The 57,671-nt window shown below is 39.8% G+C and carries 47 protein-coding genes and 1 pseudogene (2 of these 48 cut by a window edge); 34 read left to right on the forward strand and 14 right to left on the reverse strand.

Annotation, left to right across the window (positions count from 1 at the left end):
* Positions 1-2,354: the 3' portion of a CusA/CzcA family heavy metal efflux RND transporter gene (locus tag BW142_RS14425; protein ID WP_076925301.1), read on the forward strand. Its footprint begins 793 nt before the window's first position; 2,354 of the gene's 3,147 nt are visible here — the last part of the coding sequence; the start codon falls outside the window, past its left edge; its stop codon occupies positions 2,352-2,354.
* 86 nt (positions 2,355-2,440) lie between these two features.
* Here BW142_RS14425 and BW142_RS14430 read toward each other — a convergent pair whose 3' ends face one another.
* A complete protein-coding gene (locus tag BW142_RS14430; protein WP_076925302.1) occupies positions 2,441-3,691 on the reverse strand; it encodes a TMEM143 family protein in 1,251 nt (416 codons plus the stop codon).
* 189 nt (positions 3,692-3,880) lie between these two features.
* Here BW142_RS14430 and BW142_RS14435 point away from each other — a divergent pair, with 189 nt between their 5' ends.
* From BW142_RS14435 to BW142_RS14450, 4 genes and pseudogenes are all read left to right on the forward strand, one after another.
* Positions 3,881-4,465: a VTT domain-containing protein gene (locus BW142_RS14435; protein WP_076925303.1), complete on the forward strand. Its 585-nt coding sequence runs from the start codon at positions 3,881-3,883 to the stop codon at positions 4,463-4,465.
* A gap of 69 nt (positions 4,466-4,534) precedes the next feature.
* Positions 4,535-5,437 (forward strand): annotated as a pseudogene (locus BW142_RS14440) (GGDEF domain-containing protein).
* Between the two features lie 164 nt (positions 5,438-5,601).
* The gene (locus BW142_RS14445; RefSeq protein WP_076925304.1) at positions 5,602-6,963 is read left to right on the forward strand and encodes a hypothetical protein; all 1,362 of its coding nucleotides are present in this window, start codon (positions 5,602-5,604) and stop codon (positions 6,961-6,963) included.
* Positions 6,964-7,090: 127 nt separating this feature from the next.
* Entirely contained in the window at positions 7,091-9,730 is a 2,640-nt protein-coding gene (locus tag BW142_RS14450; RefSeq protein WP_076925305.1) for a DUF2339 domain-containing protein, read from the forward strand.
* 103 nt (positions 9,731-9,833) lie between these two features.
* Here BW142_RS14450 and BW142_RS14455 read toward each other — a convergent pair whose 3' ends face one another.
* Positions 9,834-13,274, reverse strand: a complete 3,441-nt coding sequence (locus tag BW142_RS14455) for a PAS-domain containing protein (RefSeq protein WP_076925306.1) — start codon at positions 13,272-13,274, stop codon at positions 9,834-9,836.
* Positions 13,275-13,686: 412 nt separating this feature from the next.
* Between BW142_RS14455 and BW142_RS14460 the strand changes: the two genes are divergently transcribed.
* From BW142_RS14460 to BW142_RS14515, 12 genes are all read left to right on the forward strand, one after another.
* Positions 13,687-13,950, forward strand: a complete 264-nt coding sequence (locus BW142_RS14460) for a DUF4212 domain-containing protein (RefSeq protein ID WP_007377498.1) — start codon at positions 13,687-13,689, stop codon at positions 13,948-13,950.
* 10 nt (positions 13,951-13,960) lie between these two features.
* The gene (locus BW142_RS14465; protein ID WP_076925307.1) at positions 13,961-15,685 is read left to right on the forward strand and encodes a sodium:solute symporter family protein; all 1,725 of its coding nucleotides are present in this window, start codon (positions 13,961-13,963) and stop codon (positions 15,683-15,685) included.
* Between the two features lie 123 nt (positions 15,686-15,808).
* Positions 15,809-17,647 carry a DUF294 nucleotidyltransferase-like domain-containing protein gene (locus BW142_RS14470; protein WP_076925308.1) on the forward strand — a complete coding sequence of 613 codons (1,839 nt, stop codon included), beginning with the start codon at positions 15,809-15,811 and terminating at the stop codon, positions 17,645-17,647.
* A gap of 15 nt (positions 17,648-17,662) precedes the next feature.
* Entirely contained in the window at positions 17,663-18,286 is a 624-nt protein-coding gene (locus BW142_RS14475) for a 3'-5' exonuclease (RefSeq protein WP_076925309.1), read from the forward strand.
* A 138-nt stretch (positions 18,287-18,424) separates the two neighbouring features.
* Positions 18,425-19,159, forward strand: coding sequence for an SIMPL domain-containing protein (locus BW142_RS14480; RefSeq protein ID WP_076925310.1), 735 nt, complete (start codon positions 18,425-18,427; stop codon positions 19,157-19,159).
* 79 nt (positions 19,160-19,238) lie between these two features.
* Positions 19,239-19,901: a peroxiredoxin-like family protein gene (locus BW142_RS14485; RefSeq protein ID WP_076925311.1), complete on the forward strand. Its 663-nt coding sequence runs from the start codon at positions 19,239-19,241 to the stop codon at positions 19,899-19,901.
* Between the two features lie 178 nt (positions 19,902-20,079).
* On the forward strand, positions 20,080-21,096 hold the full coding sequence (gene epd, locus BW142_RS14490) for an erythrose-4-phosphate dehydrogenase (RefSeq protein WP_024598978.1): 1,017 nt from the start codon (positions 20,080-20,082) through the stop codon (positions 21,094-21,096).
* A 64-nt stretch (positions 21,097-21,160) separates the two neighbouring features.
* The gene (locus tag BW142_RS14495; protein ID WP_024598977.1) at positions 21,161-22,336 is read left to right on the forward strand and encodes a phosphoglycerate kinase; all 1,176 of its coding nucleotides are present in this window, start codon (positions 21,161-21,163) and stop codon (positions 22,334-22,336) included.
* Between the two features lie 200 nt (positions 22,337-22,536).
* Positions 22,537-23,601: a class II fructose-bisphosphate aldolase gene (gene fba / locus BW142_RS14500; protein WP_007587174.1), complete on the forward strand. Its 1,065-nt coding sequence runs from the start codon at positions 22,537-22,539 to the stop codon at positions 23,599-23,601.
* A gap of 720 nt (positions 23,602-24,321) precedes the next feature.
* Positions 24,322-25,011, forward strand: a complete 690-nt coding sequence (phoB, locus tag BW142_RS14505; RefSeq protein WP_006791869.1) for a phosphate regulon transcriptional regulator PhoB — start codon at positions 24,322-24,324, stop codon at positions 25,009-25,011.
* 65 nt (positions 25,012-25,076) lie between these two features.
* The gene (gene phoR / locus BW142_RS14510; protein ID WP_076925312.1) at positions 25,077-26,384 is read left to right on the forward strand and encodes a phosphate regulon sensor histidine kinase PhoR; all 1,308 of its coding nucleotides are present in this window, start codon (positions 25,077-25,079) and stop codon (positions 26,382-26,384) included.
* A 115-nt stretch (positions 26,385-26,499) separates the two neighbouring features.
* Positions 26,500-27,468: a phosphate ABC transporter substrate-binding protein PstS family protein gene (locus tag BW142_RS14515; protein WP_024598975.1), complete on the forward strand. Its 969-nt coding sequence runs from the start codon at positions 26,500-26,502 to the stop codon at positions 27,466-27,468.
* A gap of 70 nt (positions 27,469-27,538) precedes the next feature.
* Here the strand turns inward: BW142_RS14515 and BW142_RS14520 are convergent, their stop codons facing one another.
* The 8 genes from BW142_RS14520 to sfsA form a co-directional block, all read right to left on the reverse strand.
* Positions 27,539-27,775, reverse strand: coding sequence for a hypothetical protein (locus BW142_RS14520; RefSeq protein ID WP_076925313.1), 237 nt, complete (start codon positions 27,773-27,775; stop codon positions 27,539-27,541).
* 33 nt (positions 27,776-27,808) lie between these two features.
* Positions 27,809-28,657, reverse strand: coding sequence for a pantoate--beta-alanine ligase (gene panC, locus BW142_RS14525; RefSeq protein WP_024603833.1), 849 nt, complete (start codon positions 28,655-28,657; stop codon positions 27,809-27,811).
* On the reverse strand, positions 28,657-29,451 hold the full coding sequence (gene panB, locus BW142_RS14530; RefSeq protein ID WP_024603834.1) for a 3-methyl-2-oxobutanoate hydroxymethyltransferase: 795 nt from the start codon (positions 29,449-29,451) through the stop codon (positions 28,657-28,659). Before panB ends, panC begins: the two co-directional genes overlap by 1 nt.
* A 30-nt stretch (positions 29,452-29,481) precedes the next feature.
* The gene (gene folK, locus BW142_RS14535) at positions 29,482-29,967 is read right to left on the reverse strand and encodes a 2-amino-4-hydroxy-6-hydroxymethyldihydropteridine diphosphokinase (protein WP_024603835.1); all 486 of its coding nucleotides are present in this window, start codon (positions 29,965-29,967) and stop codon (positions 29,482-29,484) included.
* 4 nt (positions 29,968-29,971) lie between these two features.
* Positions 29,972-31,315, reverse strand: coding sequence for a polynucleotide adenylyltransferase PcnB (pcnB, locus tag BW142_RS14540; RefSeq protein WP_253188823.1), 1,344 nt, complete (start codon positions 31,313-31,315; stop codon positions 29,972-29,974).
* A 216-nt stretch (positions 31,316-31,531) separates the two neighbouring features.
* Positions 31,532-32,476, reverse strand: coding sequence for a tRNA glutamyl-Q(34) synthetase GluQRS (gene gluQRS / locus BW142_RS14545; RefSeq protein WP_076925314.1), 945 nt, complete (start codon positions 32,474-32,476; stop codon positions 31,532-31,534).
* Between the two features lie 20 nt (positions 32,477-32,496).
* A complete protein-coding gene (dksA, locus tag BW142_RS14550; protein WP_002962671.1) occupies positions 32,497-32,940 on the reverse strand; it encodes an RNA polymerase-binding protein DksA in 444 nt (147 codons plus the stop codon).
* A gap of 316 nt (positions 32,941-33,256) precedes the next feature.
* Positions 33,257-33,976: a DNA/RNA nuclease SfsA gene (gene sfsA / locus BW142_RS14555; RefSeq protein WP_007587160.1), complete on the reverse strand. Its 720-nt coding sequence runs from the start codon at positions 33,974-33,976 to the stop codon at positions 33,257-33,259.
* Between the two features lie 123 nt (positions 33,977-34,099).
* Here sfsA and pepB point away from each other — a divergent pair, with 123 nt between their 5' ends.
* Positions 34,100-35,395 (forward strand): aminopeptidase PepB, encoded by a 1,296-nt coding sequence (pepB, locus tag BW142_RS14560; RefSeq protein WP_024589754.1) that lies wholly within the window; start codon positions 34,100-34,102, stop codon positions 35,393-35,395.
* Between the two features lie 183 nt (positions 35,396-35,578).
* Complete coding sequence (locus BW142_RS14565; RefSeq protein WP_007377478.1) at positions 35,579-36,145, forward strand: phosphoribosyltransferase family protein; 567 nt, start codon at positions 35,579-35,581, stop codon at positions 36,143-36,145.
* A gap of 48 nt (positions 36,146-36,193) precedes the next feature.
* Here the strand turns inward: BW142_RS14565 and BW142_RS14570 are convergent, their stop codons facing one another.
* The gene (locus BW142_RS14570) at positions 36,194-36,850 is read right to left on the reverse strand and encodes a Crp/Fnr family transcriptional regulator (RefSeq protein WP_002962665.1); all 657 of its coding nucleotides are present in this window, start codon (positions 36,848-36,850) and stop codon (positions 36,194-36,196) included.
* 288 nt (positions 36,851-37,138) lie between these two features.
* Here BW142_RS14570 and BW142_RS14575 point away from each other — a divergent pair, with 288 nt between their 5' ends.
* Positions 37,139-37,375, forward strand: a complete 237-nt coding sequence (locus BW142_RS14575; protein ID WP_002962663.1) for a YgjV family protein — start codon at positions 37,139-37,141, stop codon at positions 37,373-37,375.
* A gap of 359 nt (positions 37,376-37,734) precedes the next feature.
* On the opposite strand, the gene rdgC is transcribed toward BW142_RS14575, so the two are convergent.
* Together rdgC and BW142_RS14585 are read right to left on the reverse strand one after the other, a co-directional pair.
* The gene (gene rdgC / locus BW142_RS14580; RefSeq protein WP_024599872.1) at positions 37,735-38,652 is read right to left on the reverse strand and encodes a recombination-associated protein RdgC; all 918 of its coding nucleotides are present in this window, start codon (positions 38,650-38,652) and stop codon (positions 37,735-37,737) included.
* A gap of 112 nt (positions 38,653-38,764) precedes the next feature.
* Positions 38,765-40,534, reverse strand: coding sequence for an ATP-binding protein (locus BW142_RS14585; RefSeq protein WP_024599871.1), 1,770 nt, complete (start codon positions 40,532-40,534; stop codon positions 38,765-38,767).
* Positions 40,535-40,897: 363 nt separating this feature from the next.
* Here BW142_RS14585 and BW142_RS14590 point away from each other — a divergent pair, with 363 nt between their 5' ends.
* The 14 genes from BW142_RS14590 to BW142_RS14655 all read left to right on the forward strand — a co-directional run bounded on the left by BW142_RS14590 (position 40,898) and on the right by BW142_RS14655 (position 57,226).
* Positions 40,898-41,266: a response regulator gene (locus BW142_RS14590; RefSeq protein ID WP_007587152.1), complete on the forward strand. Its 369-nt coding sequence runs from the start codon at positions 40,898-40,900 to the stop codon at positions 41,264-41,266.
* 228 nt (positions 41,267-41,494) lie between these two features.
* Entirely contained in the window at positions 41,495-43,912 is a 2,418-nt protein-coding gene (gene thrA, locus BW142_RS14595; protein ID WP_076925315.1) for a bifunctional aspartate kinase/homoserine dehydrogenase I, read from the forward strand.
* 9 nt (positions 43,913-43,921) lie between these two features.
* Complete coding sequence (gene thrB, locus BW142_RS14600; protein ID WP_076925316.1) at positions 43,922-44,857, forward strand: homoserine kinase; 936 nt, start codon at positions 43,922-43,924, stop codon at positions 44,855-44,857.
* 11 nt (positions 44,858-44,868) lie between these two features.
* On the forward strand, positions 44,869-46,152 hold the full coding sequence (gene thrC, locus BW142_RS14605) for a threonine synthase (protein ID WP_076925317.1): 1,284 nt from the start codon (positions 44,869-44,871) through the stop codon (positions 46,150-46,152).
* A 268-nt stretch (positions 46,153-46,420) separates the two neighbouring features.
* Positions 46,421-47,677, forward strand: coding sequence for a serine hydroxymethyltransferase (gene glyA / locus BW142_RS14610; protein WP_024599866.1), 1,257 nt, complete (start codon positions 46,421-46,423; stop codon positions 47,675-47,677).
* Between the two features lie 368 nt (positions 47,678-48,045).
* Positions 48,046-48,495 (forward strand): transcriptional regulator NrdR, encoded by a 450-nt coding sequence (nrdR, locus tag BW142_RS14615; RefSeq protein WP_002961761.1) that lies wholly within the window; start codon positions 48,046-48,048, stop codon positions 48,493-48,495.
* Between the two features lie 164 nt (positions 48,496-48,659).
* Entirely contained in the window at positions 48,660-49,784 is a 1,125-nt protein-coding gene (gene ribD, locus BW142_RS14620; protein ID WP_076925318.1) for a bifunctional diaminohydroxyphosphoribosylaminopyrimidine deaminase/5-amino-6-(5-phosphoribosylamino)uracil reductase RibD, read from the forward strand.
* Between the two features lie 27 nt (positions 49,785-49,811).
* Complete coding sequence (locus BW142_RS14625; protein ID WP_076925319.1) at positions 49,812-50,465, forward strand: riboflavin synthase; 654 nt, start codon at positions 49,812-49,814, stop codon at positions 50,463-50,465.
* A gap of 29 nt (positions 50,466-50,494) precedes the next feature.
* A complete protein-coding gene (gene ribBA / locus BW142_RS14630) occupies positions 50,495-51,607 on the forward strand; it encodes a bifunctional 3,4-dihydroxy-2-butanone-4-phosphate synthase/GTP cyclohydrolase II (RefSeq protein ID WP_076925320.1) in 1,113 nt (370 codons plus the stop codon).
* A 101-nt stretch (positions 51,608-51,708) separates the two neighbouring features.
* Positions 51,709-52,173: a 6,7-dimethyl-8-ribityllumazine synthase gene (gene ribE / locus BW142_RS14635; RefSeq protein WP_002961753.1), complete on the forward strand. Its 465-nt coding sequence runs from the start codon at positions 51,709-51,711 to the stop codon at positions 52,171-52,173.
* A 15-nt stretch (positions 52,174-52,188) separates the two neighbouring features.
* On the forward strand, positions 52,189-52,599 hold the full coding sequence (gene nusB / locus BW142_RS14640; protein ID WP_024599862.1) for a transcription antitermination factor NusB: 411 nt from the start codon (positions 52,189-52,191) through the stop codon (positions 52,597-52,599).
* Positions 52,600-52,644: 45 nt separating this feature from the next.
* Positions 52,645-53,619 carry a thiamine-phosphate kinase gene (thiL, locus tag BW142_RS14645; protein ID WP_024599861.1) on the forward strand — a complete coding sequence of 325 codons (975 nt, stop codon included), beginning with the start codon at positions 52,645-52,647 and terminating at the stop codon, positions 53,617-53,619.
* The gene (locus tag BW142_RS14650) at positions 53,616-54,101 is read left to right on the forward strand and encodes a phosphatidylglycerophosphatase A (protein WP_024599860.1); all 486 of its coding nucleotides are present in this window, start codon (positions 53,616-53,618) and stop codon (positions 54,099-54,101) included. The genes thiL and BW142_RS14650 overlap by 4 nt, the downstream gene beginning before the upstream one ends.
* Positions 54,102-54,139: 38 nt before the next feature.
* Positions 54,140-57,226 carry a ligand-binding sensor domain-containing diguanylate cyclase gene (locus tag BW142_RS14655; protein WP_024599859.1) on the forward strand — a complete coding sequence of 1,029 codons (3,087 nt, stop codon included), beginning with the start codon at positions 54,140-54,142 and terminating at the stop codon, positions 57,224-57,226.
* A gap of 41 nt (positions 57,227-57,267) precedes the next feature.
* On the opposite strand, the gene BW142_RS14660 is transcribed toward BW142_RS14655, so the two are convergent.
* Positions 57,268-57,671, reverse strand: partial view of a hypothetical protein gene (locus BW142_RS14660; protein WP_076925321.1) — the final stretch only. 1,708 nt of this gene lie beyond the right edge of the window; only the last 404 of its 2,112 coding nucleotides appear in the window; its start codon lies beyond the right edge, outside the window; the stop codon is at positions 57,268-57,270.

Here is a 57,671-nt window from a genome sequence, read left to right on the forward strand (position 1 = left end):
TAAAGGATGTGGCTAACGTGCGTTTAGGAAAAGAGCTCAGAACAGGCGCAGCCACTTATAACGGTGAAGAAACCGTACTCGGTACTGCCATGATGCTAATTGGCGAAAACAGCCGCGTAGTTGCAAAAGCCATGGCAGATAAACTCAAAGACGTACAGCTAAGCTTGCCTGAAGGTGTTGTGGTTGAGGCTGTTTATGACCGTACAGTCCTTGTTGATAAAACCATAGAAACTGTAAAAACTAATCTGTTCGAAGGTGCTGTATTAGTGGTTGTTATTTTACTGCTACTACTGGGTAACGTAACTGGCGCATTGATTACGGCAATGGTTATTCCGCTTAGTATGTTATTTGCCATTACAGGCATGGTGGGTAATCGGGTATCGGGTAATTTAATGAGTCTAGGCGCAATCGACTTTGGTTTAATTGTTGATGGCGCTGTTATTGTGGTTGAAAACTGCCTGCGTCAACTCGGTATGGCTCAGCATAAACATGGCAGGTTGCTTACATTAAACGAGCGTTTAAATGTGGTAACCGCCGCCACTAAAGAAGTGTTCAGCCCTGCAGTATTTGGCATTTTAATTATTATGCTGGTGTATTTACCGTTATTTGCACTGAGCGGGGTTGAGGGCAAAATGTTTCAGCCAATGGCATTTACCGTTGTAGCCGCACTAGTTGGCGCACTTATTTTTGCCGTTACCTTTGTACCTGCCGCTATTGCGGTATTCGTACGTGGCAAGGTGAGTGAAAGCGAAAATGCAGTTATGCGTGGTATTAAAAAAGGCTATAAACCGCTACTTGGTCTATCGCTTAAGTTACCGTGGGTGATGGTATGTATTGCGGGTATTTTAGTGATTGCACTTGGCTTTAAAGTTAAAAATATGGGCGCTGAGTTTTTACCGCAGCTAGATGAAGGCGATATAGCCATGCATGCACTGCGTATTACCGGTACCGGTATTGAGCAATCGGTAAAAATGCAAAAAGAGCTAGAGCAAGCCATTTTAGCCATACCTGAAGTTGAAAAAGTATTTTCAAAAATTGGTACGCCCGATGTAGCAAACGATCCGATGCCACCTAACGTTGCCGACACTTTTTTAATGTTAAAACCGCGCGATCAATGGCCAAATCCTACTTTATCTAAAGAAGAACTCGTTAAGCAAATTCGCCATTTAGTAAATGAAGTGCCAGGTAATAACTATGAATTTACGCAGCCGATAGAAATGCGCTTTAACGAGTTAATAGCTGGTGTGCGCGCCGATGTTGCAGTGCGTATTTATGGCGATGACTTATCAACATTAAAACAGTACGGCGAAAAAGCCACAGCCTTGGTGCAAAACATAACCGGTGCAACCGATGTACGCCTTGAACAAATGGAAGGTTTGCCAACGCTTTCGGTTACTCCGCTTCGCGATCATATGGCGCTACTAGGTTTAACCGTAACCGATATACAGCAAAGTGTGAGCGCTGCGGTAGGCGGTGTGCAAACAGGGCTTATTTTTGAGGGCGATAAACGCTTTTCGTTATTAGTGCGTTTGGATGAACGTTGGTCGAGCGATATAACACAGCTTGCGCGTTTGCCGGTGGCAGTGCCAAAAAGTGCTAACCCAGACCTTGCATTTGTACCGCTTGGCGAAGTGGCGACAATCAGCATTGAAAAAGGGCCTAATCAAATAAACCGTGAAAGCGGCAAACGTAACGTAGTGGTAACTGCAAATGTAGAGGGGCGCGATTTAGCAAGCTTTGTAAGTGATGCGCAGGCGGCTTTAAATTCAGATCTTAATTTACCAAGTGGTTATTGGATTGAATACGGCGGCACGTTTGAGCAATTAGAATCAGCAAGTAAGCGTTTATCGCTGGTGGTGCCGGTTACTTTATTACTTATATTTGGCTTATTGTACAGCGCCTTTGGATCGCTGCGTGATTCGTTAATTATATTTAGCGGCGTACCACTTGCGCTTACCGGTGGCGTGCTTGCGTTATTGCTACGCGATATGCCGCTATCAATATCGGCAGGCGTTGGCTTTATCGCGCTAAGTGGCGTAGCCGTATTAAACGGTGTGGTTATGCTGTCGTTTATTAAACAATTAAGAGCCGATGGGCTTAGTTTAATTGATGCGATACAAACCGGTGCACTTTCGCGCTTGCGTCCAGTATTAATGACCGCTTTAGTGGCAAGCTTAGGGTTTGTCCCTATGGCGCTAAATACAGGTACTGGCGCTGAGCTACAAAGACCACTGGCAACCGTGGTAGTTGGCGGTATTATTTCATCAACTCTACTTACGCTATTAATATTGCCTGCACTTTATAAATTAGTGCATGCGAAGTTTAATAAGCAAAAAGAGGCTGAATTAGCTTAAGTATTAGCTATTAATAGTGTAATCAAAAAAGCAGCTATAATTATAGCTGCTTTTTATTTGGGTAATTATTTAGCAAAAATACTACATTAATTATACTGAAACAGATTATCCCAACGTTCATCTAAAATAGCTTTTGCATGGTCTAAACTTAGCGCGCTATACACTTCATTACCTTCTATTTCGTTACTACACGTTACTAAACGCATGCGAACGAGCTTTTCAAGTGCGTCGCTAATTTCAAAATCAAGATCGCACTGGTATTTGCTTTTAAACCAATGCTCTATTTGTTCATCAAGCGTTTGTGCGGTTAAGCCGCTTTCTGATTTTAATAAAAAGGTATACGCAAGCAGGGCTTCTTTTATGTCTTCTTCTTCGGCGGCGTCTATAAGGGTATGAAATACGCCAGCGTTGTTATCGAGGTTTTTAAAATAGAGGTTGTCACTAAGGGCTTTCATAAATTTTATTTTACGGTTTTTAAATTTACTCCATTCTTTAAAAATAAAGCTGCCAAATACTCCCATGCCAATAGCAAAGGTAATAAAATGTTGTTGGGTCATTTCTACAGCTTCACTTCTAAAACCACCCCAAAAAGCAAACAGAGCAAGCAATAATACGATTGATGCGCCAAGTTTAGTTATAAGTACCACTGCACCGCCAACTAAAGCCGATGAGCCAATAATTGCTTTATCGATAGGGCGCATGCGTACTTCACTATTAGGAAATAGCATTTCGAGATCGGCCTTTGGTACATTTTGAAACAGCTTTACTATGGTTGAACTTGGCTCAAATCCCATTGGTGTTTTATTTTTAGCTTTAAAATAAGCGCTATCTTTAAAGCGAATAAACACAGCAACACGGTCGTAATTAGTAAAGTGCAGCGGCTTTTTACGAAGGCCCCAAAAGCTGGTAATCGTTTCAGTGAGTTGCGACTCGCCACGGCGATAAAATACGACTTCTTCAAAGTCGTCAAATTCAACTTCAAGGCGCACCTTAAATAGCGACTCTTCATTTAATGCATCTTGTAAGTCTTCATTGGTGATCACTTCAAAATTAGCGGCATTAAGCACCTTGGCAAAATCTTTAGCAAACTCACGTTGGCACTGCGCTTTTTGATCAGCCGATACTGGCGCTAACGATCGCGTGTCACTGTTAGGATCAAAAGGGGCGTAGTTGTTTTTAAGTGATTCAAGTGTTGCGTGGTAATCGTAATGAATAAGGCTTGCTAGTAAATCGCAAAATTGTTTAAACGATGTTTGTTGTGTGTTGTTATTGAGCTCTAGGCTACACATATCAACAATATCTTGCTTTCTAAAGGGAATAAAACGCGCACTTTGCATAAATTAATAACTACTGTGATAGGGAATCTAACTACATGGGCAGATAATAAAATATTATTATAAACATTGCTAATTTGTTAATAGTAAATAAGTTACGCAAGTAATAGTGAAATTTTCAGGCTGTATTAACCTAATTATGTGATGATTAAAGCATATATAAATTTACTATCGCCTTTAAAAGGATTGAACATGGCCATTCAAAAAAAACTTAAACAAAAAACACGTAAATTTATTGACTCTAAACACATGCTAACTGGTATTACAGTGGCGTCGTTTTTAGAGTCAACCATAGTGCCTATTCCACTTGAGGCTGTATTAGTGCCGTTAATGCAGGCTCGTCGTGAAAAACTATGGCTTATCGCGTTAATGGCGACTTTAGGTTGCATAGTGGGTGCATTGTTTGGCTATGCGTTAGGTTATTATTTATTTGATGCGGTTGGCGATTGGATTATTAATACGTTTTCGAGCCCTGAGCAATTTGAAAACGTTAAACAACAAATGCAAGATCAAGGTTTTTGGTTTGTAATAACACTGGGCATAGTGCCTATTCCGTTTCAAATAGCGATGCTTGCAGCAGGCGCGACTAAGTACTCTATTTGGCTATTTTTATTGGCTTCGGGTATCGCGCGTTCTATTCGTTACTTTGGTCTGGCTATTATTGTTTATTATGCAGGTAATGAAGCTGAGCGAATCATTAGTAAACATAAAACTAAAGCGATGATTGGTATTACTATTTTAGTGTTGGGGTTATGGGGGTTAAGCACCTTAATTTAAGGTCTGATTTATATGGTGTGTTATAGTTTTTAACGATTAATTAAAACGTAAATATAAGAATTCCTTATGATTAAATTTGAAACCGTAAGTTTAAAGTTAACTCGCTTTGTGTACATTACGCGGTTAAATAAGCTGCTTATGCTTGCGTTACTTTCTTTTATTGTGGTTTTTACTATTTATAACTTAGTGGCTTTTTCGCACTTAGATATTAAAAATAGCATGTATGGATTTACGAGCGACCTAATAAACTTAATTGTTATTGTTACCGTATTTTGGGTTGTTCAGTGTTCTAAGTTGGCAAAAAAAGCGTATGTATATGTCACGATTGGCTTGCTGCTATGGATAGTGGGTATGACAACTGATTTACTCAATGAGGTAGTTGTACAGCCAGGGTGAATTGATATTTATTTAAACGATTTATGTAAAACGCTGGGTATGGTGATCACTGCCTATGGGTTATTTAAAACAATGTTATTTATGTAAAAGATGCACAACAGATTAGCGCAAGAATTTGTTATTGACGAATTAACAAAGGTATATAACAGACGTTGCTTTTATCAAAATGTTAAAAATGCAGTTACTAATCCGTACACTATTTTAATTATTGATATTGACCACTTTAAATCCATAAATGACAATTTTGGCCATGATATGGGAGATCAAGTACTCAAAGAGTTTGCAGGGAAAGTAAATGCTCTATTTGAAAGCGAAAATATCTTTGCTCGTATAGGCGGAGAAGAGTTTGCGGGTTATTTTCCATCAAGTAACATTGATGATGTCGCTAAATTTTCTCAGGCTGTTTTAGAGCTTGTTCATACTATTAAGGTTAAGGATGATCGCTTTTTAACTGTGAGTATAGGTATTGCTAAGCGGATTAGCGACGAAGCACTTGATAGTGTAATGAAACGCGCTGACCAAGCTTTATATTTAGCTAAAAAAAATGGTCGAGATCATTTTGAAGTTGCCCCGTAAGCGTTTTTAATTATATTAAAACACGTCCTTATTGTTTGCACATTTACTACACTTTTTAACGTTTTCGTAAGTAAGTGTCAGTGAGGGTAATGCTTTGTAAATCATGAAATTAAAATAGAATGTTTGGGTCATAATGGAGATATTAATAATAAGGAATAACCTTAATGACCAACTCCCTTTTAAAAGCTGCATTACCCTTAAGTCTAATTACTATTTTGTCGGGCTGCGGCTCTGACGATAGCTCAAGCTCTACAGGTTACATCCAATTGTATAACGGCTCTTACAATAGCCCATACACACGTTTGTTTGTTGAAGAAACAGAGCGTTCAGGCGCTGATTTTGCCGATGTAACTACTCGCCATAACTACAGTACAGGTACTTATGATGTAAGTTTTGAATACCTAGATGCTAACGACAGCTATATAACAATTAGCGACCAAGAAATTTCTATTAAAGGTGACAAAACACAGTTAGTAGTAATGAGCGGCAACTTCGATGAACCTACATTTACAGAGCTTAGCGTACCTATCACAAGCGATACGGGTGAGTTTAACTTAGGGTTTTATAATATTGCAGGGGAAGACACTAACTACGATATTTACTTAGCAACTGATGATGGCGTATTTGAAAGCGCGACACTTTTTTCATCGGCTCAATATTTAAGTGAGTTAGACCTGCAAAGCATTGATGAAGGTTATTACACTATTTATATAACTCAAGCGGGCAGCAGTGATGTTGTGTACGAGTCGTCATCTGTTTATTTATACGACGAAGCAAGCTATGTAGCAATGATCCGCCCAAGTTATGCAACAGAAGAAGGCGGTATTACGCTTGATGTAGTAACCGATAATAATTACGTTACTGAGCTTAAGCACCAATCTGCGTTGGGGCAATTACGTTTTATAAATACGATTGATGACTACTCGCCAGTTAGCTTTTCGGCTACACGTGGCACAACTGTAAATACAACAAATACAGTCGCTAGTGATTCGTATACAGACTATGTTGAACTTTCGCCTAATAGTTACAGCGTAGCGATGTACGACGAAGAAGGCACAAAGCTTGCCGATAACTTTTTAATGACGCTAGAGCGTGAGCAAAGTGCGGTGGGTATTTTTTATAACGACGTTGATAACGGTCTACGTATGATGAGCGTTGAAGAAAACCTAACGCCAAGTAGTTACAGCCATACGGTATCGGTTGTAAACCTAATTGAAAGCTACGCAGGGCAGTCGGTTTCAGATGTAGATGTGTACTTTACACTTAACGGCGAAACGGTAGACGACACCAGTAACGTAGTTGATGGTTTAGATAGATACGATCAAGAAGAGCAGGTTGTAGATAACGAAGTTTACACTGTTTATGCTGTATATGAAGACAACGGTCAGCAAATTGTGCTTATTCAACAAAGCGATATGGACTTTACACAAGAGGGTAATTACATATTGATTTTAGAGCATGATGAAACAACAAGCTCAGGTTATAAAATGACCCTAGAGCGTACTATTACCGATAGTGTTGAATAAACCTAAATATATTATGTAGCGTAAAGCCTAAGTACTTTAAGTGCTTAGGCTTTTTTTATCGAACAAAATTTACCTACTTATTAATAATTAGGTACACTCAGGGCATAATAATTAATAAGAGTGTGCCATGGATGATTTAGTTGGGTTAGCCGTTATAGTAATACTGGTTGTAGTTGCCGGTGCTATTTGCGGCTTAATAGCGCTAGTGCAGTTAAATGGATTAAAACAAGAAGTTGCTGTTTTAAGGGCCAAAGTCACACACTTACAAACACATAAACCGATATCGCAAAGTGAACCTCAAAGCGAAGCATCTACTGCTCAGGTAGCGCTTTCAAGGTCTGAGCCAATCGCTTATAAAGCACGGTCAAACTTAACGCCCCAAAGCGCGTCACCACCTGTAATAAATCAGCCATCAGCGCCTCCTAAAAAAGCCAAACCAGCTAAAGCATCAGCCATAGAGTTACTCTTTAATAAACTACGCGGAGGGTTTGAAGAGAACTGGATGACCTGGATAGGCGCAATAGCGCTTGCGTTTGGGGGCATATTTTTAGCTAAATACAGCCTAGAAGCTGGATTACTATCGCCTGTAATGAGGTTGAGTTTAGGTGGCTTATTTGGGCTTAGCTTAATTGCAGCCGCGGCTTATTTACATCATAAACGCGTTGTATTTGAAGGCTTTAATAATTACATACCCGCAGCGCTTGCAAGCGGCGGGTTTATTACCTGTTTTGCTTTAACGCTTTTAGCTTACAGTAGCTACGATATGCTTAGCCCTACCGTGGCATTTTTTGCACTGGCAGTTATTGCAATTAGTGCAAGTGCAATGGCGCTTAGGTTAGGCCCATTATTGGCTGTATTAGGTATTATTGGCGCTTATAGTGTACCAATATGGGTTAATACAGGCAGCGGTAACTTGTTTGCGTTATTTATGTATGTTGGTTTTGTAAGTTTGTCGGCTGCGTTAGTTGCACATAAAGTGCAGCGAGCTTGGTTGTGGTATTTATTATGGGCAGGGCACATTGGCTGGTATTTAGTTGGTTTTACGCTACTTGAAGTTAATACCGTTTGGTTAATGGGGGCATTTGCTTTACTTAGTATTGTAGGGTTAATTGCTATACCGCGCTTAGGTCTAAAACTGAATGTTATTGAACATCGCCCGTACAGTTTAAAACGCTTAATTAAAGTGCTTCCAGATCATGCATTACTACTCGCTTTTATAGCGCCCTTAATATTTACTATGTTGATCAGTCACTTTGATATGCAGTGGCAAGCAATCGGCGTGTTAAGTATTGTATTGGTGTTGTTTTTAGTCCTTAAAAATAGCCGTTGGGATATTTGGCAGGGCGTAGCGTTAGTTATTTCAACGCTATTAGTGTTAGGCGCTCAGCGCACGCATCTTTCGCCAAATCTATTTGATGACGCACTCTTTATATTCAAAAATGAGTATGGTTTGGGTTTATTACTCGGATTGTTACTTACTACTTTTGGGCTTTATTACGGTAAAAAACAGATTAAGCGTTTAGCGTTTCATATTACGGGGGCATTTAGTGTATTTGTAATGATAGCTACTTTATATACGCTTATTCCTAATTCCGCGTTAAGTACTGCATATCCACTTTGGGGTGTTGTATTGTTTATAGTGGCAGCTATTTTAATAAAGTCTGCGCAACATAATACAACGCTATTTCAGCGTTTTACTTATTGGGTAGGTGCTAATGCCAATATTACGTTAGCAATTACCATGCTATTAAGTGACAGCGGCCTAACCATTGCTCTTGTTGTACAAGTATTACTTATAAGCGTACTTATTAAGCGCTATAACGTGCCTATGCCACATTGGCCTATAAAAGCCTTGGTTGCTGCGTTATTACTGCGCTTAACGCTTGCGCCTTGGACACCAAGCTACGATGCGTTAACGGTATTTGGTTTGCATTGGAGTATTGTGGTTTATCCGTTATGTATCGCGTTATTTTTTGCCGCAGCTAAGTGCTTTGACTCATCAAAACTTAAAATATGGCTCGAAGGTGCAGCCCTTCATTGTTTAGCGCTTTTTATTACTACCGAAACAAGTTATCAGCTAGTAGGGCATTATCCGCAATTTGATTCACTTAACTTTTACGAACAAATACTCCTTACCTGTAACTGGCTGGCATTAGGGTGTGTGTATTTACACAGAGCAAAACTTGCCGGTACTTTAGCTAAGTTATATAAAGTGGCGGGTTTTGCACTTGCGGGATTAGCAGGGCTTTTTGCTATTAAAACACTACTTGACGATAACCCATTATTTGAATCACTTTACATAGGTGAGCTGCCAATATTTAACTGGTTATTACTATTGTGGTTAGTTCCTGCAGGATTAACGCTTTGGCTGGCCAAGCTTGTAAAACCAATAAATGCTAAAGCTACGCCATTTATATTGGCCGTTGCGGGTGGCTTTATATTATTGGCAATAAACAGCTTTATTCGTCAGTACTGGCAAGGTCCTTACATTTACTTATCAAAAGGCGCAAGCAATGCAGAGCTTTATAGCTACTCTGTTATTTGGTTAGTATTGGGTGCGGGTACTGTTATTTTTGGTCATTTAAAAAATCAATTATTAATACAAAAAGTAGGCCTAGGCATACTAGCTGCAGTTATTGTTAAAGTGTTTTTAATTGATATGGCTAACTTGGAGGGCTTACTTAAAGCGCTTTCGTTTATTGGATTAGGGCTTTCGTTGGTGGGGTTAAGTTGGTTGTTCCAAAAGCTTAGAAGCCGAGTTAGCTAAGTAAACAGATCTCACGCTAAGTAAAGTTAGCTAAAGCAAAGCCCAGTATTAATACTGGGCTTTTTGTTTTGTGCCGGTAAAAGTTAGCTAATAGTTATTGGTATTAGGTGCTGTGATTAAGCAAGGCTTTTAGTTTACCTGGCTTAATTGGCTTACTTAAATAATGAATATTAGCGGCTTTGGTTTCTTGTTTAAGTTCTGTGTCGCGCACTGCTGTAATTAAAATAGCAGGTACTTGGCTTTGCCATATTTCACGCAGAGTTTTAATAAGCGTAATGCCATCACAGTCATCACCTAATTGATAATCCATTAGAATAACATCGGGTGCCCCGTTTTCTTTAGCGTGCCTTAGTACCGTATCTACGTTATCAAACAGTGTGTAATTAGCCTGCCACTTCTTAAGTAAACTTGCCATTGCTGCTAGGTTTTCGGGGTCGTCGTCTACGGCTACAATATTTATAGCAGCGCGATTTTCTATTAAGTTACTTGCCGTAGGTTTTTGTTGTACAAATTGTACATCGCCGTAGGGCACTTCAATACTAAAGCGGCTACCTTTATTAGGTTCTGAATGTACGTCTAGCGGTAAGCTTAATAGGTCTGCCATTCGTTTTACTACGCCAAGCCCTAAGCCAACGCCTTTGTTATCGCCCGACTCAACACGGTAAAAGTCGTTAAATATTTTAGCTTGCTCTACTTCGCTAATACCTGGGCCTGTATCCCATACTTCTATTCGTAAATTGTGTTTACGGTTTCTACAGGCAATTAATACACGACCATTATCGGTGTATTTAACTGCATTAGAGACCAAGTTTTGAATAATTCGGCGCAGATAGGTTATATCGCTGTGCACAATTTGCTGGTTTGAACGCACACTAAGTTTAAGCCCTTTATCACTTGATAAAATAGCGTATTCACTTTGCAGTGGCGCTAAAATATCTTCAATATAAAAGTGGCGAGGGGTAGGGGTCATAGCGCCTTGCTCAAGCTTAGCTATTTCAAGCAATGCCGACATTAAATGCACGGTTGAATCGAGACTGTCGCCTAGTTTTTCAAAGCTGTTTTGGTTAGTGCTGTCGAGCTGTTTTTCGTCAATAGCGGCAAGGTATAAACGTGCTGCATTTAACGGCTGTAAAATGTCGTGGCTCGCCAGTGCTAAAAAGCGCGTTTTACTGTCGTTGGCTTGCTCTGCTTCTCGTTTGGCTAAAGTAAGTGCTTGCTCAGTTTGTACACGGCTATCTATTTGAGCTTGTAAGTCTTTATTGATAGTTTGCACTTCTTGAGTACGTGCTTCTATGCGGTTTTCAAGATCCATGTTTACTTCTTCAAGCGCATTTTGCGTACTTATGTGGTTTGTAATATCTGAAAAGCTGGTAACAAATCCGCCATCGGGCAGCGGATTACCAATCATTTCGTATACTTGGCCATTACGACGGTGGCGAATAAAATGATGCGAGCTGCCATATTTTAAATGCTGTACACGTTTTTCTACTTGGCGTTCTATTTCGCCTGGGCCACATTCACCACGGTTAGCGTTGTATCTAATAATGTCTTCTATGGGTTGGCCTACTTCTAAAAAGCCTTCAGGGTAGCCAAACATTTCATTGTAGCGTTTGTTCCATGCAACGAGTTTTAAATCTTTATCAACAACTGAAATACCGTGGCTTAAATTTTCGAGTGAGGTAAATAACAGATTTTGATTAAATTGCAACGCTTGTGTGGTTTCGTCAAAAAAGTTTACTACTTCCTCAAACGCCATACGTTTACCCGACGATACCGTATGTATTAACGCTTGTGCCGACGATGCACCAAGCACGCCCGTTAATGCGCGTTCGCAGTAAGCTATAAATTCAGGCTCTGGGTGTGCGTTGTTATCACTTAAATGATGGGCGAGTGCGTAATGGGCCAGTACTTGTTGGCTGCGCTGAATACCTAGAAATGTTTGCAGTAGTATTTTAAAGTCGTAAACGGTGGCTTTTACGTCTTTATTTAAGCGCCTTGATAAAATAGTCTGATCTTTAGGGTTAACAAAAGCAGCGGCCTGAATTTTATCAATTAAGCGCTCCTCAGCCCCAAGTGAAAAACTAATATAACAACCAATATTGGCAAACAAAGCTATCAAGGTTCCACGCGTTATAAGCGTTTGTTGCAGCTCGCTATCAAGGGTTGTACCGGCATCGAGTATTGGCAGCATTAAAAATAGTATCCAGCAAATAAAGCCTGCTACTAAACCCGCATACACCCCATAAGCATGACCTTTTCGCCAATATAAACCACCCACAATAGAGGGCAGCAATTGGGTAACAAGTGAAAATGCGACCAAGCCCATACTGGCCAGTGCGCTACTATGGCCAAACCATTGCTGATAGAAATAGGCCAAAATTAATATGCCTGCAATAGCAAAGCGCCTTACAAGTAATATACGAGACTTATAACTGCTGGTAATTAAGTTACGTTTAAACTTTCTACGCAGCATTAACGGCAATACCACATCGTTTGAAATCATCGTGCTTAATGTAAGCGTTGCTACCACTATCATTGCGGTGGCGGCAGATAGTCCACCTATAAATACAAAAGTGGTTAAGAATGCATTGTCGTTAATTAAAGGTAGGGCAAGTACAAAGCTGTCGGGTGAATAACCGCTGCCAATTTCAGGATGAATGGCCGCAGTCGCAATAGGTAAAATCATTGCGGCTGTTAGTAGTAAATACAGCGGAAAAGCCCAGCGAGCGGTAAGTAAGTGGCGTTTGTTTTGATTGTCGACCACGGTTACATGAAACTGGCGAGGCAAACATATAATAGCCGCTGCAGCCATTAAAGACTGGCCAATAAAGTTAAAGCTAAAAAAGTTAAAGTTAGTCCAGTGATCCCAAATCGATTCGGTTACTTTATTTGCAGCGGTTTCGGGCAAGTTAAATAGTGTAAATACTGCAAGTCCAGCAACAGCAATAAGGGCAATCAGTTTAATCATTGATTCAAATGCAACAGCAAGCATTAACCCAGAACGATATTCAGTTACATCAACCTTGCGTGTACCAAAAAATATGGCAAACAAAGCCATAATTAATGTAGCCGAAAGCGCGAGCATATCACCGGATATTTTAGTACTACTTTGCAGCAGTAAAAAGCTGGTACTGAGCGCTTTTAATTGCAGTGCAATGTAGGGAATAGTCGCTAGTAACGCGATTACAGTAACCATAATCGCCGTAGTTTGGCGTTTGCCGTAACGAGCTGAAATAAAATCGGCAATAGTGGTTATGTTTTGCTTTTTACTCACAAGTACCAATTTACGTAAAAACCCTTGGCCGAAAAAAAACAACAAGGCAGGGCCAAGTAAAATGGGTAAATAACTCCAACTGCTGGTGGCCGCTGTACCTACCGAGCCGTAATAAGTCCACGACGTACAATAAATGCCTAATGACAGTGAATATACAAAAGGATGGTGGCTAATACGCTTTGCCAAAGGTGTTGTTTTATCGCCCCAGTTGGCAAGCCAAAACAGCACACCTATATAACTTAAAGCAACAATAATGAGTACGGCAGTCATGTTGTTATTAAACCTTATTATTTTAAATAGTCCCTCATCCCTATGAGGGATTAACACAATACCAGAACTCCTAGCGAGTGTGCGTGCAGATTTTTATTTCTAAATGGTATTTATATTTTAAGTTGTTGAATTTAAGTGGTTAAATTTAAATTTGTAATTATATTAGACTAATGTCGCAGTATTAACTAATTTGTAACATCTCCTGTATTTTAAATATCCATAAATGATTAACTTTATGTAATTAAAAGGTTTTTGGTTTTTTAAATAAAATTCAATCTGCAGTTTACGTAAACGTTAACAAGCTGTTACGACTATGGTCTCAATTCAATATTTAACCAGCGTTGCTAAATTGGTAAGCGAAGATAAAAAACCACTCATCGCGATATTGCGGTGCTTAAAGGGGAAAACAAAAATGGCTTTTAAAGATGAAGAACAAGCAAAAGCTTATTGGGCAGAAAACATTTCACTGTTATTTAAACTATTAGCAGTGTGGTTTATCGTGTCTTTCGGCTTTGGCATATTACTGGTTGATGTACTTAATGAAGTGCGTTTTTTTGGGTTTAAACTTGGCTTCTGGTTCGCCCAGCAAGGCGCGATTTATACCTTTGTTGCTTTGATTTTTGTGTACGTTTTCAAAATGAATACGTTAGATAAAAAATACGGCGTAGACGAATAGGAGCTAAGCAATGGATGTTCAAACACTCACGTTTATAATTGTTGGTTTAAGCTTTGCGCTTTATATCGGCATAGCAATTTGGGCCCGAGCGGGTTCAACTAAAGAGTTTTATGTAGCAGGCGGCGGCGTACCTCCTCTTGCTAATGGTATGGCAACAGCCGCGGATTGGATGAGCGCCGCGTCGTTTATTTCAATGGCGGGTATTATTTCGTTTGCAGGTTACGATGGCAGCGTTTACTTAATGGGGTGGACTGGTGGTTATGTACTATTAGCTATGTGTTTAGCGCCTTACTTACGTAAATTCGGCAAGTTTACCGTGCCTGACTTTATTGGCGACCGTTACTATTCACGCACCGCGCGTTTAGTGGCAATTGTATGTGCCATATTCATTTGTTTCACTTACATTGCAGGGCAAATGCGTGGTGTAGGCGTGGTATTTTCACGCTTTTTAGAAGTAGAAATTGAAACCGGTGTTTACATTGGTATGGTGATTGTATTTTTCTACGCCGTACTTGGCGGTATGAAAGGCATTACCTACACGCAAGTAGCGCAGTACTGTGTACTTGTATTTGCATACCTTGTACCAGCCATTTTTATCTCGATGATGATGACGGGTCACTTCTTCCCACAAACAGGTTTTGGTGCCACATTAATTGGCAGCGATGGCGTGTACGTACTTGATAAACTGGACGGTCTAAGCGCTGAGCTTGGTTTTGCACAGTACACCGAAGGCTCTAAGAGCATGATTGACGTGTTCGCTATTACTGGTGCATTAATGGTAGGTACTGCTGGTTTACCACATGTAATTGTTCGCTTTTTCACTGTACCTCGCGTAAAAGACACGCGTATTTCTGCAGCATGGACTCTTGTGTTCATCGCGATTGTTTATACCACAGCACCAGCGGTTGCCTCGTTTGCTCGTGTAAACATGATTGATACCATAAACGGTAAAGATGGCAGTGGTACAGAGTATGCAGAAGCACCAGGGTGGATTAAAAACTGGGAACGCACAGGTTTAATTACATTTGATGATAAAAACGGCGATGGCAAAATGTTCTACACGGCGGGTAAAATCACCGATCCGAACAGTGCTAACGAAGTAAACGTAGACCGCGACATTATGGTATTAGCTAATCCAGAGATTGCTAACTTACCAGCGTGGGTAATCGCACTTGTAGCTGCGGGTGGTATTGCCGCTGCACTGTCTACAACAGCAGGTTTACTACTGGTTATTTCAACCTCTGTTTCGCACGATTTACTCAAGCGAACTCTCAAGCCCGATATTACCGACAAGCAAGAGTTACTTGCAGCGAGGTTGGCAGCCATGGTCGCTATTGTTATCTCCGCGTACTTTGGTATTAACCCGCCTGGATTTGTGGCATCGGTAGTGGCATTTGCATTCGGCTTGGCGGCAGCGAGTTTCTTCCCAGCAATTATTATGGGTATATTCTCTAAAACAATGAACCGCGAAGGCGCAATTGCAGGCATGGTAACGGGTATTGGCTTTACCGCTGCGTATATCATTTTCTTCAAGTTTGTTAGCCCAGAGCTAAACAGCCCTGAAAACTGGTTCTTAGGTATTTCACCTGAAGGTATTGGCTTAATTGGTATGATTATTAACTTTGCAGTAGCTGCAATTGTTCTTAAGTTTACTAAACCTACACCAGTTGAAATTCAACTAATGGTTGAAGGTATTCGTAACCCTAAAGGATCGGCTGAAGCGCATGACCATTAGCCACAATTTATAAGTTACAGTTTAGAAAACATAAAGCACCAAAAGCCCGACTTTAGTCGGGCTTTTTATTTGTTTAATAAATAAGTACATTGGTGTTGTGTATACTTTTTAATGAGTACAACAATGAGTGTAGAGCAACAAGAAATAGCCCAATACGTTTGTTTGCAAGCGCCTTTTACAATGCTTGATAGCAGCGCATACGAATATTTTGTAAATCATCTTGATATTATTTACCTCACCCGCGAAAACCAAACGCAGTGGTTACAAAGTGAAAACCCTAAACTATTTTTAATTCGCTCTGGTTTGTACGACCTAGTTGATGGCAAGGGGGATGTTGTTACACGCTTAGCGCAAGGTGATTATTTTGGTTTTCCGTCGCTGTTAACCGGCGAAGCAATTCAAAATAGGTTAGAGGTACAAAAAGAAGGCATAGTGTATATGCTCTCTCAAACGCATTTTGATTATTTACGCCGAGAATACAAATCGTTTGAGCAATACTTTGTACGCGCTCATGCTAACCGGTTGTTGTCATCGCATTATAAAAGTAAAAACGATAGTTGGTCTGAACGTAAAATATCAGAGCTGATGACCCGCACAGCAATTACACTTTCGCCCGATGCAAGTATTAGGCAAAGCGCTAAAAAAATGAAAGAGCATGGTGTCTCGTCAATAATGATAACGCAGCACGCGCACTTAGTGGGAGTTGTGACTGACCGCGATTTACGTAACCGCGTACTTGCTGACGAGGTAGACCCACAAGATGCAGTCAGCAGTATTATGACCGCCAAGCCCAAGTTTATATTTGAAAATAACCGGGTGTTTTCGGCGCTGCACTTAATGCTTAAATACAATATTCATCATTTGCCCGTGCTCGACGAAAACCATAACCCGATAGGAATGATAACCAGCACCGATTTACTGCGCCAACAAAAAAGTGACCCCGTACAGCTTATTGGGCGCATATACAAAGCGCATACTGTTACTGATTTAAAACGCTACGCAAAAGAAATCCCCGAACTTTTGCGTGGTTTTTCGTACAACATTGACGACATATCGCTAATTGGTAAATTACTGAGTGGTTTAACTGATGCGCTTACATCGCGCCTTATTCATTTATTTCAAGAAGAGCATGGCGCAGCGCCAACCAGCTTTAGTTTTATTTGCTTTGGCTCGCAAGCACGAGAAGAACAAACCCTGCATTCAGATCAAGATAACGGCTTATTACTTCCAAACGACTTAACTCCCGAGCAACACGCTTACTTTAAAAGCATGGGGGAGTTTGTATGTGAAAACTTAGTTGAATGCGGCATTAGGCGTTGCCCAGGTAATATTATGGCAAGCAGCGATGAGTGCCGTATGAGCGTAAACGACTGGAGCGAGCGATTTTTTAAATGGATAAAAAGCCCAACGCCTGATGCAATGCTTAACTGTAAAATATTTTTTGACCTGCGATTTATTGAAGGCTCAAATACTTTATACACCGCTTTTTGCGAGCAATTAATTCGTATATCGCGTAACGACTTATTCTATGCCGCAATGGCAACCGACATAAGCAGCAACAGCGTGCCAATTGGTTTATTTAATAAATTTAAAACTGAAAAAACAGATCAAAATAATAAATATATAGATTTAAAAAAACGCGGTGTCGTAATTATAAATGACATAGTGCGGTTATACGCTTTAAAAGCGGGTATTAGGCGCGCCAACACACAAGAGCGGTTGGACGCACTACTAAAGCATAAACTGATCAGCAAAGAAGATATATACAACCTAAAAGACTGCTGGCGGTTCTTAACGCAGCTTCGCTTGAGTACACAAATAAACGAAGAGGGTTTACCGAGTAATTGTATTAACCCTAATAAATTAAACTCATTAGAGCGCCATCAACTAAAAGAAGCGTTTTACCTTGTTAAACAAGCGCAGCAAGCCGCCGCGTTTAAGTTTGCTCGTGGCAGTTTATAATGATGGATTACTAACATGGTAAAAAAGCTGCTCACTCGGTATTTAAAGCGCCGTAAATTACTAGGCAAAAATGCCTTACAACAACGTTATTTGGTGATTGATTTAGAGCTCACTGGCCTTGATGCAAAACAGCACGAAATTGTATCACTAGCGTGGGTGATAATAGATAACCAATGTATAAAAATGAGCGAGTCGCAGCACCTTATAAATAAAGACGTAAAAAGCCTAGCTCAAAGTCCTGTTTTTCATGGGATTAGCGATGATGCTATAGCAAAAGGGCAAAGCCTAAATAGTATATTAACGCAGTTAAGCAGACATTTTAGCGACTGTATTTTAGTGTTTCATAATGCCATGCTCGACTGGGGATTTTTAAAAATAGCGCTTAAAAATGCCAATATAACGATACGTCCCAAACTCATAATCGACACACTCCATATTGAACAAAAGCGCTTATTCCATCATTCAACTGAAATAAAACAAGATGATTTAACCCTAAATGCCTGTCGCACACGTTATGAGTTACCGAGCTATCATTGCCATCATGCCCTTACTGACGCACAAGCGACCGCCGAGTTACTGCTAGCCCAGTGCCATCAAATAAGCCGTGGCAAAGAGTTAAAAGTAGGCGAGTTGACGTAGGTTGGCTGTAGGCGGGGCTTTATGCCGCGCGAGATAAACTCCCGCCTACAATAAAGAGCAGTTTACTTTTATTGTTATCCGTATAACTATAGGTACAGTTACGTAATCATTATTTACTAATTACTTCAAGGAACGAACATGAAACTCATCACTACTATTTTCTTAACCTTATTCCCACTTATCACTTTTGCTAATTCAAGCTTGCCTGCTAATCGCCATATTGCAGTGCAGGGTACTGCAGAGGTATTAGCAAAGCCCGATATGGCTAAGATTTCTTTTGAAGTAATAAGCTTTAAAGACAAATCACTTGATGCTAAACGTGATGTTGATGATCGAGTAAATTTGTTACTTAAAGGATTAAGCAAGTACGGTGTTAAGGAGACGGATGTTTCTGCTACAAGCCTGTTAACTTACAATGATGACGACAAGTTTAATGTCGAGAGCGGTACAGCAATTAATGCAGGATATGTAGCAACAAGAACACTTAAAGTAACATTAAGAAATATTGAAAAGTTGAATGATTTTATCGATTTTGCATTAAGTGTAAAAATTAATGAACTGACGAATATTGAGCTTATGTCTTCAAAAGCCGCGCAGTTAGAAGCTGAAGCAACACAAGGCGCAATAGATAACGCTATAGTTAAAGGGGGTAAGCTTGCTAAAGCATTTGGCGCAGAGCTTGGAAAAATTTACAGTATTAATTCCAATTCTAACCGTTCAAGTTATGGTTATGGCGTAGATGATTTTGAGAGAATAGTTGTGAGCGGTTCTAAAGTTATTAGAAATCCATTTGAGCAAGGTAGATACCTGCAAGAAACTATTACATTTAAATCATCAATAAACGTGGTGTTTGATTTAGAAGTAAATGAATAAGTTAAAATTTTCATTTCAAATACATTTTCATAATGTAAGCTGGCTTTAAGTTTTTGATTAATTTGAAGGTAGCCATATTATGAGCGATGAAAATAACACGTTAAAAGCACAAACTGAGGCAAAAATAGCCGCAGGGCGAAAAGGTAATCCTGATTTCATGAAAGGTGTTGATGAAACGATTGCACAAGCAAAAGCGTTTCAGCAAGGTGCTAATGCACTTGATTTAAACCAAAGCGCACCAAGTTTTGAGTTACCAAATCAACATGGTCAATCGGTGCAGTTAACCGAGTTACTTGCTAAAGGACCTGTGGTTGTTACTTTTTATCGTGGAAGTTGGTGTCCGTACTGCAATTTACAGCTCAAAGCGCTTCAAGCACGTTTACCTGAAATTCACGCATTAGGCGCACAATTGGTGGCTATTAGCCCGCAAGTACCCGATGGCTCACTTAGTGATGATGAAATAAGTAAAATGGATTTTTTAGTGCTGAGTGATCAAAATGCCGATGTAGCAGCAAGCTACGGCGTAGCATGGCAAGTACCTACATTTTTACTAGAGCATATGCGAGTAGACCGAGGCCTAAATTTAGAGTCGGTTAATAATGGCAATAGTCGTGTTTTACCGATCCCTGCCACCTTTGTTTTAGATAAACAAGGTAAAGTGACTTGGCGTTATGTTGATGTTGATTATCGTACTCGTTCTGAGCCAGAAGATATAATTAGCGCATTAAAAAATTTAGTATAAAAAACTTAATTTAAAAAGTCAGAACCATCAAAGAGCTTGCAATGCGTAAGCTCTTTAACCTTAATTTAAAGTTTCTAATGCTTCCCTCTTATAATCAGATGCAAGGTCGATTACAATACAGCCATCTAAAAGGCGTATTGCCTTTATCTGCACGCTAAAAGAGTGGATTTTATATTTCATGGCAATCAAACTTGCAATTAATGGTTTTGGTCGTATTGGTCGAAATATTGTCCGCGCGTTATACGAGTCTGGTTTGAGCGACGATATAAAAATTGTTGCGATTAACGAACTTGCTGATCCTGAAGCTATTGCTCATTTATTAAAATACGACACATCCCACGGTCGTTTTTCTTTTCCTGTAAAACTTGGTGAAGACACCATTAGTGTTGCAGGCGATACCATTGCACTTTTTTGTGAAGAAAACCCAATTGAATTACCTTGGCAAACGCTCGATGTAGACGTTGTACTTGAATGTACGGGTGTTTATCACTCGCGTGAACATGCGCAGCTACATATTACTGCAGGCGCTAAAAAGGTGTTGTTTTCACACCCGGCTGATAACGATGTTGATGCTACGATTGTGTATGGCATTAACGACGATGAGCTTAAACGCGAGCACACAATTGTGTCTAACGGCTCGTGTACAACTAACTGTGTTGTGCCGGTTATTAAAGTATTAGATGATGCATTTGGTATTGAGTCGGGCGCTATTACAACGATTCATGCGTCGATGAACGATCAACAAGTGATTGATGGTTATCATCATGATTTACGCCGTACACGCGCTGCAAGCCAATCAATTATTCCAGTTGATACAAAGCTCGCCCGTGGTATAGACCGTATTTTACCTAAATTTAAAGGCCGTTTTGAAGCCATCGCCGTACGTGTTCCTACTATAAATGTAACGGCAATGGATTTAAGTGTAACGGTTAATACCGATGTAGATTTAAACGCAGTAAATAATGCACTTAAAGCACAAGCAAAAGACCGCTTAGAAGGTATTTTAAGTTATACCGAAGAGCCGCTTGTATCGGTTGATTTTAATCACGACCCACATTCTTGTATTATTGATGGCACACAAACACGTGTTAGTCACAAACGACTGATAAAGTTATTAGTATGGTGTGATAACGAATGGGGTTTTGCTAATCGCATGCTCGACACAGCGCGTGCTATGATGGCAGTGAATAAGTAATTTATTAATATAATAATTTTAAACGTATTTTTCAGGTTCAGTATCGTTAACTAAGGAGATGTTCATGTCGGTCATAAAAATGGCAGATTTAGATTTAAACGGCAAACGCGTATTAATTCGTGAAGATTTAAATGTACCAGTTAAAGCAGGTAAAGTGACGTCAGATGCGCGTATTCGTGCAGCACTACCTACTATTAAATTAGCGCTTGAGATGGGTGCTAAAGTAATGGTTATGTCACACCTTGGCCGTCCTACGGAAGGGGAATATGATGAAGAGTTTTCGCTAGCACCTGTCGCTGATTACTTAAACGATGCCCTTGAGCAAACTGTACGTTTAGAAAAAGATTACCTAAACGGTGTTGATATTGCTGATAACGAAGTTGTTGTTTTTGAAAATGTGCGCTTTAACAAAGGCGAGAAGAAAAACGACGAAGCCTTATCTAAGCAACTTGCAGCACTGTGTGATGTATATGTAATGGATGCATTTGGTACGGCTCATCGTGCACAAGCATCTACCCATGGCGTTGGCTTATTTGCTGATGTGGCATGTGCAGGTCCATTGTTATCAGCTGAGCTAGAAGCGTTAGGCAAAGCACTTGATAACCCAGCGCGTCCATTAGTAGCGATTGTTGGTGGTTCTAAAGTATCTACTAAGCTAACCGTTTTAGATTCACTTTCTAAAATTGTTGACCAATTAGTTACTGGCGGCGGTATTGCAAATACCTTTATTGCTGCATCAGGTAGCCCAGTTGGTAAATCGCTTTACGAACCTGATTTAATGGATGAAGCGAACCGTTTATGTGCAGCAGCGATTGCTAATAATGGTGAAATTCCGGTACCGACTGACGTAGTTGTTGGTAATGAGTTTTCTGAGTCTGCTGTAGCTACGCTTAAAGATGTAAGCGAAGTGACAAGCGACGATATGATTTTTGATATTGGTCCTGATACAGCGAGCAAGCTTGCAAAAATTATTGCAAATGCGGGCACTGTTGTATGGAATGGTCCTGTTGGCGTGTTTGAGTTTGACCAATTTGGTAATGGTACTCGTGCTATTGCTCAAGCAATTGCTAACTCAAATGCGTTTTCGATTGCTGGTGGTGGTGATACCTTAGCCGCAATTGATAAATACGGCATTGCCGATAAAGTTTCTTATATTTCTACTGGTGGTGGTGCGTTCTTAGAGTTTTTAGAAGGCAAAAAACTTCCAGCAGTTGAAATGCTAGAGTCGCGCGCTAAGTAATTTTAGTAGCGTAAGGTGGGGGTTAATAGCCCTCACCGACAATTAATTATTAAATACCTCTCACCCCAATTTAATAGTTAATTTAGACGGAATATTACTGCAAAGCAGTGGTTTTTCGTGGCGTTGTTATAACGCCAAACTAACACATCCGTTCAAACTAGATGGTAGGGAACTACTGTCGATAAATTGGAGAATACCCAATGGCTTTAATCAGTATGCGACAACTTTTAGATCATGCAGCAGAGCATGGTTACGGCGTACCTGCTTTTAACGTTAACAATCAAGAGCAAATGCGCGCAATAATGGAAGCGGCTGACAAAACAAACAGCCCAGTAATCGTTCAGGGATCAGCTGGTGCACGTGCTTATGCTGGTGCTCCATTTATTCGTCATATGATTTTAGCAGCCGTTGAAGAATGGCCACATATCCCCGTTGTTATGCACCAAGATCACGGCACATCGCCAGGTGTATGTCAGCGTTCAATTCAGCTTGGTTTTTCATCAGTAATGATGGATGGCTCGTTAATGAGCGACGGTAAAACCCCTTCAAGCTACGAATACAATGTAGAAGTAACGCGCGAAACTGTTGCTATGGCGCATGCCTGTGGTGTATCGGTTGAAGGAGAGCTAGGTGTGCTTGGTTCACTAGAAACAGGTGAAGCTGGCGAAGAAGATGGTGTTGGCGCAGAAGGGTTACTAACCACTGAGCAAATGCTAACAGATCCTGAAGAAGCGGCTGACTTTGTAAATAAAACACACGTTGATGCACTTGCAATTGCCTGTGGTACTTCACACGGTGCTTATAAATTTACTCGCCCACCAACCGATGACATTTTAGCGATTGATCGTATTAAAGCGATTCATGCGCGTATTCCTAACACGCATTTAGTGATGCATGGTTCGTCTTCTGTTCCACAAGAATGGTTAGAAATTATTAATCAGTATGGTGGCGAAATTCCAGAAACTTATGGTGTGCCGGTTGAACAGATTGTTGAAGGCATTAAGTTTGGTGTTCGTAAGGTAAATATTGATACCGATTTACGTTTAGCATCTACCGGTGCAATTCGCCGTCATATGGCGCTAAACCCATCTAATTTCGATCCACGTAAATACCTAGCTGAAGCAACTAAAGCAATGACAGAGATTTGTGTTGCACGCTATAACTCGTTTGGTACTTCTGGTCAGGCTAGTAAAATTAAGCCAATTTCACTTGATGAAATGCACCTTAAATACTTAAGCGGCGAACTTGATCCTAAAATTAGATAATAAATCTATTTTAAAATAAATAGTTTAAAAGCCAGTAACCCAGTTGCTGGCTTTTTTAATGCCTGTACTTTTATATTACAGGTTACTATTGATCAGATCACTGTATTACCAACACCTTACTTTGGGATCACGCATTTACTAACACAGCCTTTTCGGATCATTACTTTACTAAGCCAAATACACTTTTGCGCTATTTTAGCCTCTGAGATAATTTGATCGTTATTTATTTGTACAAACAATCAACAACTTATGGCTTTGACTAGGTACAACTCTGATCTGAGAGTAGATCGGCTTGGTAAAAATCTGATCCTTTATTTGGGGCTTAGTAAAATTTAGATCTATTTTTAAACGTATTGATTGTTACACAGGCGGGTTTGTTAATTTTAAAATAGCTTTAAAGTTACTTTTAAACGATCGATCTGTAAAAAAGTATTGGTTAGTAAAACAATGATCCCAGCTAATTTTGTATTATTTAATGATTTAACTAGCGACAAAAAGTAGATAATTTCAAAAATTAGCTATTTTATAAATTTATCGTAAATCTCTAATTATTACGTTAAATATTAAAAAGGTTTTAAAAATATGACGTTAATGAGGTTTTTTGTCACTAATTTGTGTTTTTTTTACCACCATTTTAATTTACACGTTACACTTTCATAAAAATGTCATACTTAGTCATAATAATGAAAACTAATTCGATAGCGTAAGAGATAAATTGGAATGTCACGTAAAGTACTAGTCGTAGATGACGAAGCTCCTATCAGGGAGATGTTGGTTTTTGTTTTAGAGCAAAATGGATTTCAAGCAATTGAAGCAGAAGATTACGACTCTGCTATTGCAGCTATGGTTGAACCTTACCCAGATATGGTTTTACTTGATTGGATGTTACCAGGTGGAAGCGGTATTCAAATTGCTAAAAAGTTTAAGCAAAACGAACACACCCGCCAAATCCCAATTATTATGCTTACAGCCCGTGGCGAAGAAGAAGACAAAGTACGCGGCCTTGAAGTAGGTGCTGACGACTACGTCACTAAGCCATTTTCTCCTAAAGAGCTTATGGCACGTATTAAAGCGGTTATTCGCCGTGTATCGCCAACCTCATTAGAAGAGGCTATTGAAGTACATGGCCTGCGTTTAGATCCTATTTCGCATCGTGTTACCTCAGAAGGTAACGAGCTTGATATGGGGCCAACCGAATTTAGATTACTGCACTTTTTTATGACCCACCCAGAGCGTGTTTATAGTCGTGAACAACTGCTTGATCATGTATGGGGAACTAACGTTTACGTAGAAGATCGCACGGTTGATGTGCACATTCGTCGCCTACGTAAAGCAATTGGCCCACTTGGACACGACCGTTTAGTGCAAACTGTACGTGGTGCTGGGTATCGTTTTTCAAGTAAGCTGTGATCAGCTTAAAGCTTAGCTAATGTGTGAAATATGCATGTATTACTACTCTAAGGTAAAGTGAGTGTATGTATCGAGTTGTTAATAAGCAGGCGTTAGTAAAGCGCCTGTTTATCTATTTTTTACCCTTACTATTAATTGGTGTGCTGGTTGGCGCGCCATTTTTGCTTTTATTTTTAGGATCTTTTTCCCTCCTTATTTGGCACTACCATCAACTTTATCGTTTGAGCGATTGGCTACTTAATCAACGTAGCTTTAATCCACCAGAGGGCGAGGGTGCATGGGAGCAAGTGTTTGAAGGTATTTATCATCTGCAGCACCGTAATCGTAAAAAACGTAATGAGCTTGCTGATTTAATTCGTCGCTTTCGCGATGGAGCTGAAGCAGTACCTGATGCGGTTGTGGTATTACAAAACGATTTAAGTATTGTGTGGTGTAATCAATTAGCGCTTAAAGTGCTTGGCCTGCAGTGGCCAACCGATCATGGTCAGCGTCTTGATAATTTAATTCGCGAACCTAAGTTTGCTAAATACATGCACAAAGGCGAGTTTGATGATGCGCTTGAGCTGGATAATGGTCATAGCGTTGAACAGGTACTTGAGTTTAGGGTAATGCCTTATGCAAGCACGCAACTTATGGTTGTTGTGCGTGATGTAACGCGCTTAAAACAGCTAGAACAGATGCGTAAAGACTTTGTAGCCAATGTGTCACATGAACTACGTACGCCGCTTACAGTGGTTACAGGGTATCTTGAGATGATGGATGGTGACATGATGCCGCCGCCAGCAATGTGGAACAAAGCGCAAAATACCATGCTTGAACAATGTAAGCGCATGGATAGCTTAGTCAGCCAGTTACTATCGCTTTCACGTATTGAGGGTGCACGGCGTCAAGACAACGATAAAGCTATAAACGTACCGCAATTACTTGGTTATATTCACACTGAAGCAAATTCAATTAACCAAGACAAAGGCCATGAGCTTATTTTCGATATTGATAAAACCCTTGATATTAAAGGCTCTGAGGATGAACTGCGTAGTGCGTTTTCTAATTTAGTATTTAACGCGATTCATTACACAAAACCCGGTGGCAAAGTGGAAGTATGTTGGCAACGCAAAAACAATAAAGCATGTTTTAGTGTTACCGATAATGGTGATGGTATTGCGCCTGAGCATATTAACCGTTTAACTGAGCGTTTTTATCGTGTTGATAAAGCCCGCAGCAGAACAACAGGTGGCTCAGGTTTAGGGCTTGCGATTACAAAACATGTACTAACGCGCCACGATAGTAAATTAAATATTAGTAGTGAAGTTAACAAAGGTTCGTGTTTTTCTTTTGAATTTTCAATAGATAAGATAGTTTCGCTAGCTAAGTAATTAGGCTGAAAAGCAAAGTCATAAAAGTGTCATTTAAGAGTAATGTAACTGTCATGTACTCACTTTAGAGTGGGCAGCAGTTAGAAAATGGGACGAACAAACCGGAGAACCCTACATGAAATTTAAAAACTTAGTTGCCGCAATGGGTGTGGCTGTTACAACTTTCGTATCTGCACAAGCAGTTGCTTTAGACCAAGATATTCCTGAGTATCAAAAAATTAGTGGTGTATCAGGTAACTTCTCATCAGTAGGTTCTGACACTTTAGCCAACATGATGACGTTCTGGGCTGAAGAGTACAAACGTATTTACCCAAATGTAAATATTCAAATTCAAGCGGCAGGTTCTTCTACTGCGCCACCGGCACTTACCGAAGGTACAGCTAACCTAGGTCCAATGAGCCGTAAAATGAAATCTAAAGAAATCGAAGCGTTCGAAAAACGTTACGGTTACAAACCAACAGAAGTACGTGTAGCTATTGATGCACTTGCAGTATTTGTACATAAAGATAATCCAATTGAAGGTCTTCGTATTGATCAAGTAGATGCGATTTTTTCATCTACTCGTAAATGTGGCGCATCAGAGCAAGTTAACCGTTGGAGCGATGTTGGTTTAACAGGTGACTGGGCAGCTAAAGACGTTCAACTTTACGGACGTAACTCAGTATCAGGTACTTACGGTTACTTTAAAAAGAAAGCACTGTGTAAAGGTGATTTCCGTAATAACGTAAATGAGCAACCAGGCTCTGCATCGGTAGTACAGTCAATTTCATCTTCATTAAATGCAATTGGTTACTCTGGTATCGGTTATAAAACATCGGGCGTACGTACAGTACCGCTTGCTAAAAAAGGCGATAACTTTGTTGATGCAACACTTGATAACGTTGCACAAGGTAAATATCCGCTATCGCGCTTTTTATATGTTTATGTGAATAAACACCCGAATAAGCCGCTATCACCTATGGAAGAACAATTTTTAAGAATGGTACTTTCAAAAGATGGTCAGCAAATTGTAGAAAAAGATGGTTATGTACCTCTTTCTGCAAAGCTAGTAAAAACAGAACTTAAAAAGCTTGGTTTAAATTAAGAAACTATAAGCAATAAAAAACCGCTCACTGAGCGGTTTTTTTGTGTCTAAAACTAAAAACTTTAAGGAATTAAATATTACCTAATTTTTCGGCTTGTACTTTACACTGATTGTAGCTCTCAACACATTTACCAGAGCATACTTGTTGCTTTAAGCTATCAGTTGTTGTTTGCTGTTCACATGTACTTTCACATTGGTAATTTTGTTGAGCACACTGATTCATTTCAGGGTTTTCAACTTGGTTTTGGCAACCTACTAATAGTGCAAAAGTAAGGGCGACTACGCTTGTTTTTATTAAAGTGTGCATGCTTCTTATCCTTAAAATGGAGTCGCAATAATATTAAATTTCGACTTGAATATTGTCGATCAATCTAACACCACCAAAATAGGCTGCGGCTAAAATAACAAATTGAGTATCTTCGATTGTAGCAGTTTTTAATGTATCTCGTTGAGCAATCTCAAAATAGTCTGGCTTTAGGCCTGCTTGCTCTAAACTTTGTTTAGCTAAGCTTTCAAGTTTTACGAAGTCTTTTTCGCCACTTTTAAGTTGCTCAGCGCATGTATTAAGTGCTTTGAATAATACGGTTGCTGTCGCTTTTTGCTCGTTCGATAAGTAACCATTACGCGAGCTCATAGCAAGGCCAGAAACTTCTCGCATTGTAGGTACACCAATAACTTCAACCGGAATTGATAAGTCGCGTGCCATGGTTTTAATTACTTGCAGTTGCTGAAAATCTTTTTCACCAAAGCAGGCGTAGTCTGGTTGTACAAGGTTAAATAACTTAGTCACTATTGTAGCAACGCCTCTGAAGTGGCCAGGACGTGAGCCACCGCAATAGCCTAATGAAATATCAGGCACATCTACAAAGCTTTGTGCACCAAGTCCATTTGGATAGATTGTATCTACACTTGGAGTAAACACAATATCAGTGCCTAGTTCAGCAAGGCCTTGCTTGTCTTCATTTAGCGTACGAGGATAGTTATCTAAATCTTCGTTAGCACCAAATTGCATTGGGTTAACAAAAATACTCACAACGACTTTATCGGCTAAGTTTTTTGCTTTTTCTACTAGCGAAAAATGCCCACGGTGCAAGTTGCCCATCGTTGGCACAAGTGCCACGCTAAGACCAGCTTGGCGCCATGCTTTAATTTGACTACGTAACGATCTAATTTCAGTAATTGACTGCATTATTTAAACTCGTGTTCAGCGCTTGGAAATGCGCCATTTTTAACGTCTGTACAATACTTTTGAACGGCTGCAGGCATATTGCCTGTTTCGAGCAAAAAGTTTTTAGAAAATTTAGGAATGTAACCTGCGGAAATACCAACAAGGTCATGCATTACCAGTATTTGGCCATCAGTTAGGCTACCAGCACCAATACCAATAGTTGGGATACTTAGAGCGTCTGTAATGCGTTTAGCCAATGCACTTGGAATACATTCAAGTACTAATAATTGTGCACCAGCGGCTTCTAGGGCTTTTGCATCATCAATCATTTTTTGTGCTTTGTCTTCTTCGCGACCTTGTATTTTAAAGCCACCAAATACATGTACTGACTGTGGTGTAAGGCCTAAATGCCCGCAAACTGGAATACCTTGTTGAGTAAGCGTTTTAATGCTCTCGTAAAGCCATTCTCCGCCTTCAAGCTTAATCATGTTTGCGCCAGCGCGCATAAGTTCAGCTGCATTTTTACAAGTATCACTTACGCTTGAGTAGGTCATAAACGGTAAGTCAGCAATTACAAATAATTCGCGACTACCGGCGCGTACACAGCGGGTATGATATGCAATATCTTGATTGGTTACGCCAAGGGTGTCATCGCCGCCTTGTAGTACCATACCCAAAGAGTCACCCACTAAAATAACTTCAACGCCGTTATCATGAAATAACTTTGCAAAACTAGCGTCGTAGGCTGTTAATGCAGTAATTTTGCTATTTTCTGCTTTCATTTTATTTAAAGTAGAAACGGTTATTTTAGACATAATATCCTCGCAGGCAAAAGCCTAGGTTAATTACAGAGGTAATTGTTGTAAGTCGTTGAGCGGTAAATTACTTGCAATGGTTTTTAATGCAACGCCGCTAGGTAAAATAAGTTCAGGTGCAAGCTCTAATAGCGGATAAACCACAAACTCGCGATCACTTAAACCATAATGAGGCACGGTTAAGCGCGCCGTATTTATAATTTGATCACCAAATAATAGAGTATCTATATCAAGAGTGCGTGGACCCCAACGCTCAGCTTTTCTTACTCGACCATGCTCAAGCTCAATGCTTTGTGTTAAATCAAGCAATTGCTCTGGCTTAAGGGTCGTTTTAATACACGCTACTGCATTGATATAGTCAGGTTGATCTTGTGGGCCCATAGGCTTACTAGCATAGTAATGCGATACGCTTATAAATTCACAATTGGGCAGCTTTTTAAGCGCGATTACCGCGTTATCAAGCTGCTCTTTTGGTGAGTTTAGGTTGGCACCTAAACCCAAATAAACACAGTACATGTTATTACTCAGCTGGCTTTTTAGTAGGTCGACGGCGTCTTCGCGGCTTAGGACCACCTTGATGACCTAAGTTTTTAACCATCTCTTTTTGGCCGTTTATATCTTGGCCTAAGTATTGTGTCCACCACTGGGCAAGCTCAGTATGCTGTGTTTCGCCTGCGTCTACGCGTAAGAGTAAAAAGTCGTAGGCGGCTTTGAAGCGAGGTTGCTGCGTTAGTCTGTAAGCACGTTGGCCTGCGCGTTTATCTAAGCGGTGCTGAATATGCCAAATATCGCGGGCGCCTAGAGTAAAGCGTTTAGGAACCGCAATGTGTTGTGAGTTATCGCTGAGTACTTTATTCATTGCTTGTGCGAAAGCGTCGTATTCTGCAAGTTGCTCTTGGCTTTGAATCTTTTTAGTACGTTCAAGCAGCGGAAACCAAAGTAGTGCGGCAAAAATAAACGCGGGTGTTACTTTTTTATCAGCATTAATGCGCTTGTCAGTATTTTGAAACATTTGCTGAATAAGCGTGTGTTCTAAGCCACTTGGGTTTTTATCTAAGATTTTATCAAGCTCAGGAAACAGTGAGCGGAATAAGCCGTATTTACGCAGCATTAAAAAGTTAGCTTCGGCCTTGCCGTTTAAAAACAGCTTAAGAATTTCTTCAAATAAACGTGCTGGCGGAATGTTATCAAGTAAACTTGCAAGCTCGCTAATTGGCTTTTCACTTTTAGGCGCAATGCTCATATCAAGTTTAGTAGCAAAGCGAACTGCACGTAACATACGAACAGGGTCTTCGCGGTAACGCGTTTCAGGGTCGCCGATTAGCTCAATTTGTTTAGCTTTAATTGCCGCTAAGCCGTTGGCGTAATCGTGAATACTAAAATCTTTGATTGAGTAATAAAGTGCATTGATTGAAAAGTCGCGGCGCTCTGCATCTTCTTCAATACTGCCAAATACGTTGTCACGTAGTAATTGGCCTTCATCGCTTGATTGGCTTATTTGATTTTTGTCTTCTTGCGCTTCGTGATGGCCACGCATAGTCGCCACTTCAATAATTTCACGGCCAAATACAATATGTGCTAAGCGGAAGCGACGGCCAATAAGGCGACAGTTTCTAAATAGTTTTTTTACTTGATCTGGCGTTGCGTTAGTAACTACGTCAAAATCTTTTGGCTGTTGGCCTAACAATATATCGCGAATACAACCACCAACAAGGTAGGCATCGTAGCCACCGTCTTTTAAGCGGTATAATACTTTGATTGCATTTGGGCTAAATTGTTTGCGAGAAATACCATGCTCACCACGAGTGACAACAATAGGTTCACTGCTTACAGAAGCGCTTTCGGCACTGGTATTCGGGCCGATTATTTGTCGGCAAAATTGAAAAAGCTTGGAAATAATAGTCTGTCTCCTAGAAGGTGTGATTGACTCTGCATCGCAATCAAAAGTTACAGCAAATAAGGCGGTTATAGCCCAGTACTAGCTGTTTGACGTAATTAGCATATATTTAGGCGGCTATCATATACCAGCAGGGTTTAAAAATTAAGTTGATGTGTTGAAATTAAGCCGTTTTTAGCTATTTTATTTACTTAAATGTGTAAATTGGACTTTCTGACTACGTGGATGCTGAGAAATTTGTATTTCGGATACTTGTGGTACCTGTTTTAAGCTAAAGTTTTTAATTCCCCAAGCGATTAATTGTTCAATATTTAAATCGATTAAATCAGCTATAACAGGCAACCCTAAAAACTCAAATGCACTAATTAAAGCTGGCTTTGGATTTTGTTTGCTAATGGCGGGAGCATAGTTTTGTTTAGATAATTTGAAACCAGGCTTGGCAACCGCTAAAGGTAAATGAGCAAATTCAGGCACAGGGCTATTTAGTTGTTTAAACAAACTAATTTGCCTTGCGGTTGGCTCAATTAAATCAGCGCCTCTTACAATTCGATTAATCCCTTGATCAATATCATCGACGACCACAACAAGTTGATATGCAAATAAGTCATCGCTGCGTTTAATTAAGTAATCTTCATGGGAAAGGGCGCTATTTACTGTTATATCACCTTGAATTAAATCATTAAATTGAGTAGTTGGATGTTGCTGAACTAAGCGAAGCGCACCGGACTCCGTATTATGGCTAAGTGCTTGGCAATGCCCTTGATAAATACCGCCAATGGCTTTTATTTGTTTGCGAGTACAAGTGCAACCATAAACAAGCTTTTGTTTTAAAAGTGAGTGGGTAATATCTTGGTATAAAGGCAGACGCTGCGTTTGATATACAACAGGTTCGTCCCAGTGAAGGGCGTAGGCATGTAAGGTATTCAGAATATCGGAGTCGGCGTTTTTAACCACGCGCGTAGTGTCAATGTCTTCTATACGAACTAACCAATCTCCTTGGTTAGCTTTTGCATCTAGATAACTACCCACAGCCGCTACAAGTGAGCCAAAATGTAATGGCCCAGAAGGAGACGGTGCAAAACGACCGCGATATTTACGCATAGGCGCAGTAACGGCTGTAGGAGACATAACTAATTAATAAGTATTAATTAGCCGCGTCCAGATTGCTTTTCTTTGATTTCTGCAAGTGTTTTGCAGTCTACGCATAAATCGGCAGTAGGACGTGCTTCTAAGCGACGTATGCCAATTTCGATGCCACAAGACTCACAAAAGCCAAAATCATCTTCTTTAATCAAATTAATTGTTTTTTCAATTTTTTTGATTAATTTACGTTCGCGGTCACGAGTACGAAGTTCTAACGAGAACTCTTCTTCTTGTGCAGCGCGGTCAACTGGGTCAGGAAAGTTAGCAGCTTCGTCTTGCATGTGTGATTTAGTACGATCAACTTCGTTACGTAAGTCATTACGCCAAGTTTCTAAAATCGCTCTAAAATGAGCACGTTGTGCATCATTCATGTACTCTTCGCCTGGTTTTTCTTGGTATGGTTCTAAACCGGCTTGAGCCAATAAACCATGTTTCTTTTGGTCTGGCATAACTCTCTCCTAAATCCTTAATTTAATGCCTCAGCATTAGCCGGCGGTATAAATAACAGAATCTTATACCCTAGGCAAATTTATTTTTAATTAATCGAATTAGCTTCAACCATGCTTACTGAGTAAAAAGTGTATTAATAGTTTATTTACACTTTTAATTAATTCACATATTCGCTTTCTAAAACTTGCCTTGTTATGTGGGCAAAAGCTTTAAAAACAAGTTAATTTTTATAATTCACTTTTTATAACTTTCTTTAATTTGAGTACTTTGCTTATTTTGCAGATTACGCTTAGTTCAATCCCTTGGTTTAATACATTATTGTGCAAATACTATTTTTTTATGAAGTAAAACTTCATTAGCAGAAATAGTGGCCTTGTATGCTAATACTTCAACGCCGGCTATTATTGCTTGGCTTAATAGCGTGGCGTATTTTTTATCAATATGCGCAGCTGCACTTACTGTATTTATTCCTTCATGCAAAACAGCGAACAGTAATACTGCTCGGTGGCCTTGTTCGATCATTTCTATTAGTTCGCGGATATGTTTTTGTCCACGCAGTGTTTGCGCATCAGGAAAGTAGCCTTGTCCGCTTTGTGGTGCATCTTCGCTTAATAATGTGACTGATTTAACTTCTACGTAGCAATCAGGCTTATTTTCGTCTGTGAGTAAAAAGTCGATTCTGCTGTTTTCGCTGCCGTACTTTACTTCGCTTTGCAATTGACTGTAGTCGAGTAGCTCGCTTATCACATTATTGTTTATTGCTTCTTCTACCACTTTATTAGCCACCGCTGTATTTACACAAATAAGCTGCGATAAGTTATTTTGCGTAAGCTCTAATGAATGCGGGTATTTTCGTTTTGCGTTATCACTTGTTGAATAAAAAGCAGCAAAACCCGGCTCAGCGCATCCCGTCATTTTACCTGTATTAGCACAGTGGGCGGTAAATTCGCTGCCATCACTTAGTTGTAAATCAGCTAAAAAGCGTTTGTAGCGCTTTAGTAAGGTGGCTGGTTGCAGCGTTGGCGTGTACTTCATAATAACTTCCAAAGTGTAAATACTGCACAGCAGTGTGATTTATGTTATTTATCTCAAGCTGTTGGGAACTTAAGCGCTCTATAGTAAACTCGGTGGCACATTTAAGTGCAAGGGTATTCTAACATGAGTGAAAAATTTGTTGTTCAACTAAGCGAACAAGCAGCAGCGAGTCATTGGGGCGATAATGCGTCATTGTCTTTTAATGAGCGCGGTGCAACTGTTCATTTGTCTGAGCAAGAAACATTGAAAAATGTTCAAAAAGCTGGTCGTACTATTGCAATTCAAGGTATTAAAAACGTTGAATTAGCAGGCGATGCTTGGTGTACAGAAAGCCAGTGGGCTTTTTATCAAGGCTTTGTAACACCAAAATCGTTAAACGGTGTTGAGTTTGTTGATAACGCACAATCAGATATTAAAGAACTTGCTCACTTAAAAACGTCAGCAATTTGGGCACGTGAAATGGTTAACGGTACTGCCGATGACATTTACCCAGAAAGCCTAGCTGAAAAAGCGGCTGAGTTTATTCAATCATTAGCACCTGAGCATGTAAGTTACCAAATTATTAAAGGTGATGCGTTACTAGAACAACAGTGGATTGGTATTCATGCTGTTGGTCGCGGTAGTGTTCGCCCACCAGTATTGCTTGAGCTTGATTACAACCCAACAGGCGACGAAAATGCACCAGTAAGTGCAGCGCTTGTAGGTAAAGGTATTACGTTTGACTCAGGTGGTTACTCAATTAAATCAAGCGAAGGTATGCTTGGTATGAAGTGTGACATGGGCGGCGCTGCAACAGTAACTGCAGGTTTAGCATTGGCTATTAACCGTGGTATTGAAAAACGTATTAAACTGTTTTTATGTTGTGCTGAGAACTTAATTTCGGGTCATGCATACAAATTAGGTGATATTCTTACTTATAAAAATGGCACGACAGTTGAAATTGTAAACACGGATGCTGAAGGTCGCTTAGTACTTGCAGATGGCCTAATGGCCGCAGGTGAGACTGGCGCTCCACTTATTATTGATGCTGCAACACTAACTGGTGCAGCGCTTGTTGCTGTTGGCCAAGAGTACAATGCATTATTTGCACTTGATAAAGAACTTGTACGTGAAGTTGAGAGTTTTGCATCTCAAGAAATGGAAGCTGCTTGGCCACTTCCTCTTGAAAAATGGCATCAACAAAACTGCCCATCTCCTTATGCTGATACGGCAAATAGCCGTGCGCAAAAAGGTGGCGGTTACGGCGGCGCATCGAATGCTGCAGGCTTTTTATCGCGCTTTGTGCCAAACGATGGCAAAGGCTGGGTACACATAGATTTAGCGGCTGCATTTAACATGGGCAGTACAAGCCAATGGGCAGCGGGTGCAACAACTCAAGGTATGCGTACAGTTGCTCGTACTTTACAAGAAAAAGCATAATATTTACTAAATTACGCTTTTTACGCTAAAAATAGGCACCCTTGGGTGCCTATTTTTTAATTTACAGACAAGCAATTTTATTTCATTTACGGTAAAATCCGTCGCCAATACCTGTTTGAGTTTAATTTTTGCTTAACTCTAAGCTGCGCTCAAATCTTATATCCACCACTGGGGTTTCTAATTATGTCAGATAAGTGCTACATCACAGCTCAACAGCTGCTTGAAGATTCGTTCCGCGTAGCGGCACAAGTATACCAAGATGGCTTTCGTCCTGATTTTATTATTGGTATTTGGCGAGGTGGTGCACCAATTGGTATTGCTGTTCAAGAGTATTACGATTACAAAGGCATTGAGACTGACCACATTGCAGTACGTACATCGTCTTATTACGGTATTGGTAAACAGTCGAAAGAAATTAAAGTACACGGCTTACATTACATTGTAGAGAACGCAAATGCAGGTGATTCATTATTAATTGTTGATGATGTATTTGACTCAGGTCGTAGTATTGTTGCATTAAAAGAAAAGCTTTCAGAGCTTATGCGCTTAAACTTGCCACGTGATATTCGTATTGCATGCCCGTACTACAAGCCAAAAAACTCAAAAGTAGACACTGTTCCAGATTATTATATTCATGAATCTGAAGAGTGGTTAGTGTTTCCGCATGAACTATCGGGTTTAACACCGGATGAAATTATTGCTGGTAAATCTGATCTTGCGAAAATTCATGACATTTTGCTAGAGAAGTAATTAGTAATTTGCATAAATAAAAAAAGGCCGTTAAGGCCTTTTTTTATTTTAAAGCTGAGCAAAGCTATCTACGTATTCACTTAGTTTTGGTATATCGACTGCTTGCAAGCCATCGTTACTTCTAAGTACCAAGCCTTTTTCTACGAGTTCTGTAACAACACGTCTGTAAGCTCGCTCAGTGGTAGCAAAACGTTCTGCTTCAGCATTTACAGTTGGGTAGGCTCTAAGTAGCGTAGGGTTGTTGTTCTCGGCCCTTAGTAAGCAATCTTTAGCTATGTTATAGCTAAGTGGTAGTAATAACTTATCTAAATTGATTTTTTGGTTTTCCTGAAACTTAGCCGCAATAGTTTGTGCTGTGTATAAGCTTAGTTCTGGTTTTTCAAGCAGTAGAGCACGCCAATGCCTTAATTCAATAAGGTTATAAGTGACATCGCTAAAGCACGTTACCGTATATATACACGGATTATTATTTAGCGCTTCTATTTCACCAATAAGGGTGTTGTTACAATCCAATTGTCCTAACAGCAGGCGTCGTCCATTACCTACGTCGTAACTAAACGACACAGTGCCACTGCGTACAAGCACAAGCTTGCTTAAAGGCTGATCTTGATGGATCAGGACTTCTTTTTTTGATTGTTGATAGCTACTACCGGCAAAGGTTAAAAGCTGATCAACAAGGTAACTAGAAAAATGGTATTGAAACATCAATGTGCTCTTCGGACATTTGTCCTATTTATTACATCTTAATGACGATAGCATTAAGACACTAAGAATTTACGCTAACTTGCTATTAATATTATTAGCTTTGCTAAGAGTATTATTTTACCTTCATTTCCCGTGTAATGATTTAAGAATTTGCTGGTATTTTCCGGCAAACTTTTTCAGGTTTTTTAAGCAGGTTAGCTTTTTTATTTTGTTGTAACTTTGCAATACTTATAAGTGCCATAAGCTAGCAGTACATGTAATGCTAACCTAAAGGCTAGGAGAGAACAATTGAGTTGGGAATATTTAGGTTATATTGCATCAGCTTTATTGGTTGCATCGTTAACAATGACAGATGTAGTAAAACTACGTTGGTACAACATGTTTGGTTGTATTGTATTTACTGCATACGGTGTTGCCATTGGCGCAGTGCCTGTTATTTTTACCAACGGCTTATTGTCGCTTGTAAATTTATACCACATTATAAAAATATATCGCCAACCTAAAGTTGAAGACGCTAAAAGCTAAAATAAGTTATCTGCACAAAGTAAGTTAATGGTTTTAATTAAAATCAAAAACTTTAGTTTTTGTGCAGTCCAGCTTGAAGCGTATATAGATAATCTCATATCACTCTACATAACTTATCTTTGAACCTTGCTGTAATCCCTACTTAAAAGATGATTACCTTGATCTTAATACGTCGAACGTTAGCTAAACTCTGTTCGCGGTTAATAAATATATAAATAAGTGCTTCAAAAAATTCCATAAAAAAATCCGATAGCAGTAAACTGCTATCGGATTTTTATCTGTTATAACAACCTGCTTATATATGGGGCTATTTAACTCGTTAAATATTTACGCAGGTTGGTACTATGGTATTTAGGTATTTACGCTTTTTCTAAATCTTCAACGTCACCTAAGCCAGCAGTTAGTTCTTCAAGTAATTGCTTTATCTCTTCAGAAGCTAAAATAAAGTCAGCATCAAGTTTTAAAGCCATATCTTCTTTAGGAATATCTGCGTTTTCTTCTTTTAGAGTTTCAGAGTAGCTTAAACGTTTGATAGAGCCATCGTTTTGCAGCATAAACTTAAGACGCTCTTGCCAATCAAGTGCAAGTTTAGTTACGCGTTTACCACTTTCTAAATGCGATTTAACTTCATCACACGATAGGTCATGACCTTTGAGCTTTACTTGTGCGCCGCTGTCGTCTGCTTCTTCAAGTTCAGCGTCTGAGCCAATAGCAAAGCCTTCTGGTGTACTAAAGTTAGTTAACCAATCAGTTAAAAACACATCTAAATCGTAGTTAGCAAACGCAGGTACAACCGGAAGCGTTCCTAGCGATTTACGAAGTAGTGCTAGTAACTCTTCTGCTTTATTAAAGCTGCCACTATTTACAACAACCCAACCGTTTTCTTGGTCAATAAAGGCAAATTGTAAGCTCGACTTTTTAAATGCTTGAGGTAGAAGAGTATGAAGAATGTTTTCTTTTAATTCGTCTTTTTCTTTCTTTTTAACTGGGCGATTTTCTTCAGCTTCTATCAGATCAACTTTCTCAGCGACTAGTTCGTTGATAACAGAAGCAGGGAGTACTTTTTCTTCACGTTTAGCGCAAACTAAAATACTTTTTTGAGAAAAGTGAGCTAGCGTTTCGCCGTGTTTTCCAAATGCTTTTGTCCAACCAAATGTTGCAAGCTCTTGACCAGTACATGGGCGAAATAAATCTTGCTCTAATGCTTTATCAAAATCTTCTTGAGTGTATGAAACGTCTTGCTTAAAGCGGTAACAAATAAGGTTACTAAACCACATAGGGGAATTGATCCATTTAAAAATTTGTACAATCATAGCAATAAAAACAGTATCTCGAAATGACTGATTTGTTACCGTTGAATATGAACAAATTTAACGCATGTAGTTTTATTTATTCATATTTATCAAAAATAGGCAGTGGCTTAGCCATGTTCTTCGGAAATTGAATATAGTAACGCAGACCTCTGCCTGGTTCACTCGTTGCATCAATCGATCCACTTAGGGTTTGCTTAACTAAATTAAGCATTATATGGGTACCTAATCCGCTACCGCCTTCATCGCGCTTGGTAGTAAAAAATGGGTCGAATAATTTTTTCAATTGCTCGTTGGTAACACCATTCCCATCATCTTTGTAATCAATAGTTAAATTGGTGTCATCTGCGCTGATTTTAATATCCATTACACCGTTACTTTTACCTTCAAAGCCATGAATAAGTGAGTTCATAATTAGGTTGGTAAAAATTTGGCTTATAGCCCCTGCGGGTAAATTTAAAACTAAATCATCTGGGCATTCTAATTTTATAGTATGAGATGTCTTTTTTAATTTTGGGTGCAGTGAGCGTATGACTTCGTTAGTGTAATCTTTGAAGTTAATTGTTCTCACTGCCTCACTGGCCTGATCGACCGCTATTTGTTTAAAGCTAGCAATAAGTTCAGAGGCTCTATCTAAATTAGTTGTTAGTAAGCTAGCGCTTTGCTTCGCTTCGTTAATGAATTCTTCTAGTGCTTTTGGCGAAAGCGTTTTTTCGGTATAAGCGTTTTCGAGTTTATTTAAGCGTTCTTGTAAAAATGATATTGCCGTTACACCTATACCAATAGGGGTGTTTATATCGTGTGTAATACCTGCGACAAGTCCACCTAGCGCGGCCATTTTTTCTGTGCCTAATAAACGTTCCTGTGCAAGGCTCAACTCTTCTATATAACGTTGAGATTCAGTTTGCTTTGTAATTAGTTCTTGTTCTGTACTTCGGCGTAAATCAACTTCTTCTGTGAGTACAATTTTTTGTTTTTCGAGTTCGTACTTTTGCTGCTGTAAATCCATCATTGCTTGGCTTAAATTTGATGTTTTACGGGCTACATCTTGTTCAAGTTGTATGTTGTGCTGATCGAGCTTTTCGTTACTTATAATGAGTTCTTTTTGGGTGTGCTCCAGCTCTTTTCTATACTGAACTACTTTATCAATTAGTTTGTTAAACGACTGCTCCATCACTTTTAGTTCGTTATGCTCCTCTGTTTCTATTTCTATGTGTTGACCTTCTAGCTCATCCAGTTCTAAATTTTCTAGCTGCTCAGTGAGCTCAGCTAAAGGGTCTGTAAGAAGTTTTCTAAATGCCATTAAAAATAAAATGATCAAAAAAGTGGTTTTAATCATTGCGTTACCAATCAAAAAGTAGATTGATACCATAATGCGGCTAAAAACAACTTCTCGACTTGAGAATAAGGTAACGTCGCCAACTTGGGTTGCACGGCCTGAAAATTCGAAAATAAGTGGAAAGGTATAACCAAATAAACCCGATTTACTATCTTCTAAAATTACTTCTTCTTGTACTAATTGTTGGTTATATAGTTTGTGTATATCGAGCGAACGTCCTAGCTGTGAAATAATTTCACCGCTGTCATCTCGAACTATAATCCCTTCAATCATGGGGATGGCGAGTAGACCTTCTGCTGTTGTAATTGTTTGCTTGGTATTAAGTTCCCAAATAGCGCGTGTTAAGCTGCGACTAAAGGTTTTTTGTAATGTACTCAATTCATCACGGATATAGTCTTTAGTATTAACGTATTCAGCAAGCACTTGTCCGCAAGTCACTACAAAGGTAAGCAAAAAATAGACGGATAAAACGCTAGTCAGCAGCTTCTTAGAAAGACTTTTTTGTAACATGAGTGACTTGTTCATCCTTTATTATTTTTGTAACGTTACGATAGTAATTTAAAAGTTAGTCAATAAACCTCTAAAAATAAATAAAAAAGTTAAAATTTAACAAGATAAGCCCAAAAAGCAGGCGTGTAGCATCAAAGCAATTAAAACAAGCTATGAGTTAGTAAGTTTGTTATCTATTAAGTATTTAAGGTTTTATTGGTATTTGCCTTGGTTAATTATATCTTAAACGGATTTATTCTATATTTATCATTGTATTAAATTATTAATGCGCTGAGTGCTTGGAGGCGTGTTAAAGTGTCTAAAATGCGAAGGAAGGTATTTTAGTAACCTTTTAATAAATTTGATGGTTGTGTAGTAGTAAACATGATGAAATTTTCGATATTAGTCTGTGACGATTCCGCAGTCGCCCGTAAACAAGTTGTGCGGTGTTTGAATGAATGTATAGACGCTCAAATACAACAAGCTACAAATGGAGCGCATGCTCTAGAACTTTTACGGGCACAAAGCTTTGATTTGCTATGCTTAGACCTCACGATGCCCGAAGTTGATGGTATACAAGTACTCGAGACTATAAAAACAGAAAAAATAGAGTGTTTTGTTTTAGTTATTTCCGCCGATATACAAGAGAAAATGAAGCAACGAGTCGCTCAACTTGGCGCAATAGACTTTATCGATAAACCTATCAATAAATCTAACTTAAACGAAATATTGCATAAATTTGGCATTCATTAGGTTTTTTCATGTTAAAAAAGGATGTTTTATCTTTTGATTTAGGGTTGACAGCATAGCCTTTGTTAAGGCAGTCTTAACATATGAAAACAATTAATCGCGTACTGACCATAATTATTACAACCATCATTCTTACTGGATAGTGGCATAGGTCGGTGCAACAAATTTAAAGGCCTGTGTTCACTTAGAACACAGGCCTTTTTTCGTTTTATGGGATGAGGAACATAAACAATGCGAGTTTTAAAATTTGGTGGGTCTTCGCTTGCCGACTATGCATGCTTACAACAGGTAGCTCAGCTAGTTAAAGCACAATTAAAAGATGAAATGTTATTGGTACTTTCTGCTCCCGGTGGAATGACCGATTCGCTAGTTGCACTTGCAAGTGCCGCAGAGCAAGGCTCAGATTTTTCGCAGCAATGGCAAGCATTGGTTAGCCGCTGTGAAGGTTTAAAAGCTGACGTTGAAAAAAGTGGTGTAGTAGTTACAAGTTGGCCAAACTTAGGCGAGCTTAAAAATAAACTAGATGGCGTGTCACTTATACAGTGTTGCCCTGATCAGGTTCGCGCATTTGTGATTAGCTTTGGAGAGCGCGTTAGTGTTTCTTTAATGCAGGCTTTATTGAACTCGCACGATGCAAGATACTTAGAAGCAACCAGCTGTATTGCTTCAACGGGTGGTTATATCGACGCCGAGGCTGATTTAGTAACAAGTAAAGCGCGCTTTCAAGCTGTGCTTAAAGAAAGCCCTGCAACTATTTATATCATGCCTGGTTTTACAGCTAGTAATGATAAAGGTGAGCTTACAACGCTTGGTCGTAATGGCTCAGACTACTCAGCAGCAATTGCAGCAGCATGTTTAGAGGCTGAAATTTGCCAAATTTGGACTGACGTTGATGGCGTATATAGCGCTGATCCTCGTTATATTAAAAAAGCGACTAAAGTAGATTTTTTATCTTATAAAGAAGCGATGGAGCTTTCTTACTTTGGTGCAAAAGTACTTCACCCTAAAACAATTTTACCATGTGCTAAAGCAGGCGTGCCATGCGAAATAAAAAATACGCATAACCCAGATGCACAAGGCTCATTAATTGGTAACGATTATTCATCAGATGAGCCAGTAAAAGCACTTTCGAGCTTACAAGAACTTGCAATGTTGACCGTTTCAGGGCCAGGCATGAAGGGCAAAGTAGGTATGGCGTCTAAGGTATTTAACGCGCTTGCTCACGATAACGTATCAATTGTATTAATCACTCAGTCATCATGCGAGTTTAGCATTAGCTTTTGTGTGCACGAAACAGACCTAGCACTTGCACTTGACGCGCTACAAACTGCATTTGAGCTTGAGTTACAAGCAGGGCTTATTGAGCCTGTACAAGTGCAGCGCAATCTAGCCATTGTTACTTTAGTGGGCGATAACATGCGCGCGCACCGAGGCTTAGCGGCTAAGTTTTTTGCATCTCTTGCACAAGCTCAAGTAAATATTGTGGCAATTGCACAGGATTCTACTGAAAGCGCTATCTCTGCGGTAATTGATGGTGAGTTATGTAACGACGCCGTAAAAATATGCCATGAAAACTTTTTCACGCATGTACCGTCAATTGATGTGTTTTTACTAGGTTGTGGCTTAGTAGGGCAAGAGCTTATTAATCAGCTTGAGCGTCAGCAAGCGTGGCTTGAAAAACGTAATATTAAACTTAACTTGTATGGTGTTGCTAACTCTCGTCAATTACACCTAGATAGTGAAGGTATTGCTTTTGGCGATTGGCAGCAAAAATTGGCCTCATCTGAGCAAGCATTTGATTTAAAACTAGTAGAGCAGTTTGTTAAGCAAAATCATTTAGTAAATCCTGTACTTGTTGATTGTACGTCGTCGGATGCACTTGCTGCGCAGTATGTAGACTTTTTAAATGCAGGTTTTCATGTGGTTGCTGCCAATAAAAAAGCAACAACAAGCTCATACACGTATTACCAAGATTTAATTGCAGCAACGCAAAAGAATAATCGTAAATTTTTATACGAAACAAACGTAGGTGCAGGCTTACCAGTAATCGACAACTTACAGTCATTATTTGGTGCGGGTGATGAGTTATTAGAGTTTAGCGGTATTTTATCAGGCTCACTTTCGTATATGTTTGGCGCACTTCAAGATGGTTTATCACTTTCTGAGGCAACTATTAAAGCCAAAGAAAGCGGTTTTACTGAGCCCGATCCTCGTGATGATTTATCGGGTACCGATGTAGCACGTAAGTTATTGATCATTGCTCGTGAAGCCGGTATGAAATTAGAGTTAAGCGATATTGAAGTTGAGTCTGTATTACCACCAGGTTTTGCACAGGGCGATAGTGTTGATGAGTTTATGGCAAAACTACCAAGCTTAGATGCTGATTTTAACAAGCTTATTCAAAGTGCTGCTAGTGAAGGAAAAGTACTTCGCTATGTAGGCACAATTAAAGAAGGCCACTGTAAAGTAGGTATTGAAGCAGTAGATGCCAAACATGCACTTAGTGTCATTCGTGATGGTGAAAACGCGCTGGCTATTTTAAGCCAATATTACCAGCCTCGTCCGTTTGTAATTCGTGGTTATGGCGCTGGCTCAGAAGTAACAGCCGCAGGTGTATTTGCTGATATTTTAAAAACGTTATCGCGCTAGGAGATCGTTATGATTGAAGTATATGCTCCGGCGTCTATTGGTAATTTTGCTGTAGGTTTTGATGCACTTGGCGCAGCGCTTGCGCCAATTGATGGCAGTTTATTAGGCGATGTAGCCGTTGTAAGCGCAGCACCAAGCGACGAATTTATTTGCACAGGCGAGTACGCTCACAAGTTACCAAGTGATGCTAATGAAAATTTAGCGTACCAGTGCTTAGTGCATTTTAGAGCGCATGTTGCGCCTAATATGCCAAGCGTAAAGCTCAAGCTTAAAAAGAACTTACCAATTGGATCTGGACTTGGTTCTAGTGCGTGTTCGGTTGTGGCTACTTTTGCTGCCCTTGATAAGTTTGCAAAAACTAATTTAAGTCAGGTTGAGCTTATTGAACTGATGGCTGACTTTGAAGCAGTAGTAAGCGGCGGTCGTCATTACGACAACATCACGCCATGTTATTTAGGTGGTTTGCAGTTAACTGGTGATTTAATTCCTGATAAATCAATTGCACTGCCTGTTGATGAAAACTGGTACTACGTTGCTGCGTTTCCAGGTTTTTCGCTTAATACCGCAAAAGCGCGCTCTGTTTTACCAAAAGAGTTGAGCATGCATGCAAGTGTTGAGTTTGCTCAGCGTTTATCGGCGTTTAGTAGCTTATTGTTAACTAATCGTTTTGACGATGCGCTAAGCATAATGAAAGATGAAATAGCAGAACCTTACCGCGCACCGCTTATTAAAGGTTTTAGTGAAGCCAAAGCAAGCCTGCCAGCGCTGGGCGCTGAAATAGTCAGTATTTCGGGCGCAGGACCCACCTTGTTTAGCGTATGTAAAACACTTGAAGCTGCACAGCAATGCGCGCAGTGGTTAGAAACCAATTACATTAACGAGCAAGGCTTTTGCCACATTTGTAAATTAGATAACGACGGCACGCGTCAATTAACAGTTTTATAGGATAGGTAGTCATGCAATTACATAATTTAAAAGATAGCTCACAAAAAGTGTCGTTCGTTGAAGCCGTAAAAACAGGTTTGGGTCGTAACCAAGGTGTATTTTTTCCAGAATCACTAGCCCCACTGTCCGATGTTGATGCATTGCTTGATATGGACTTTGTTACGCGCAGCGGCAAAATATTATCTCACCTAATTGGAGATGAGCTACCAAGCGATACTGTGGCACAAATGGTTAAAAATGCATTTAACTTTCCCGTTAAGCTGGTGGAAGTACAAGATAACACATACTGTTTAGAGCTGTTTCATGGTCCTACACTTGCGTTTAAAGACTTTGGTGGTCGCTTTATGGCAGAGTGTTTAACGCAGTTTAATAAAGATGAAAAAGTAACTATTTTAACAGCAACATCGGGCGATACCGGTGCAGCTGTAGCGCATGCTTTTTACAATAAACCAAATATCGACGTAGTAATTTTATACCCTAAAGGCAAAATTTCACTTGCTCAGCAAAAGCTATTTACTACGCTAGGTAACAATATTCATTGTTATGCAGTTGAGGGCAGCTTTGATGATTGCCAAGAGCTAGTTAAAAATGCCTTTTTAGATGAAGAAGTTAAATCAACACTTGGGCTTAACTCAGCTAACTCAATTAATATTAGCCGTTTAGTTGCTCAGGTTTGTTACTACTTTGAAGCCATTGCACAGTTACCGAAAGAAAAACGCGCAACAGCGCATATATCAGTGCCTAGTGGTAACTTTGGTAATGTATGTGCTGCAATGATTGGTGCGGTTATTGGCTTACCTGTCGATAAATTGAGTGCAACAACCAACCAAAATGATACTGTTCCGCGCTTTATGCTTGATAAAAACTGGACGCCAAATGCAACCCTTGAGTCGCTTTCAAATGCGATGGATGTAAGTAAGCCAAACAATTGGCCGCGTGTACAAACAATGTTAGATAATAACTGGTTTAGCTACGATAATTTTTATTCAACAAGCGTAAACGAGGAAGACACGCAAGCCGTGATGAAAAAAATTCAACAAACTGGCTATATTGCAGAGCCTCATACTGCTATTGCTTACCAAGGTCTTGTTGAAAGTCGTGCACCTGGTGCCGCGGGTATCTTTTTAGCGACCGCTCATCCTGCTAAGTTTAAAGAAAGCGTAGAGGGTATTCTAAATATTGAATTAGGTATGCCAAAACCACTTGCTGATGCACTAGCAAAACCATGCCTAGCAAGCGATATGAACGCCGATTACGACGCGTTACGTACCGAAATACTCGATAAACTAGGCTAAGTTAAATTACAAGAAAAAGCGGCTTGAGCCGCTTTTTTATAACTTTAAACGGATGAATACATTTAGTTATATTTACTAATTAAATGTAGTAAATATAATTCATTTAAAATTATTATGGCTTTATAAAAAAATATCATCTTAAAAGGGCTGTGAAATAGTTTCAATCCCTGTTTAAATATCCTCAACTTAAGAGCGTAGGCAAAGAGTCGTTTAAAGCGTACAATAAAGCCTCTAAAAAACACCATACACGTTGCCCTAGGAGACCCCAATGTTAGAACGTAGCATGAATATTTCGGATTTTGATCCAGAGTTATTTGACGCGATAACCAAAGAAACTGCTCGCCAAGAAGAGCATATCGAACTAATCGCTTCAGAAAACTACTGTAGCCCACGCGTACTAGAAGCGCAGGGTTCACAGCTTACAAACAAATACGCAGAAGGTTACCCTGGTAAACGTTATTATGGCGGTTGTGAGCATGTAGATGTTGTTGAGCAATTAGCAATTGACCGTGCTAACGAATTATTTGGTTCTGACTACGCTAACGTGCAGCCACATGCTGGTTCGCAAGCAAATGCAGCTGTTTTTCTAGCATTACTAGATGCTGGCGATACTGTACTAGGTATGAGCTTAGCTCATGGTGGTCACTTAACTCACGGTTCTCACGTAAGTTTTTCTGGTAAGCTTTACAATGCAATCCAATACGGACTAGATGAAGCTACGGGCGAAATTGATTACGCACAAGTTGAAGCACTAGCACTTGAGCACAAACCAAAAATGATCATTGGTGGTTTCTCAGCGTACTCAGGTATTGTTGATTGGGCTAAATTCCGTGAAATTGCTGACAAAATCGGTGCTTATCTGTTTGTTGATATGGCTCACGTTGCGGGTTTAATTGCGGCAGGCGTTTACCCAAGCCCAGTTCCTCATGCACACGTTGTAACTACAACTACGCATAAAACACTTGCAGGCCCTCGTGGTGGTTTGATTATTTCTGCATGTGGCGACGAAGCAATCTACAAAAAGCTTAACAGCGCTGTTTTCCCTGGTGGCCAAGGCGGTCCTTTATGTCATGTTATTGCAGCAAAAGCAGTGGCATTTAAAGAAGCACTTCAACCAGAGTTTAAAGTATACCAAACACAAGTTGTTAAAAACGCAAAAGCAATGGTCGCAGTTATGCAAGAACGTGGCTACAAAATCGTATCTGACAAAACTGAAAACCACTTATTTCTACTCGATTTAATCGACAAAGATATTACTGGTAAAGATGCAGACGCTGCTCTAGGTAACGCTAATATCACCGTTAATAAAAACTCAGTGCCAAACGATCCACGTTCACCGTTTGTAACATCTGGTTTGCGTATTGGTTCTCCTGCAATTACTCGCCGTGGTTTTAAAGAAGCAGAATCAAAAGAGCTTGCTGGCTGGATTTGTGACGTACTAGATAACATCACTGATGAATCTGTACAGGCGCAAGTTAAAGAAAAAGTTAAAGCAATTTGTGCAAAATTACCTGTTTACGCTTAATTGCATAAGCAGCAGTAATTGAGAGCACATAGGCTAAGGGCCTGTTTATCTTTCGAGGTTTAATTTGCAGTAGTATGTTTGGTTTTTAGGCAAGGCAGAGTCTATGTAGTGTGGTTACTCCACACAAATAGGCGATAACGCAGCATAAATGCCAAACATGCACTGCCCTCGGGTTCGTCCTAGGGGCGATTTACTCTTTGTTGCTCGGTTTTTACTTAGCCCACTAGGTTACAAACCTCGCGCCGCGATTAAATCGCCCCTAGATAGAACAAATTTAATCCTGAAAGGTCAACAGGCCCTATTTTTTTGCTAAGATAAAAGACCGCTATTTAGCGGTCTTTTTTGTTTTAAAACGGAAGTACCGAGCTATGCATTGTCCATTTTGTACCGCAAAAGATACTAAAGTTATTGACTCACGCCTTGTTGGCGGAGGCCATCAAGTTCGCAGGCGTCGTGAGTGTAACGACTGCCACGAGCGCTTTACTACATTTGAAGGCGCTGAACTGGTTATGCCTCGTGTTATTAAACAAGACGGCAGCCGTGAACCATTTAACGAAGATAAATTATTAAATGGCTTAAATCGCGCACTCGAAAAGCGCCCAGTGAGCACAGAGCAAGTAGATGAAGTCGTGAATATAATAAAATCGCAACTACGCGCAACGGGTGAGCGAGAAATTTCAAGCCATTTGGTGGGTGAATGTATTATGGAAGCCCTCAAAAAGCTCGATAAAGTAGCGTACGTAAGATTTGCCTCTGTTTATCGCTCGTTTGAAGATATACGCGAATTTGGCGAAGAGATTGCCCGCTTAGGGGAGTAATACCAATTTTATTAAAACATGATCATTCTATCGCATTAAATAGCGCACTCACTGCGTTAAAAATTATTTATATAGAATAACTATATGTCATAATTTTCGCCTTGTTATTACGCTATTTTCTTAGCGCTATAATAGAACACTTATTTAACGCAATTGGTATAACAATGCAAAGCCAAACTACTTTTACCGAAAATGACGAAATGTATATGGCACGCGCCATAGAGCTTGCCAAAAAAGGCCGGTTTACTACCACGCCTAACCCTAATGTTGGCTGTGTATTAGTTAAAAATAATCAAATAATTGGCGAGGGTTTTCATCAATTAGCAGGTCAAGGCCATGCAGAAGTAAATGCACTGGCTGTCGCTGGAAAAAATGCACAAGGTGCAACGGCTTATGTAACGCTTGAACCTTGTAGTCATTATGGGCGTACGCCACCGTGTGCTGAAGGCTTAAAAAAGGCGGGCGTTGTAAAAGTAATTGCCGCTATGGTTGATACAAACCCACAAGTTGCGGGCAAAGGCCTTAAAATACTGAGCGATGCCGGTATTGAAGTTGCTTACGGATTACTTGAATCACAAGCACGCGCACTTAACGTTGGCTTTTTTAAGCGAATGGAGCAAGGCTTACCTTATGTGACCTGTAAAATGGCAGCAAGTATAGATGGTAAAACAGCGCTTAAAAATGGACAAAGTAAGTGGATCACAAGTCCAGCTGCTCGCCAAGACGTACAATTATACCGAGCGAAAAGTTGCGCTATTTTAACTGGTGCCGACACCGTGTTAGTAGACGATGCTAAACTTAATGTGCGACTAAGCGAGTTGCCTTGCACGCTACCTACCAATTTACCGCTTCGCCAGCCCGTGCGTGTTATAATTGACTCTCAAAACCGTTTAACGCCCAACCTTGCTTTATTTAAAATCCAAAGTGATGTAATAATATTTACGACTAAGGTTGATAAATCATTGCAATGGCCGCATTTTGTAAAACATATTGAAGTAAGTGAAAGCAATGGCAAAGTTGATTTACAGGCTGTTTTAGAAAAGCTTGGGCAACTAGACTTTAATAATGTTTGGCTTGAAGCTGGGGCAACACTTGCTGGTAAAATGACAGAGCTTGATTTAGTTGACGAGTTTGTTTTTTATTTGGCGCCTAAATTAATGGGCCATGATGCAAAATGTTTAGTTAATTTTCCTGAATTGACGAGTATGCAAAACACCGTTGATTTAACATTTAATGAATGTGCGCGCATTGGTGACGATTTACGTATCACCGCGTTAAAAACTCATTAAAATCACTTAATAAAAAAGAGTAGCGCTATGTTTACTGGGATAATAGAAGCCACAGGCAAAATTGCTTTATTACAAAAAAAACAAGGCGACTTAGCCATTCGTATCCAAAGTGCTGATCTTGATATGGAAGACGTAAAGCTAGGTGACAGCATTGCAACCAATGGCGTTTGCTTAACCGTAGTTGATAAACATATTGACGGTTTTAGTGCTGATTTATCTAACGAGACGATTGGTTTAACCGGTTTTGCTCACTATGCTTTAGGGCAAACGGTGAATATTGAAAAAGCCATGCAACCTGTATCGCGTTTGGGCGGTCATTTAGTGTCTGGCCATGTTGATGGCATAGCAACTATTACAAGCATTACAGCAAACGCTCGAGCAACAGAATATTGGCTTACAACCGAAGAAAGTTTAATGAAATACATTCCGTACAAAGGTTCGGTATGTATTGATGGTATAAGCCTGACAGTAAACGCTGTAGAGGGCAATAAATTCAAATTAACAATTGTCCCACACACGAGTGAGCAAACCACAATTGCTCATTTTAAAGTAGGTACCCAAGTTAATTTAGAAGTCGATCAAATTGCACGTTATTTAGAGCGCCTTATAAAAGGTGCAGAGCAACCAACGGGCTCTGACATTTCGATGAGCTTACTCGCTAAAGCGGGTTTTATTAAATAACGAAACTGACAACTTACACGAGCAAATTTATGAATTTACACAGCGCGCAAGAAATCATCGACGATATTAAAGCCGGTAAAATGGTTATTTTAATGGATGATGAAGATAGAGAAAATGAAGGCGATTTAATAATAGCTGCTGAGCATATTAGCGCAGAAGCGATTAACTTTATGGCCACTCATGGCCGGGGTTTAATATGTTTAACCATGACGCAAGAGCGTTGCGAGCAACTTGATTTACCGTTAATGGTTAAAAACAATGGTGCTGCATTTTCGACTAACTTTACAATGTCGATAGAAGCATCAAAAGGTGTTACAACCGGTATTTCAGCTGCAGATAGAGCGCGTACAGTACAAGCGGCTATAGCTAAAGGCGCAGTCCCAAGTGATATTGTTCAGCCTGGTCATATTTTTCCTATTATGGCACAACCTGGTGGCGTGTTAACTCGTGCAGGACACACTGAAGCAGGTTGTGATTTAGCGCGTTTAGCTGGACTTGAAGCATCATCTGTTATTGTTGAAATACTTAATGCCGATGGCACCATGGCACGACGCCCTGATTTAGAAGTTTTTGCGAAAGAGCACGGTATTAAAATTGGTACTATTGCTGATTTAATCGAATACCGTAACTTAAACGAAACGACAATTGAGCAAGTTGCAAAATGTAAGTTACCAACTATTCACGGTGAATTTGATTTAGTTACTTACAAAGACACAATTGACGGCCAATTACATTACGTTTTGCTTAAAGGCGATATAAAAGAGCAAGAACCGACAAATGTACGTGTACATTTGCAAAGTACTTTTAACGATATTCTACTTTCAGATAGAAGTGCTGACCGTAGTTGGGGCCTTTCAGAAGCAATGGCTTATATTGCTAAAAATAAAGGTGCTTTAGTTATTTTAGGTAAACAAGAAAGCACTGAAGAATTAGAGGCGACTGTAAAAGCATTCGCAGCAGCTGATGCTGGCGAAAGCGTTACGCCACGTAAATTTAAAGGTACATCGCGTACTGTTGGCGTAGGCTCGCAAATACTTGCAGATCTTGGAATTAAACAAATGCGATTAATGAGTCGGCCTAAAAAGTACCATGCACTTTCGGGCTTTCATTTAGAAGTTGTTGATTACGTTGAGCCGCAATAAGCGCTCTGCTTTTAACTAGTCTATTATTTTATTTTTATGGTATGATGCGCAGCAATTTTTGCGCAATCGCAACCGCTTGAACTTATTTTTAGGGTTATCAAATGAAAATTATTGAAGGTAATAAGTACGCTCCAGGCAAGAAGTTTGCCATTGTCATTTCTCGTTTTAATGACTTTATTGGTAGCAGTCTCCTTGCGGGTGCTGTTGATGAGCTAAAACGCACTGGTGGCGTATCTGATGACGACATTACCGTTATTTATGTACCAGGCGCGGTAGAATTACCTTTAGCGGCTAAACGCGTTGCAGCAAAAAAAGAGTATGATGCAATCATCGCATTAGGCGTAGTGATCAGAGGTGGGACACCACACTTTGACCTAGTTGCTGGCGAATCAAACAAAGGTCTTGCGCAAGTATCACTTGAGTATGATATCCCGGTTGCATTTGGCGTATTAACCACAGAAAGCATTGAACAAGCAATTGAGCGTGCTGGCACCAAAATGGGCAACAAAGGCGGCGAAGCTGCTTTAGGCGCGCTTGAAATGGTTAATGTGTTAGATAAAATTTAAGTTTAAGGAATTTTTGTGAAACCAGCAGCAAGACGTAAAGCACGTATCTTAGCACTCCAAGCCGTTTATTCTTGGCAAATAAGTGGCAATCTAATTGCCGATATCGAACAACAAATGTTGATCGAAACAGACGTTACTAAAATAGATGTTGAATACTTTAAAGATTTAGCGACAGGGGTTGCTGTAAATTACAAGCAACTAGACGAAGCTGTATCGCCACATTTAACACGTCCGTTTAATGACTTAGATATGGTTGAGCGCGCAATTTTACGTTTAAGCAGCTATGAACTTAAGTTCCGTGACGATGTACCTTACAAGGTTGCTATCAACGAAGGTATTGAGCTGGCCAAAATATTTGGCGCTGAAGATAGCCATAAATTTGTAAACGGTGTACTTGATAAAGCTGTTAAGCATTTACGCAAGTAAGTAACCGTTAAAGAGGGGAGCCGGCATAGGCCGGCTTTTTTGTGTATGAAGGAATTTGAATTAATTAACCGCTACTTTAAAGGTCGCGGGATCACCCGTCGTGATGTAAACCTAGGTATAGGGGATGATTGCGCTTTAGTAACCGTTCCACAAAACTGCCAACTTGCCGTTACAACAGACACTCTTGTTGCTGGCGTACACTTTTTCGATGATATCTCCCCTCGAGCATTAGGTCACAGAGCGCTTGCTGTTAACTTAAGTGACTTAGCGGCAATGGGCGCTGAGCCAACATGGGTTTCAGTTGCGTTAACTTTGCCAAGTATTGACCCACAGTGGATTGAAGAATTTACTGAAGGCATGCATGAAATTGCAGAATACTTTAATGTGCAAATTATAGGTGGCGATACCACACAAGGTCCATTAACTATTACTATTTGTGCTAAAGGGACTGTTCCAGAAGGTACTGCACTTCGCCGTAGTGGTGCAAAAGTAGGTGATTGGATTTATGTTACGGGCCCGCTAGGTGATGCTGGACTTGCAATTGAATCTCGCAAGCAAGGTATAAATATTGAGCCAGAGCATTTAAAGTACTTAAATAAACGCTTTGACTTTCCAACACCACGAGTTGCTGCAGGGCAGGTGTTACGAGGCCTTGCATCATCCGCTATTGATGTGTCGGACGGTTTAATCGCAGATCTAAGTCATATACTAGATATGTCGCAAGTAAACGCTGTGGTGAACATTGAAAGCATTCCGACCTCAGATGCAATGCAAGCAAGCCTTGATTTTAATCAGCAGCTTCCATTTATTCTCAGTTACGGTGATGATTACGAATTAATTTTTACTGTACCTGATAGTAATAAAAGTATGTTAGATATAAAGCTGCGTCAGTATGGTGTAGATGCAACATGCATAGGCCAAATAAAAAGTGGCGATGGCCAAATTGAGCTTTTACACAACGGTGAAAAGTTTGATTTTAAGCAGCAAGGTTTTGAGCATTTTGCAAAGGAGCTGGTTTGAACAAAAACCGAAAGTTTAATTTAAAGCGTCCACATCAGTTTTTTGGTCTGGGCTTTGGTACTGGGTTAGCCCCTAAAGCCCCTGGTACATTTGGTACATTTGCTGCACTGCCATTTATTTTTATGACTATGTATTATCCACTATGGCTGCAAATTGTATTTGCTGTAGTGATCAGTATATTTGGTATATGGGCGTGTGGTAAAACAGCTGATGATTTAGGCGTACATGACCATCCTGCTATTGTATGGGATGAAGTGGCGGGTTATTACATTACAATGATTGGCGCAGCACTTAGCTGGCAAACATTACTCGTCGGTTTTTTGTTATTTCGCTTTTTTGATATAGCTAAACCGGGCCCAATCCGTATGCTAGACAAGCGAGTACATGGTGGTTTAGGTATTATGGCCGACGATATACTTGCGGGCATTTTTTCACTTATATGCTTACAGGCGTTAATAAAAGTGGGTTTACTACCCTTTTAATTTTTTATATTTTATTTGTTTAACTAGGTGGCAGCAATATGATGCGATTTTTACTGGTTTGTGTACTGATGTTGTGCGCGACACCAAGTTGGGCTTCAATTACTGATTACGTAGTTAAGCAATGGAATATAAAAGATGGTTTACCTTCGCAATCGCTTAAAAGCGTAGTACAAGACCAGCAAGGCTATATGTGGCTTGGTACTCAGTTTGGCTTAAGTCGTTTTGATGGTACAACATTTACAAACTACAATACGCAGAATAGCCCATTCTTGCCTAGTAATGGTATTAATAAACTTTTAGTCGATTCAAGTGGTTTGTTGTGGGTGGGTACTAAAAGTGGTTTAGTAGTTATTAATCCAGCCACATTTGCAGCGCAAGAGTTTAATATTAAAGGTCCAGTAAGAGATATTCTTGAGGACTCTAAAGGCAGCATATGGATTGCAGCCAATGGTTTGTACTATGTAGATAGAGGGCAAGTTGATTTACGCACTCAAGTAAATGGACCCCTACCTATTGTAAATGCTACCGTAATTACCCAAATTGTTGGCTCTGTTAGCCAAATGGCACTCTCTCCTGAAGGTATTTGGCTGGTTAACGATCGTCATTTATTACGCCTTACAAAAAATTCATCTGATTTTTCTAAACTACGTTTAGAACTTACCGCTAAAATATCGTTACCAGAGCGCTTAGCGCAAACCATAGTGCACGATTTATCATTCTTAAATGGTAATTTGTATATAGCCTCTGAGCTAGGTGCATACTTTTTAGATTTAGATGACGAACTAAGACCTTTTCCTTTACCTAATGCAAATAACTCAGCCGTTTATAAGTTTATGAGTGATACCGATGGTGGGTTGTGGGTCTCAACTTACGGGCGGTTATTGTTCAGAGATAAAACTGGTGAGTGGCAATGGGTAGAGCCAAGCCAACTTGATCAAAGCATATGGTTTGCTGATATTTTTAGAGATGATAAAAATAACGTTTGGTTAGCAAGTTTTAGTGAAGGCTTATGGCTTGCCCACGAAGGGCGAGTAGAAAGGCATTCAGCAGTTTCAAATATGACCGAATCTGTTATGGCTATTAGCCAAGCTCCCGATGGAAAACTGTGGGTTGCTAACAAAAGTGGCATTGGTTATTTCGATTTAGATAAAAGTTTTATTAATTTAGTTCCAAGTAGTAAATATGGATACGCGTCAGTACACGATCTCCAATTTGACGGTGAGCGATTATATATAGCCACGGGGCGCGGCTTATTTGTTTTTGAAAACAAGACACTCTATACCGTGCCTGGTCGAGCGCTTCGCGATAACCCGGTATTTGCAATAAGTCGCTCTAGTAAAGGCGGTTTTTGGATTGGTACAGGACGTGGTTTATACCGATTAAATTATGCTGGTTTAACACCTTTTGCATATAACGCTTTTTTAGGTAGTAAGTTTATTACCTACGTATTGGATAAAACAAATTTTGGTGTGATTGGTACTAGTAAAGGCGCATATTACTTTACAGACCGTGGCATTGAAAAAATTGGTGACCAAACAACGCTTGAAAGTGCATACGTAACTAGCGTGCTACATATAGATGGCGTGGGTATTTTAATTGGCTCTCTTAACGATGGGCTTTTTTACAGAAGTACACAAGGGCAGTGGCGCCAACTCGATGCAGCTAACGGTTTACCGTATGGCTCTATATTCAGCCTAGAATATGATGAAAAGTTAAAACATGTTTGGGTAAGCACCATGAAAGGTGTTTACAGAATGCCTGTAGCGCAATTTAAAACAGAGATAAAAAGCTTAAAAGTTGAAGAAGTAATTTCATCTTTTGACCGCCAACTCGATGGTAAAGCGAATCAATGTTGTAGTGGACTAGGGCATGATGCAGTAGCTGACACTGGCAATTCTATTTGGTATCCAAGCTTACAAGGTGTTGTTGAAATCCCTAAAAATGTAGAGCTATTTGGCGTGCTGGCATTAAAGCCAACAATTGAAACAATAACAACACCACTTCGTCATTTAACCACCGCTGCACTTGGTAAAAAACCATCATTAGAGACAGACGAACGTGATATAACGCTTACTTACACTGCTATTGATTACTATGCACCAAACAGTATTGAATTTAGATATAAACTAAGTGGCTTAGATAGTGACTGGCGCTATGCTAATACTCGACGTGAAGCTATTTATACTAACTTACCTCCAGGTTCGTTTTTGTTTCAATTAGAAGCAAAACGCCAGGGTGAAGACTGGGCTAAAGCACAAGAAGTAGAATACGGTTTTGTAGTGCCTGAGCGCTTTGATGAAACCATTTACTTTAGGCTTTTAATTACTAGTGGCTTTATTTTACTTTTTTATCTCATTTTTTGGGTGTTTAGAGCGCAAGAGCGCAGAAAACAAGAAGCATTGGAAGGCTTGATCACCGAGCGTACTTTAGAGCTTCGTCAAGCTAATGATAAATTAGGCCAAGTGAATTCACAGCTTAAATTAGTTAGTCACTCAGATGAGCTAACAGGGCTTCGTAGTCGTCGCTTTTTGTTTGATCAACTCCCTAAAGATATTGAACACTTTCAACGTAATTCACAATCGCTGCAGGCACAAGGCAAGTCACTGGTGCTGGTAATTATTAACTTTGATAACTTCAGTCGTATTAACGATGCCTACGGCCCAATTGCTGGTGATAGCTGCTTACAACAAATGGCTGCATTATTAAATTCACGTACGCAGGGCTCTGACTATGTGGCGCGTTGGAGTGGTGATGAGTTTTTACTATTATTACGTGACTTCAAATGCAATAAAATAGACAGCTACGCAGCGGATCTTTGTAAAGTAATCGCGGCTAATTCATTCCAATTACCAAATGGAAAAACAACTAATATTACAGCTTCAATTGGATGGTCATTCTATCCGTTACCACTTCTAGGTGGGCAGGTAATTAGTTGGGAGACATCTATTAACCTAGCGGATATTTCACTGCACCAAGTAAAAAAACGCGGTGGTGATGGTGTTGCAAACATTACGTTTGATGATCAGCTTGATGCATTTGAGTTTGAACAAAACTCTAATGTTGATCAACAATTGGGTATTTTACAAAGTAACGGCTTGGCAGACATAAAGGTGTGGATGCGATAATGCCCGACCAATGTTATTGGTCAGGCATGGTGAGGTTAACTCTATTTGTTAAGCCAAGCTGGTAATACTGCAACCGATTCTGGTGCTGTAAATGCTGCGCTTGCATCGGCACTAATATCACCGCCTACACTACTTAAAATATTATTAAAACGCATAACCACATTGTTAGACTTTTCAGCTACATATAAATCAGAACCGCTATACATAATATCAACAGGGTTTCCTAAAAGAGTATTTGGACCGCTAATAGTCGTGCTTATATTTACTAGCCCAGATGCCGTAGCTACATTATTCAGCACGTATATCTTCCCATCATCAGCAACTGCAGCGCTACCAACATCAGAGAGTATTAACGAGCCACTTAGCGAGTCGTAGTCTATGCCGTGTATGTTGCTTGGCGCTTCTACTGCAGTACCTGCATTTGCAGGAGTGATTAATCTGTCTT

The organism is Pseudoalteromonas sp. EB27, from assembly GCF_001974875.1.
In the GTDB taxonomy this organism is placed as follows: domain Bacteria; phylum Pseudomonadota; class Gammaproteobacteria; order Enterobacterales; family Alteromonadaceae; genus Pseudoalteromonas.

Coding starts and splice junctions, on each gene's coding strand:
- ribD (WP_076925318.1), top strand. CDS start 48,660: ATGCAAAGCCAAACTACTTTTACCGAAAATGACGAAATGTATATGGCA.
- BW142_RS14475 (WP_076925309.1), top strand. CDS start 17,663: ATGGTAAAAAAGCTGCTCACTCGGTATTTAAAGCGCCGTAAATTACTA.
- thrA (WP_076925315.1), top strand. CDS start 41,495: ATGCGAGTTTTAAAATTTGGTGGGTCTTCGCTTGCCGACTATGCATGC.
- thiL (WP_024599861.1), top strand. CDS start 52,645: ATGAAGGAATTTGAATTAATTAACCGCTACTTTAAAGGTCGCGGGATC.
- BW142_RS14590 (WP_007587152.1), top strand. CDS start 40,898: ATGATGAAATTTTCGATATTAGTCTGTGACGATTCCGCAGTCGCCCGT.
- BW142_RS14470 (WP_076925308.1), top strand. CDS start 15,809: ATGAGTGTAGAGCAACAAGAAATAGCCCAATACGTTTGTTTGCAAGCG.
- BW142_RS14565 (WP_007377478.1), top strand. CDS start 35,579: ATGTCAGATAAGTGCTACATCACAGCTCAACAGCTGCTTGAAGATTCG.
- epd (WP_024598978.1), top strand. CDS start 20,080: ATGGCAATCAAACTTGCAATTAATGGTTTTGGTCGTATTGGTCGAAAT.
- thrB (WP_076925316.1), top strand. CDS start 43,922: ATGATTGAAGTATATGCTCCGGCGTCTATTGGTAATTTTGCTGTAGGT.
- BW142_RS14485 (WP_076925311.1), top strand. CDS start 19,239: ATGAGCGATGAAAATAACACGTTAAAAGCACAAACTGAGGCAAAAATA.
- glyA (WP_024599866.1), top strand. CDS start 46,421: ATGTTAGAACGTAGCATGAATATTTCGGATTTTGATCCAGAGTTATTT.
- panC (WP_024603833.1), bottom strand. CDS start 28,657: ATGCAGTCAATTACTGAAATTAGATCGTTACGTAGTCAAATTAAAGCA.
- BW142_RS14520 (WP_076925313.1), bottom strand. CDS start 27,775: ATGCACACTTTAATAAAAACAAGCGTAGTCGCCCTTACTTTTGCACTA.
- pepB (WP_024589754.1), top strand. CDS start 34,100: ATGAGTGAAAAATTTGTTGTTCAACTAAGCGAACAAGCAGCAGCGAGT.
- folK (WP_024603835.1), bottom strand. CDS start 29,967: ATGTACTGTGTTTATTTGGGTTTAGGTGCCAACCTAAACTCACCAAAA.
- BW142_RS14465 (WP_076925307.1), top strand. CDS start 13,961: ATGGATGTTCAAACACTCACGTTTATAATTGTTGGTTTAAGCTTTGCG.
- dksA (WP_002962671.1), bottom strand. CDS start 32,940: ATGCCAGACCAAAAGAAACATGGTTTATTGGCTCAAGCCGGTTTAGAA.
- BW142_RS14430 (WP_076925302.1), bottom strand. CDS start 3,691: ATGCAAAGTGCGCGTTTTATTCCCTTTAGAAAGCAAGATATTGTTGAT.
- ribBA (WP_076925320.1), top strand. CDS start 50,495: ATGAATTTACACAGCGCGCAAGAAATCATCGACGATATTAAAGCCGGT.
- phoR (WP_076925312.1), top strand. CDS start 25,077: ATGTATCGAGTTGTTAATAAGCAGGCGTTAGTAAAGCGCCTGTTTATC.
- BW142_RS14585 (WP_024599871.1), bottom strand. CDS start 40,534: ATGTTACAAAAAAGTCTTTCTAAGAAGCTGCTGACTAGCGTTTTATCC.
- gluQRS (WP_076925314.1), bottom strand. CDS start 32,476: ATGTCTCCTACAGCCGTTACTGCGCCTATGCGTAAATATCGCGGTCGT.
- fba (WP_007587174.1), top strand. CDS start 22,537: ATGGCTTTAATCAGTATGCGACAACTTTTAGATCATGCAGCAGAGCAT.
- BW142_RS14480 (WP_076925310.1), top strand. CDS start 18,425: ATGAAACTCATCACTACTATTTTCTTAACCTTATTCCCACTTATCACT.
- BW142_RS14495 (WP_024598977.1), top strand. CDS start 21,161: ATGTCGGTCATAAAAATGGCAGATTTAGATTTAAACGGCAAACGCGTA.
- BW142_RS14570 (WP_002962665.1), bottom strand. CDS start 36,850: ATGTTTCAATACCATTTTTCTAGTTACCTTGTTGATCAGCTTTTAACC.
- BW142_RS14625 (WP_076925319.1), top strand. CDS start 49,812: ATGTTTACTGGGATAATAGAAGCCACAGGCAAAATTGCTTTATTACAA.
- nrdR (WP_002961761.1), top strand. CDS start 48,046: ATGCATTGTCCATTTTGTACCGCAAAAGATACTAAAGTTATTGACTCA.
- thrC (WP_076925317.1), top strand. CDS start 44,869: ATGCAATTACATAATTTAAAAGATAGCTCACAAAAAGTGTCGTTCGTT.
- ribE (WP_002961753.1), top strand. CDS start 51,709: ATGAAAATTATTGAAGGTAATAAGTACGCTCCAGGCAAGAAGTTTGCC.
- BW142_RS14445 (WP_076925304.1), top strand. CDS start 5,602: ATGACCAACTCCCTTTTAAAAGCTGCATTACCCTTAAGTCTAATTACT.
- rdgC (WP_024599872.1), bottom strand. CDS start 38,652: ATGTGGTTTAGTAACCTTATTTGTTACCGCTTTAAGCAAGACGTTTCA.
- phoB (WP_006791869.1), top strand. CDS start 24,322: ATGTCACGTAAAGTACTAGTCGTAGATGACGAAGCTCCTATCAGGGAG.
- BW142_RS14450 (WP_076925305.1), top strand. CDS start 7,091: ATGGATGATTTAGTTGGGTTAGCCGTTATAGTAATACTGGTTGTAGTT.
- sfsA (WP_007587160.1), bottom strand. CDS start 33,976: ATGAAGTACACGCCAACGCTGCAACCAGCCACCTTACTAAAGCGCTAC.
- BW142_RS14435 (WP_076925303.1), top strand. CDS start 3,881: ATGGCCATTCAAAAAAAACTTAAACAAAAAACACGTAAATTTATTGAC.
- BW142_RS14655 (WP_024599859.1), top strand. CDS start 54,140: ATGATGCGATTTTTACTGGTTTGTGTACTGATGTTGTGCGCGACACCA.
- BW142_RS14460 (WP_007377498.1), top strand. CDS start 13,687: ATGGCTTTTAAAGATGAAGAACAAGCAAAAGCTTATTGGGCAGAAAAC.
- panB (WP_024603834.1), bottom strand. CDS start 29,451: ATGTCTAAAATAACCGTTTCTACTTTAAATAAAATGAAAGCAGAAAAT.
- BW142_RS14455 (WP_076925306.1), bottom strand. CDS start 13,274: ATGACTGCCGTACTCATTATTGTTGCTTTAAGTTATATAGGTGTGCTG.
- BW142_RS14515 (WP_024598975.1), top strand. CDS start 26,500: ATGAAATTTAAAAACTTAGTTGCCGCAATGGGTGTGGCTGTTACAACT.